The following is a 57,671-nucleotide window of genomic DNA, read 5'->3' on the forward strand; positions in this document are numbered from 1 at the left end:
AAAAAAGTACTACCTTAAAAGGCTTTATTTGCATTGTAGAATAGGACAATTTGAAGATTTCAATAGGAAAAAGAGGTTTTTTCACAGCCTGACGTTATGGCACTACAGCGGGTTTGGGATTAAATTGAGACCTGTTTTCGGATTTGTCAAATCATTCAAATACAAACCAATTTTTCCATTAAGCCAAATGCCCAAATTGCTTGTAGTGTGTGTAGCCGTAGTTTCTATTCCAATTCTATTTTCCTTGCTTTAAGAATTCCATTTTTTTTTATTTCAACTAAATCTTCAACGTAAGTTCCCATTATAGGAATTGCTTTATTTTTAATTATTTTATAATATTCAACAGGATATTCATCTTCAATTTGCTTCGCATTTAGTTTTGAAATATCAAAATAGACTGTCTTTTCAAAATTTATTTTTTTTGGTACGATATTCTTCTCTTTTGCGTAATTATCATTTTTATAAGGATTCCCTGGACTTGCCCATTTTCCATTTTTTGTTTCGTATAAATTAAAATATTGATATTTTTCGTGATAAAGTTTTCCACAATACTCACCTACAAAAAGCAAAACATTTTCACAATTGCTAAATTTAGGAATCCCATAATGATCAAAAGCAGTAAAAATTATAGTGTCTTTTGGGAAATTACCATAAAGATTTTTTTTAATTAAATATGTTGATTTAAACTCACTATCCATTGTAATTGTATTGCAATAATATGGTTGTTTCTGTCCTTCTAACTTTAGTTTTTTTCCAATAAATATGTAATAGTTTGATGGTTTTTTCTGTTCACAACTTACAAAGGGAATGCATTTTTCAGGTTCTAATTGAATTTTTATTTCTTTTCTTTTCAGCAATTCAGAAACTGCATATTTCTGTGTTAAATATCTGGTTGCATAAAAATAAAGAGAATCTGTTAATTTTGCTGAAATATTGAAGTTTCCGATAGAATCAGTAAAGACTACAAAATTTTTATTTTTTGTCAATTCATCATAACCATCCCATTTTTTTGTCAAAGAAGATTTATCACGGAATTTTTTTAAAGTATCATTCACATTGATCATAACAAAATTTCTACTTTTTACGGTATCCAAAGCTAGACCTTTTATTTTTATGGTTTGCGATATACAAACCGTATTAATTAACAATAAAAATATAAAGATAATTTTCTTATACATATCTCGTTTTTTTGAAATTACGGCTAACTTACTTATAGGTCTGACGTAGATCCGTTTTTGCTAATTTATAAAAATTAAGAAGGAATCTGTTTATTTATTGTAAAACTGTAGGTAATTTCTATTCGATTGTTCTAATCCCGAAATTTAGGGACGGGACATTTTGGCCAATACTAATTTTTGAAGTCTTTTCTTGATTGGTTTTGCTGTTGTTTTAAAATTCATTTCAAAGAAAAAAGAAAAAAAGAAAGCCGTTATTTGAAGTGGAAGGTTTCAAAAAAGCAGTTTTTTTGAAAAAATACTATTCGCCGCGGCGAATGGAGATTTTTTCAAAAACCCGCAGGGCTTGAACTGAGCTTTTTTGGGAAAGCTTCCGATTTACTTTGCTTTCTTTTTTTATTTTTTGGTCGTTTACCGTTGACTTTCTTGCAGGAACGGGATTCCTAACGCCCCCAAGCACCGCAAGGAGCAAAAAAAGTGGTGCCCTTTTTTGGGCAAGGAACTTTTTTTTGCGGATGAGGAGCGCCGCGGCGGTGTTGCGGCAATCGAACAGCCACGCTAGACCGAGAACGTAATGGAGTGCTAACGCAATGGAGAGAAGGGATAGCAGCGTGTAACGGCGGGGAAACAATAAATGACTCCCGCCTTTTTTTTTTGGCGGGCAACCTTGATTTAGGGCAAAGCGAGCTACGACTGCAAACGAGAACGGCTTTGTATCGGAATCGGTTTTGTTTTTGCAATAATGTTCTGTTGAATGAAAAAAGCAGTCGTAGGGAGTGGCGCCGACCCAGATGGCTGAGCGAAGGAGCAACCGCTGAAAAAACGGAGGGCGGCAGACGCAAATACTGCTGGAATGTAGTGGAGCGCCCTTCGACTGCGCTCAGGGTGACAAAATGTGTAATGATAACGATTCGTTCTTATAGAACGAATAGGGAAGCGAAACGGAATGAAGCGGTATTGCGGATGCAGTAGCCCGACCGAACGCAGGGAGAGCGCGTGTGAAGATGAGGGCGAGGAAGCGGACAGTAAGGCTGTTTTTTTTTAAGCTGCCTTATCTGGCGGCTGACGAACGGACTGTTGAACGGAGGGAAACCAACGCTATTGAATTGAAACAATAAATTACTTATTTATATTAAAAACGTTCTTATGAAAATGTATGGTTGACCGACTGGAACAGCCGAACGGAACAAAGGGAACGACCGAAGAGAGACCGCTTGATTGCCCGTAATTGTTATGAAACATTAAGTTGTTTAATTCATGTATTTTTAAATAACATCCGTTATTTAACCTAATTTATTGATTAAAAACCTATACAATCGATTTTATCAGTTACCACATCAACCCTTTCTTCCTTTTCCGGAGAAAACTATTGGTCCGAACAGTTTTTATTTACTGACTTCGATAAGTTATCTAAGATTATCAGTATTTGTTGTATTGTTTTTCAACCATTATATTTTAGTTTCAATTCTTCAATCATGATGTTTGTCATCGCATCAATATCAAATTGCGGTTTCCAATTCCAATCTTCTCCAGCGACTGAATCACCAATACTGGAAGGCCAACTTTCGGCAATTTTCTGTCTAAAATCTGGTTTGTAAACTATCATGAATTTAGGATAAATCTTTTGAATCGATTAAACTAACTCTTCAGGTGAAAAACTCATTCCCGAAAAATTATACGAAGTCCTTACTGTAATGCTTTCCTTGGGTGCCTCCATTAATTCAATGGTAGCCCTTATAGTATCATCCATATAAATCAACGGCAATGTTGTAGTAGATTCCAAAAAGCATTCAAAAATCTCATTTTTCACTGCTTTATGAAAAACATCAATAGCATAGTCTGTTGTCACACCACCAGGTAGTGATTAATGTCCAATGACACCTGGATATCGTATGGAACGTATATCAAGACCGAACCTTTCATGATAATACTTAGCCCAATTTTCACCAGCCACTTTACTAATACCATACCCGGTTGAAGGTGCCAAAACATAATCTTGAGGTGTTTGTGTTTTTGGTGCATCATTCCCAAAAACAGCTATAGAACTAGGAAAAAATACTTTATCAACTTTAGTTAATCTTGAAACTTCCAAAACATTGAAAAAAGATTTCATATTTATATCCCAAGTATTTAATGGGAATTTCTCGCCATTAGCTGACAGAATTGCCACAAGATGATAAATTTGGGTAATTTGATATTTTAAAACTATCTCTTTTAAAGCATCAAAATCTGTAGCATCAAGGACTTCAAAAAAACCATTAAATGATGAATTAATTAGTAAATCAGAAGCGATTACATTATTAACACCATACTTTTCTTTCAGTTTTTCCGTCAACACTGAACCTAATTGTCCACTAGCTCCAGTTATTAATATTTTTGTCATTTTATAAAATTAATTTATTGCTATTTAAAAAAACCGAAAGTAAAACACTGATAACTTTCGAATTAACAAAACTAAAAGTTGATTTAACACAACAGTATAATTACCACAATACAATTGGATTGCTACTGAAAATATTCAAAAAAGCATGGGTACGAGCAGCTTGCTAACTATAATCAACAAAAAAATTAGCCACCCGTAACCAATGCTTTCTCAATTAGTCTTTTATAATTACTTTATTAATCCAAATTGATAAACTGTAGTTTGTGTATAAGTTTCACCAGGTTTTAATACAGTCGAAGGAAAATTAGAGTGATTAGGGCTATCCGGATAATGCTGCGCTTCCATACAAAATGCAGTACGGTGATTGTATTGTTTTTTTCCTTTGCCAATGATTTTACCATCTAAAAAGTTACCACTATAAAACTGAATGGCCGGCTCAGTAGTAAAAACTTTCATCTCAATACCAGTTGAAGGTTCCGATACATTTGCAGCAAGAGTGAGTTCATTGGATTTTTTATTCAATATCCAATTGTGGTCGTAACCCAAACCATATTTTAAATCTATGGTGTTTTCATTTATTCGTTCTCCAATTTTATGCGGTGTTCTAAAATCCATTGGAGTATTTGCAACACTTTGAATTTTACCAGTAGGAATGAGTGTACTGTCGGTAGGAGTAAAATTGTCCGCATAAAGCGTAAGATTATGAGAAAAAATATCACCTTTTCCAGCTCCTTTCAAGTTAAAATAAGCATGATTGGTCAAGTTAATCACCGTTTCCGCATCAGTTTTAGCCCAATACTCTATTTTTAGCTCGTTAGCTTCCGTAAGGGTATAAGTTACTTTGATTTGCAAGTTGCCAGGAAAACCCTCTTCTCCATCTTTTGACAGATAACTCAATTCAATGGCATCTTCTCCACTTTTTGTAGTAAAAGCACGAGCATCCCAAACCACGTCGGCATATCCTTTTTTGCCCCCGTGAAGGGTATTTGGACCATTGTTTTTAAACAAAGAATACTTTTTGTCACCCAAGCTAAATTCGCCATTGGCGATTCGGTTTCCATAGCGTCCCACTATAGCTCCAAGGTATTCTCCATTTTTGAGATATTGGTCTATCGATTCAAGCCCCAATACCACATCAGTAAGTTTTTTATCTTTGTTGGGAACGAACAAAGTAACCACTCGAGCACCATAATTAGTTATTTGGCAAACTACACCATTTGTATTCTCCAAGTTATAAAGGGATACTTGTTTGCCATCAACTTGTTTTTCAAAACTTTCTTTAGGCAAAATGTCTTTATTGGTTTCTTTGCACGATATCATCAAAACACTTATAAATATTGTTAGAATTAAGTGGTTTTTTTTCATTTCATTATTTTTTAAAGATTAAATTTTAGATTCTATTTTTTAATTAATTCCATATTATTCGATTGAAGCGATACGATTGTCGGCAATTATATTCAATAGATCAAGATTATTTTAAATTTATCCGAATTGATTTTTGTTGGTATTTTTCTTTGTCAGCAGGAATTGTAACTCTAAACAAAGCAAAACCATCAGCTTCTTTTTTTAGTAATTCAGCTCCAGTGTAATTTATAATATCTGTTCCCACAAGTAATTTAAAGTCGTAAGTGCTACCGCTTTTTCCTTCAATGTCAATTTTAAATGAATTACCTTCTAGTTGCTGTTTCAATATCCTGAATCCTTTAGACTCCGCCATTAACTCCGGTGTTACATAAGTAGGCAAAGTGGAAAATCCTTCTTTTGCCAATAAAAGGTGAATCTCTGTTGAACTTGTGATACTTATAGTTTTATCTAGTCGTATATCCAAATATTCCTTGTTATCCAGAATGGTATATTCAACATCATTTCCGTTTACCAATACACGTTGAATTTTAGACCCCAAAGGAAGAGTTGTCGTAAAATTCATTTTGAATTCTTGGTTTGAAGTCAAGTTGTAGACCCAATCCGTATCGGACTGCTTTTTAAATTTAAACTCGAAACTGTTTTTTCCAAATTTAACATTGGAAGCTTCAAACCATTTCCAATCGAACGGCAATCTTGGAGCAAAACCAACCGTGTTTGTCAAAGCATCTGGACGATAGCCCAACATTCCTTCAAAAATAGGTTGTAATCCCAAAGCCTCTGACCAACATTGATGAGGAGTAACTCCTCCAGGACGGTAATTTTCTCCAATTAACACTTCTGGAGAACTTCCCATTGAAAATTCTCTGTAATGCATTAAGTTATTTCTCAAGTTTGTAAAACCCTGATTATATCTTCCTGTTTGGTACTCAGCTAGTGAAGTCCAACCAGTGAATAAGGGTAATACACCTCCGTCATAATAACTTTTCGGATCATATATAGGGCTTCTATTGCTCATTATACGCATTCCCCAGTCGGCCGAAAATGAATTTGAAGCAAATGCTTCTATCATCGTTTTTGAACGTTCTTTATCCAATACATTAAAATATACTGGTACTGTTGTCAGAATGATGAAATCCTTGGTATAAGAACCATCACGGTATTTGCCATAATTATAGTAATTGTCTTTGTTCCAGAATTCCTCTACAGTCTGCGTTACTTTTTTTGAATCAGATAAGTATCCTTCGGCTAGAACTTCTTTGCCTATCCCTTTTGCCATATAACTGGCATCTCGCAAAGCAGCAGCCCAAATACCAGACAAATAAAATTCAGTGTGGGCTCCATACAACTTCCCGCCTTCAAGCCAGCCATGTCCAACATTCGATATTTCTATGAGTCCATCTCCATCAGTATCGGTTGAATAACAAAAATCTATCGCTTTTTGAATAGCTCCCCAATTGGCACGAACAAATTCGACATCACCAGAATAACGTAAATAATGGGCAAATAAATTAACAAACAAAGGAGTCGAATCGGAGGCATCATAATGAACCGAACCGCTTGATGTCAATTCATGGTATATTTTTCCGTCAACATTTTGGAATTTTATAAACGTTTTCAATACTTGCTTGACCAATTCAAAATTCCCATAATTATTCACGGCAAATCCTGACCACACTGCATCTCGTCCAAAATACCAAGCATAACCCGGTCTTCCGCTTACTTTTTGTGATCCGCCCCAACCTCTTGTAGTGGTCGAATATCCTGCCATAAGCGACTTGCCGATACCGGGAGTTTCAACTTCAAACTTTGAGGTTCCCAAAACTGCCATTTTGTAACCCTCGTTAAATTCAGGATCAGGTGTATTTATATTTACTGTATTTTTCAACAAGCTATTGTAATAGGTGGTTGCTTCATTCAATACATTTTCAGCATCACTGATGGCATTGGAATAATCAACGAGCGTTTTTGAAATACCCTCATTGCCTGATGCAAAACAAACATCAAGTGCTGATTTATTTTGCACATCAATTTCTACCAAAAAGGCTGTTTGAAGCTTGTCCGTTGGAGTGCCTTCCCATTTTCCATTGGCATACTTAAAGCCATCAAATTGTCCCCCAACAAGCAAATTGCTTTCCGAATTTGATCCTATTACAGATACAAATTCTTCATTTTTATCCGAAACAACTATGGTGTTGTTTTGTCTAGACCAGGTGTAGTTTAGTGAACCTAAAGCTTCCTCGTTATATGGCCACATATATCGTAAATTACTTTTGACAGAATATACCAAATGCTCAATGCCTGTGCCTCCATCCCATTGATAGTGTGCTGTAGCAATAGGATCTTTAACACTGGTACTGATAATTTCTTCTAACTGAGTACCATTCGGTAATTGATAGGTGCGTAAGATTGCTTCAGGACGAACTTCAAACTTTGGTGATATATTTTTTAACCAACAAATAGTATCGCTAGTTGCTATTTTCACTCCCACATTAAAATCACGTGCCGACATCACAGGATGTGTCCAAATTTCTTCAATACCGGCTTTTTCTTTTCCCATTACCAAGCTGCGTTTGCCTGCCAAATCGAAATAATTGTTTGTAGCCTTACGACTCAGAGAAAGTGGAGAAGGCTTCAGTTGCCAAACCGTGGAGGCTTTTAGTTTTATTTTATCGATAGTATTGTCCTTTTTTTGCACTTTGCAAACTTCATAAGTCCAAAAATGTTGGTTTTCTTTCTCGAATTTACCGTTCAAATAATTGAGGCAATTGTCCGTGAATTGTTCCAATTCTTTAGTGTTGAAATTATCCGGAGCAAAATACGTATAGGCTCCAACGGCCAACACTTTGCCTTTTCCATAAGGTGTTTCCCATAATAATTTATTTTTGTCGTCGTAAGTGATGTAAGCCCAATCAATCCCAATTACTTTTGCACCATTTGCAGTCGGGAGATTATTTTCGAAAAAACCCAACGTTCGCATTTTCATATCCTTCTTGGCATGCCATATGTAAGCTCCACCGTGCATTTCGATAAATACGGGATGGCTTCGAAATCCGTGAAAACCTAGTTTACGTCCAAAACCTTCATCAACGGCAGCACGATGTTTTACTACAATAGGGCTTTTTTCAATTCCCCAAGCATTAAGTAATTTGACAGCGTCTAGTGTCAACATCATTTTCCCTCCTTGGTTGAGATAGGATTTTACGGCTTTTCCCATTTTAATTTCTGAAGGAACTTTTTCTAAAGTATCAGGGCGATGGTACCAAACTACCTGATATTTTTTAAGATCAAATTTGTTGTTCGCTACTTCATCGAGAGTGATTTTTTGAACCGTATAATTGATCTTGCGAGCATCGAAGAATTTTTGCAAGGCAGCATATTCAGCTGTTTGTTCGTTTTTTCCATTTACAAGTAAAGCAATTTTGACAGGAGGTGGAGCCATACTAGACATCAGCAATAGAACAACAAATAGAAAACTGTATTTTATGATGCTTTTCATTATTAATATTTTATGCTTGATATTCTCTTCTATGGCCTCACCATATTTTGACCAGATTATTTTTTAAATCCTATCCCGTGAATTATAATAATGTACTGACAACTGCTCTTTCAAAAAATTATCCATCAAATTAGATACAAGCAATGTCAGTTAACTCATTATTTCACATTAATCCGAATTGTTTTTTGTTGGTATTTTTCTTTGTCAGCAGGAATTGTAACTCTGAACAAAGCAAAACCATCGGCTTCTTTTTTAATTAATTCGGCTCCAATGCAATTTACAATGTCAGTTCCCGCAAGTAATTTAAAGTAATGAGTACTGCCACTTTTTCCTTCAATGTCAATTTTAAATGATTTGCCTTCCAGTTGCTGTTTCAATATCCTGAATCCTTTTGACTCCGCCATCAGTTCTGGTTTAACATAAATAGGCAAAGTAGACAATCCTACTTTTGTTAATATGACGCGAATCTCTGTTTGGGCTGTTACATTTATGGTTTTATCAAGCTTTATATCCAAATATTGCTTGTTGTCTAGATAAGTATATTCAACATCCTTTCCGTTTACCAATACACGTTGGATTTTAGATCCCAAAGGAAGGTTTGCCGTAAAATTCATTTTGAAGTCCTGGTTAGAAGTCAAGTTGTATACCCAATCAGTATCGGACTGTTTTTTAAATTTAAACTCGAAACTGTTTTTTCCAAATTTAACATTGGAAGCCTCAAACCATTTCCAATCGAAAGGTAATCTAGGTGCTAAAACGACAGTGTTTGTCAAAGCATCTGGTCGATAGCCCAACATTCCTTCAAAAATAGGCTGCAATACCATTGTTTCTGACCAACATTGATGGGAAGTTACTCCGCTAGTACGATAGGTTTCTCCATTCATTACTTCTACAGCATTGCCCATTGAAAAATCTTTATAATTCAACAAATTGTTCATTATGTTTGTAAAACCTTGATTGTAAAGTCCTGTCTGGTATTCAGCAAGTGATGTCCATCCTGTGAATAAAGGCCAAACACTGCCAAAGTGATAACTTCTCGGGTCATACAATGGGCTTTTGTTGCTAATCATGCGCATTCCCCAGTCGGCCGAAAATGAATTTGAAGCAAATGCTTCTACCATCGTTTTGGAACGCTCTTTATTCAATACATCAAATAAAACAGGTACTGTAGTGAGTATAATAAAATCTTTAGTATAGGAACCATCTCGGTATTTGCCATAATTATAGTAATTGTCTTTGTTCCAAAATTCTTCGACAGTCTGCATTACTTTTTTTGAATCTGAGAGATATGCTTTAGCTAGTATTTTCTTGTCTATTCCTTCTGCCAAATAGCTTGCATCACGCAAAGCAGCTGCCCAAATACCAGACAAATAGAATTCAGTGTGGGCTCCATAAAGCGTCCCTCCTTCGAGCCATCCGTGTCCAACATTCGATATCTCAATTAAACCATCACCATCGGTATCGGTTGAATAACAAAAATCAATAGCTTTTTGTATGGCTTCCCAATTGGCACGAACAAATTCGACATCGCCAGAATAACGTAAATAATGAGCAAATAAATTAACAAACAAAGGAGTCGAATCGGATGCATCATAATGAACCGAACCGCTTGAGGTCAATTCATGGTAAATTTTCCCGTCAACATTTTGGAATTTTATGAACGTTTTCAATACTTGCTTGACCAATTCAAAATTGCCATAATTATTCACTGCAAATCCTGACCAAGCTGCATCTCGTCCAAAATACCAAGCATAACCCGGTCTTCCACTTACTTTTTGTGCTCCACCCCAACCTCTTGCCGTGGTCGAATAACCTGCCATAAGTGACTTGCCGATACCGGGAGTTTCAACTTCAAACTTTGAGGTTCCCAAAACTGCCATTTTGTAACCCTCGTTAAAAGCAGGATCGGGAGTGTTTATGTTCACCGTATTTTTTAACAAATTATCGTAATGGGCAGTCGCTTGATTTAATACGCTTTCGGCTTCGTTGATAGCATTGGAATAATCCACTAGCGTTTTAGAAATACCTTCATTGCCTGATGCAAAACAAACATCAAGTGCTGATTTATTTTGCACGTCGGTTTCCACTAAAAAGGCTGTTTGAAGCTTGTCCGTTGGAGTACCTTCCCATTTTCCATTGGCATACTTAAAGTCGTCAAATTGGCCACCAACAAGTAAATTGCTTTTGGAATTTGATCCTATGATAGATACGAATTCTTCTTTTTTATCCGAAACAACTATGGTGTTGTTTTGTGAAGACCAAGTGTAGTTTAGTGAACCTAAAGCTTCCTCGTTATATGGCCACATATAACGTAAATTACTTTTAACAGAGTACACAATACGCTCGATTCCTACAACATTGCTCCATTGATAATGAACTATGGCAACAGGGTCTTTCACACTGCTACTTATAATTTCATTTAACTGGATACCATTCGGTAGTTGATAGGTGCGCACAATTGCTTCCGGACGAACTTCGAACTTTGGCGTTATATTTTTTAACCAACAAATAGTATCGCTGGTTGCTATTTTTATGCCCACGTTAAAATCACGTGCCGACATGACTGGGTGTGTCCAAATTTCTTCAATACCGGCTTTTTCTTTTCCCATCACCAGACTGCGTTTGCCTGCCAAATCGAAATAATTGTTTGTTGCCAAACGACTCAGCGAAAGTGGGGAAGATTTAAGCTGCCAAACTCTAGGTGGCGTCACTTTTATTTCTTCAATTATTTGGTTATTTTTTTCCACCTTGCAGGCATCATACTTCCAAAAATCTTGTTTCTCGTTCTCGAATTTACCGTTCAAATAATTGAGGCAGTTATCCGTGAATTGTTCCAATTCTTTAGTGTTAAAATTATCCGGAGCAAAATACGTATAGGCTCCAACGGCCAACACTTTGCCTTTTCCATAAGGTGTTTCCCATAATAATTTATTTTTGTCGTCGTAAGTGATGTAAGCCCAATCAATCCCAATTACTTTTGCACCATTTGCAGTCGGGAGATTATTTTCGAAAAAACCCAACGTTCGCATTTTCATATCCTTCTTGGCATGCCATATGTAAGCTCCACCGTGCATTTCGATAAATACGGGATGGCTTCGAAATCCGTGAAAACCTAGTTTACGTCCAAAACCTTCATCAACGGCAGCACGATGTTTTACTACAATAGGGCTTTTTTCAATTCCCCAAGCATTAAGTAATTTGACAGCGTCTAGTGTCAACATCATTTTCCCTCCTTGGTTGAGATAGGATTTTACGGCTTTTCCCATTTTAATTTCTGAAGGAACTATTTCTAAAGTATCAGGGCGATGGTACCAAACTACCTGATATTTTTTAAGATCAAATTTGTTGTTCGCTACTTCATCGAGAGTGATTTTTTGAACCGTATAATTGATCTTGCGAGCATCGAAGAATTTTTGCAAGGCAGCATATTCAGCTGTTTGTTCGTTTTTTCCATTTACAAGTAAAGCAATTTTGACAGGAGTTGGAGCCATACTGGACATCAGCAACATGACAACAAATAAAAAGACGTATTTTGTGATATTTTTCATTCTTGATTAATTTAATTTCTTGTTTTAGAATAACTGATATATCCCGTTTGGGTTAATTAAAGTTTGTCAAATCGAACTTAGTCTAAGTCTAATTCATATTTATTCTTTATCCGATTTGACTTCTTTAAACTAAAATCCCTAATAAATAATATATGTTTGCTATTTCCAATCTATTTTGCAGCATCAGTTACACAACGGAAACCAACAGTGGCATTACGCTCAAAACCTTGTGAAACACGCAATAAATATTGACGATAAAATAATTCACGAGGACCGCCCTGAACGTACCACCAACTTGATGAAGGCAAGAAATAACTTCCTCCTTTCATCATGATATACCGATACGATCCATTGTCATACAAATCGTTAGTTAACTGCCAAACGCTGCCAGTAAGATCCTCCAAACCATACGGATTTGCTCCTTTAGGATATTTGCCCACTGAATATAGTTTTCCATCTCCCAAGTTACAACGATCTGCATCAATCCCTTTCATTTTCCACACAGACAAAGTATTGGTTACATATTCTTCTACTTTTTGTATCGGTTTATTTTGTTTCCAAGGCCAAGCATTTCCTTTTTCTGTCTGGGCTGCATATTGCCATTCGATTTCTGTTGGCAATCGTTTGTTGGCCCATTTTGCATAAGCTTTGGCATCTTCGTGGGAAACGTAGATTACAGGGAAATTTTCTTGTCCTTCTGCAATCTTTCCATTTTCCCAATGTTTCAAGAAATTATTGGGGTCAGTTGGTTTATAGCCCGTTGCATCCATAAATTCCTTGTATTGAACATTGGTCACTGGATATTTATCCATGAAATAGGCAGGCATACTGATTTTTTCATTCACTAATGTTGGATTATCCGGGTAAGGAATAAAGGAATCCCCAACCAAATATTTGTTGCACATAAATGTTCCTGCCGGTATTTTTACCATTCCTTTTGGCGCTTTCTTTACAGGATTTGTAAATTCGGCTCTAGAAGTCAATCGAGCAGATCCAGGTTGAGTTTTCACAATTCTTTCGTCAACCAATTCTTCATTTTCATCAAAGGCTTGAACAATTATTTTTCCATGAAAATCCGGAAAATAATCAATCAAATTTATGGTCTGCTTACCTGTCTTGAATTCTTTATACTCTTTTTCATACGATGGCATACCTGCCCAAATACGTATTTTGGTCCCTTGCTTGGAAGAAAATGTCAATTGATCGCTTCTTAATTTTACATCAAGGCTGTTTTGTAAGGCTGCAATGGCAGTAACCGCTCCCTCATTATTTGTACCAATATCTGATTTATTAAAAGCTGATGTTGTTGTAGGGGCGTACCATATATTTCCTTTTTCTTGCAAAACAATTTCCTCGTGATTAAAAATGTCAACATAGTGCGTATCCGATTTGTTGTCAACCGCAAATAAAGCTTCGTTAAATCCTTCCGGAACAAGACTAAAAACGGTGTAAATTGTTTTGTTATCTTTTACCCATCGGTTAACAAAAATATTGTCCTTAAGCGTTGGCAATAATGGGGTGTAATTTGAACTGATAAAGTTTGAGGTATTCTCCCTCAATACACGAGATGTTTTTCCCAATAAAGCATATTCTTCATTAACCCATTCTGGTATTCCAGGCGCAAATTGATTTATCTCAGTGCCATATCCGTTAAAAAAAGAAACATATAGTTCCCGGTTGATACGTTCTTGACCTACATCTGTAACTCTAAAAATTGCAAAATCTGGTTTAATAAATTTATTTAAATTCAGCATTGGTGGATAGTATAATGCATTATGCACCCTCCCTGATGGAATACCTTGCATGTCTTTTGGAACAGCCATTCCTTCACTGTACATAATAACACCAGGTCTTGCATTGTCGGCCGCATCTTGTAATTGCTTGCTAGATCCTCCTTGAGTATCAAGAACTACTCCATCAATACCTACCTTTTTAATGATGTTTGTCATACCATCAAAATGACCTTCACTACTACGAGTACTCCCATCCCAAGGATTGTAGCATATGAAAAAATATGTCCCTAATGAGTGGCATAAATCAGATATTTCACGTAACTTATCATATCCGCCCGGCAAGTCTCTAAACATATCCCATTGGTTACGTTGATCCATACCCAAGGTAGGCCAAGTAGGCCAAATACTATATACGTCACTTCCACCATATAGCTTTTTTGCGTTGTCTAGAAATTCTTTTACATGGTGTTTTCCATCTTTATAATCATAAAAACGACGATCCCAAGTCATCATCAGGTTGACAATATATTTGTTGCGGAACCATTGCAGGTCTTTCCTTCCCATTATAGAATTATCAAAAGTACCTGGCTCAACATCGTATAGCATGCGTTCCTGAAACATTAATCGCAATCCTTCCTGCCAATCTCCTTTATAATCATCTGCCCACAGCGTATAGGTTACCTCTCCTGTTTTAGGATAAAGTACGGTTTCAAAACGTTGAACCTTTCCATTTTTAACGGATTTTCTATCCCGTCTCGTTAATGCACAAATGCCTTTATCAGCAGTTGTAGGTATTGCCGAGAAACCTAAATCCCAAGAATTATCCGGCACGATTACATTAACAGGCTCAAAACCCGGACGGAATAAATAAGTTCGCGACAACTCATGTTTTCCCTTGCCAGTTATGTAGGCATGATTTTTAGATTCTCCAAAAGGGACAACATTATGCAACAATAAAGTATCTTTACTTATATTCTTGAATGTAACAGTTGCTTTAATTCCAAATCCATAATCAACCTTGGAATATGTGATGTCTATCTTATTTGCAATTTCTGTCGAATTGTTGTTTGTTTTACCTTGACTCGAAGAGAGAGCCTCTTCTCCAATCTTGAACGAAAGCAAAGGCAACAGTTTACCGTTAATCATCAAGCCATCTTTACTTGTCAATTCTGCCGTCTTTATAGATTGGGATTCAGCAGATACAGTAAAAAAGAGACTAATAATTAGTGTGCTAATTTTAAAATATTGATTCATAAGACAAATTAATCGTTGTTGTTGTTTTGTATTTTTTTAAATTAATTTTAGCATTATCATAAAAAACATGAATGACAATAGTAAAACCCTTTCTTTAGTCGTAAGTTTATCAGTTATGTCTATTTTCATTATCATTCTGCATCTTTTACACAACGGAATCCAATGGTAGCAGCTCTTTCGTACCCTGGCGACACTCTTAATTGGTGTTGACGACGTATTAGCGGCTTTGCACCTCCTTCAACATACCACCAACTCGCTTCTGGTTTGAAATAAGAGCCTCCTTTCATAATAAATATTTTGGTAGCTCCCTGAAAGTATTCATCATTCGTAATTTGCCAAATACAACCTGTAAGGTCTTCCACTCCAAATTGATTTGCCCCTTGAGGAAACTTACCAACTGCCGTAGGAATACCATCGCCCAAATTGCATTTTTCTCCCTTAGTATCAGGAGTATTTCCCCAAGGCCATAAACGACCATCCGAACCTTGAGCAGCATACAACCATTCTTTTTCAGATGGCAAACGTTTTCCTGCCCACAAAGCATAAGCCTCAGCATCTTCCTTAGAAACATAGCATACTGGATAATTTTCCTGCCCTTCAGGAATTTGTCCGTTTAACCAATGTTTTAGATAATTTTCACCGTCTTTAGGTTTGTAATTTGAAGCCTTTACAAAAGCTAGATATTGCTTATTTGTTACAGGGTTTTTGTCAACAAAATAACGAGGAAGTGTTACTGTTTTAGCCGTATCCTCAACTGGCTGTTTTGAAAACCAATGGAACTTTTGTTCTGCTTTAAAGGTAAATGTACCGGCAGGAATTTCAATCATGCCCTCAGGGGTTTTAGCCGATTTTACGGTTTTTCCCGGTTCCTTCAACAAACGCATATAGCCATAAGGAAGTCCAACAACACAACTGTCAATTACTTTTTTATTTTTATAAAGTTGAATTTTAACATTTCCCTCATATTGTCCAAAAGCATCAAATAATTTTACTTGGTGATTTCCAGATCTCAATAACAAAGGAGTTAAAGCCACTTGATCCAATGCGGTTATTTTAATTTCTCCATCAGCCGCATTTACATACAATTTGTCATTTTGTCTCTCCAGCTTTACATTCATATTTGCCGATTCATAATTTGTTTTACTAACCGGGCTAATAAATGGTTTGTACACTGGTACCTGTTCTTTTTTTGTTCCTTTTAAAACCACCTCATCAAGCAAGATATCATTGTCAAAAAGTTGAACAACAACATCCCCTTCATAAGAAGCCAAATCTTTTTTGGTGCTTAAAATATGCTTACCTGTTTTTAGTATCAAAGGTGTTTTACTATAAGCTGGAGAACCTTTCCACACTTTTATACTGTTTCCTTCTAAAGAAGCAATACTTATATTATCAGTGCTTTTTTTGCATTCGAGAAGTATTGGCAATTTTGCAATACAGCCAACCTCTCCTTCTTGATTTGTCCCTACATAAGCAGCTTCAAATGAAGCAATTGAAGCTGAAACAAGCCATTTTGAACCATTTGCCACAGGTTTTAATTCTTGATGATTCCACAAATCGACAAAATGATACCCAGTTTCTGGAAGCACTTCAAACAACGAACCGTTATGCCCTTTTGGATTTACTGAATAAATCGTATATACTGTCTTATTGCTATTGTCCCATTTATTTACCCAAACATCGTCAACCGTTGTTGGAATAAGTGGACTGTAGTTTTTACTTTGAAAAGCATCGTGATTAGTTCGCAAAAGTTGTGTCATACGACCGTAATAACTGTATAAATCTTGTACCCAATCTGTTTTTGGCGAAACATACAAGTGCATTTCGGCTCCATATCCACTAAAAAAAGAAATAGCCATATCCCTTTTTACGGTTACTGAATCAACTACTGCTTGTCGCAAGATTGTAAACTCAGGTTTTATTAGCTTATTTAAATTCAGCATTGGTGGATAAGTCAGAGCTGCGTGAACTCGCCCTATAACACAATTTTGCATGTCTCTGGGAACGGCCATTCCTTCAGGAAAAATGGCAAAACCTTTACGTTGGGCATCAACAGCAGCTTGCAACTCGACTTTGGACTCACTTCGGGTATCCAACATTGTACCCCATAATTCTGCTTGTTTAGCTACTTTGGCCAAACCCTCAAATAAAGGTTCACTTCGAGTACTGTTATACATCTGGTTTGTACCAGCAGGTAAATCCCAAGGCATGAAAGCGGTAAATAATCTATTGTTGTATTTTTTCAATGCAGTACGAGATTGATCTCGAATGCCTTCAATACCAGTAGGCAAACTACGGAAAATATCGAACTGATTACGTTGATCCATACCCATCATTGGCCATCCATGCCATAAAATGGTAAAATCATCGCCTCCGTAAAGTTTATTTATCTGTTTGTTAAAATCTTCATATGTAAAAGCTTGTTTTGTTGCATCATAAAAATAATTATGCCAAGCTGCTAAAAAGTGCCCTGAATATATTTTGCGAACCCACTTTAAATCTTCGCGTTCGTATATCGCATTATTAAATGTGCCTGGCTCTACATCATATAACATACGGTCTTGAAACATCAGTCGCAAACCGTCTTGCCAAGTACCAATATAGTCAGCAATCCATAGATTATAGGTTACTACACCTTGAGGATGCAATATAGTTTGAAAACGTCTTGCTTCTCCATTAGTAATACTGCTTTTATCTCGACGTGTCAATGCACAAAAACTATTTCCATTATCACAATTGATTGTGGCAAAACCCATTTCCCAAGCATTATCAGGGACAATAATATTCACAGGTTTATAATTAGGTCGAAACAAATGAGTTTGAGACAAACCTTTGCCTCCAAATGCCGTAATATAAATGTGTTTTTCTGACTCTCCAAAGGGAACAACATTGGCTATCTTTAAGGTGTCATTTCCTTCGTTGATAAAAGTAACAGTTGCTTTAATACCCCATTTGTTTGATTTTTCAAAAGTATATTTAAGCCTCAATTTATTACCAAATACCACCGACCCATTTTCAGCAATACCCAATGAAGAACTGTATTGAGAACCATTCACTAAAAATGAGACCAAAGGAATCTCGTAACCTGGCGTCTGAAAACCATTGAAACTTTTTATTTCAAGTCCCTTATTTTTATTTTTTCCTAATTCAATTGATTTTAATGACTGTCCTTGCATTACGATGCAAGAAAACATAAACAACAGGCATATCACACTTGGGATGCTTTTCTTCATTATTTTTTAGATTTTATTAATTATTTTATTTTATTTCCAAATAAAAGTTGGTCAAAACCAAATTCTACAGTATTTGTTTTACTTGGTGGAACATCGATAACTTCAACAAGAATTTTGTTCTTTCCTTTGTTTAATTTTACAAAACCAAGATCAATAGTCCTAAGCATCGTTTTTTCACCTGCCAGATCTAGAATTACTTTTTTATTATTTAGAGTAAACCTGAATTTTCCAGAGTTATTTCGAATGGTAAAGACAGCATTAGTTTGTAGAGTAGCTTTTGTATTTGAAACAAAACCAAAACTTAATTTATCTCCCTTTTTTGCACTAGACCAATTCGCTTCCATATTATCAGCCCAACCATATTTTTCACTATTGTCATAAGCAAAATCACCACCGGAGGCCTTTTCAAAAATCATGCTTTCCGCTTGAATACTAGTCGGTTTATTGGCATTATCATACTCGACTTCAGGCGAAATAATATCCGTACGTTTTATGGCAACGGCACCTTTTGCACCTTCTATGTCGGGATTACTATTAGGATCTTTACTACCTCTGAGATAATAAAAACAAACCGGGGCAAAATTAATTGTAGCACGTGTCCAATGCCACATTTCCATATCAAATTTAAAGCTTGTTTTAAAAGGAATGGCATCGAGTGAGCGATAACGTGAATTCACGGTATAGCCAGGTACAAAATTGCCACTCCCATCAGGTTGTGCTATAAAAGGGTGATTTATTATCTTCTCTGGACGACACCATGCATAACCATAATAATCTTCGGTACCAGTTCCGATGTGTGAAGGAAATTTTTCACCATCTACATATATTTTTTCGTCGCCCTCTCCCCACCATGCATAAACCGTATTGAACAGAGTAACAGCATCCCCAACATACACTCCTTTTCCAGAAAGTGTAACATAGTTGATGTCGAATGGCGATCCAGCCAAACCTGAATTATTTTTCATTTCACCTGTTTTTAGATGATGGAATTCTTTCCAATATGCACCAAAATACATGCTGCTCTCGTCCCACTTCCAAGAGCCCACTTCAATTTCGCCCTCGCTTACTTCAACAATTTGGTCGCCCAAGTTTGTTAAACTTAATGTACAATTTTTTTCGAACGGCATTACCCACCACGCTGACAATAAACCATCTTTACTAACCTCGGTATACCAAGTGTTTATTTCACGTATTTGATAACCTGTTCCAAAAAAATCTCCCACTGGACACCAAACAGAGGTCGATGCCTTTTTGTTTTCTATATCATCGTATGTAATATTAAGAACAGTGCTACGCAAGGCTTGTTCAAGATTTTTAGCGGCTAATTTGATGCTAATTTTACGAATAGCTTTTGATCCATTGAAAGAAATGCTTAGTTTATCATTCGGTTTAATTTTGCCAACTATCTTGTGTTTTTCTGTTGGAACAGAAATGGTTTTATTTAATTGAGCTAATTTATTTTCAGTAGCATTTCTTGCTGTCTGTGCTTTATTCTTTTGTTCTGATGAATAGCTAATGATTTCTGAACCCTTCTCATACGTACGGTAATTTATATTATAATAAACAGCTTCTCCTTTTTTTGCACCTGCATCTGTTATATTATCTGACTGGTATGTTACTTTACAATGTTTTGCATAAGGTATCGGAAAATATAAATTATGCCCTCTCATTTCATATTTAGTCAAAGTAGATACAGAAGTAGCCAAAGGACTATTTGCAATCTTTTCTCCACTTAATATATCCATTGCTCCACCTTCGATTGCCGGAATAGTGTCATTATCGATATAAATCCTCAAAATACCCTTCCCACAATCTTTCCCCGCAAATGTCATCCAAAATCTAACAATCGATCCCGGACCATTACTATCCATCATTACATATTCCTTTCTATCTCCATGCTGTTCTGTACGGATAAACATGGAACGATCCCAGTTAGCAAACCAGCCTTCCTTCTCTGGTGAAACTGTAGCTCTATCGTAGCTACTGAACTGAGCACAAGTATAATTTTGCTCTGGAAAACGCGCAAGATTATCTCTGTCTACCATTTCATTAAGCAAACTATCAATGCTAATAATTTTATTTCCAACTAACATCTTGAATGACATCAAAACGACTAAAAGAATCGGTAACAATAAAAAGTATGATTTTTTCATTTAATAGATTTAAAAATTAAGGTATTCAAATTCCCTAATGCAGGTTAACTATTCAAACTATATTTAAAAAAAGGGAAAATTATTTTTTTTGTGTCGGTGCAAAATAAAAATTCAACAAATCATAATTACCATACTGCATACGCTCGATGCGTATAGTATGTGTTCCTTTGGTTAGCCGAATTTTCGCTTCATGATAATAATCTGCATCATACACTAATTGGGATAAATCGTCTATATTAATTACCATTTTATCATCCACATAAACTTTTACAGCATAGGCAACTGAAATCCCAAGTGTATAATTCTCTTCATTAGGCGTGGAAACTTTAGTTGTTGCAATCTCCACATAATTTTCTGTAGAAAGATCCTTGTACGTTTTATCATTTTTCCACAAATCGGTTTGTAATTCTTTGAATACCCCCGTTTTTATTGGTTTTTGCTGCAATAACTTCTGGTATGCTTCAGGCTGTTTGATAGGGTCATTAGTATCATTTATTTTATACCATTTCAGTTCCCAAGGAGTATGCAACTCAAATTTTTTATACGAAAAGACTACCGGCTTTCCTTCCGAGTGCATCTCTCCAAATTCCGATATAAATTTTTCACCCGTATATTCCAAATCAATCAGAATATCCGTTATGGCTTCGCTACTATCTTCTTTTTGGACTATCATTTGTGCTGGAATTGAGCCCTTATTTTCTGAAATAATCTTTACGCCTTTTGCCTTTTTCAATTTCCAATTTCCTTTTGGTCCCATTACGTCAAAATATATTTTGCCATCGCTATCCGTCTTTGTCCACCAAATCATTGGATAACTAAAATTATAAGGTCCCCATTCCGTCATCATCATCGCTTTTCTGCCTTTTGGAAAACCTTTGGGCAACATCGTGTTCATGCCTTCTGCTATTGGTTTAGGAGCATAGGACAAAATAGTTGCTGCGTCTTGGACTGGCGATGCTATTAAATCGTTATTAAAAAAATTCATTTTTTCGACACCAACATCGGCATTCATCAACTTTGCATTTCCTAAAAAATAATTATCAGCGATATTCAAACGCTTAGTGTTTCTGATAGAAAAAACATTTTTTGAATGCTCAAAACTATTTTTTGTGATTTGGTAGTCCATACTATGTACATCCCTATTTTTGTTGTAGCCTAAAGTAGTGTCTATTTTTTCACTTGCCCACAAATTAATGGCGAGGCCTTCTCTTTGAAATCTGTTTTGTGAAATCCTATTATTCTGTCCATGTTCTATGGCAATGCCTTCCATATTATCGGCAAAGTCGTTGCCAATAATATTCGTTTCGTAACTATATCCACCCCAAATCCCATGCCAACAGCCGTGCATGATGTTATTGACAACATTGTTTCGACTAAATGTAATTTCAACCCCATTTGTTGGGGCGAAAGAAAAATCATTACCATACAATAAGTTGTCATTACATCCTCCTGTGCCATTATCCAGAGTTGTTTTTCCTGGCCACATAAAGAATCCATCACCAGAATGTGTCACTGAATTATAAGCAAAAACATTATTGTTGCATTGTTGAAATATTAATATTCCAGCAGAATCCTGTCCTCGGTAATAAAAACCATCGCTCATACCACGCACATTCCAATCTACTTTATTATGCATCACTTTGTTTTTACTACTACGGTAAAACCCGATCCCAATCCCTGTATTGAAAGAAAAATTATTATTGTAAATAATTGCGTCATTACAAGAAGACATCATCAGTCCACATTGGCCGTTTGATATTGTGTTATTAAAAATGGTTGCTCTATTGCAATTACTCAAATAAATACCTGCTCCAAAACGAAGCCACTCATCCTTTTCATTGTTATGATAACTTTGCCAATCACTGTAATCCTCACGCTCACGAGTACTTTTCAAATGTTGGCGAAAATTGTAACTGAAATCATTATTACTAAGCTTCAATGCATCAGAATTTTGCGCCATTACAGCTACTTTGTATCCTTTAATGACAGCATTTTTCAGCGTTACATTGTTACCTTTTATCAATATGGCCAAGCCTTTAAATTCATCCGGGAAAGCTTTATTATTGCTACCGCACAGTTCTGCACCATTAAAATCAATAGTGATATTGTTGCCTTCAACCACAATAACAGGACTAGACAAAGAAGACTCAGCCTCTATGAAATAAACGCCCTCTTTGATGGTTGTAGACTTGGTTATGCGCATACCTTTTGTGAGTGGCGTTTTAGCAACTGACGCGGTAGCAAAAAATAAAGTCAATACCGTAATGGTAAATATTTGATTGATGTATTTCATAAAAAAAGTTTCATCATTATCTGATGATTAAAAAAAATAACGTTTTATTTTTTTACTTTCTTGTTTAATTTGTTCTCTAATTGAACGGCTTCATTATAATTGACAACATAATGCCACCAGTTGTTTAACTTTCCATCCTTTGGACTAACTCCTTTAAAATTGGGAATGTGTTTATACCACCATTCCATATAACCCAAGTGACTACAATCCCACTCACTACAATCAACAGTACGTGGGTTTTCATCGGTGATATTTGGAAAGAAAGCCCAATTGTCAGCATATGTTTCTACCTTGGTTTTATTAGCCCAATTATAGTCTTTTTCACCATTAGGAGGAAAATGGATGTTTCCAATATGAGATTTTCCTGGATTGAACTTGTTGTAGTTTTTTACATAACCAGCATATCTTTCCCAAGGGGTTAATTCGGATACATTTGATTTTTTGTCATAGTCCCACCAACCATAAACTTTCATCATGGTTGATTCAAAACGGTGACCATAACTTTCAAGAGCACAAGCCAAATCTCTCTCGTAGTTTAATCCCATAATTGACAACAATTCTTTACAATTTGCATCGGTAGTTGGTTCGGAATTTATCCAAAAGGCTCCATCTCCCATCATATTCGACTCTGCCATTCCGCCATAAGGGAAACTCCAAACCCATACTTCATTTATTTTTCCTTCATCACGTTTTTTGTCAAAACCATAATGTGCAGCAAAGGCTTTGTAATCGAACCCTGTTTCTTGTTCTTTTAGGGTTTTCCAATTAGGTTCTTTCATCAACTCAATTACTCTGGCTTCGGTAAGCATTTCGCCTGATTTTCTTAAAAATGTAAAATAATCTTTGGCGTCAATAATTTCAACTACTTGATAGTCGATAGTACCACCACTCACTTTTTCCAAAGTAGCTTCGTAATCTTTGTTTAATTGGAATGGATCACCCCATACACGAGATTCATAGTTAGGTGTTCTGAGTACTTCGTGCATTCTTTTTCCATTTATTATGGGGTCTTGAATGACTACGGCAACTTTAACCACTATTTTAGCTGCCTTTGGCAATGTTTTTTGTTGATTTTGGGCATTCAAATTGGGGGCAAAAAGAAGTGCTATTAATCCTATTTTATAGATAGATTTCATATTTTTTTTAATTAAGCCCAACTGTTATTTGTTATTCTAACTGTTGGGCTATGTAATTATTACATACATTGGGTGTATCCGTCTATTAGACAATAAAGTCAAGAGATCGGACAATCCATAATATGCCTATTGAATGTTAACCCATTGCCAAGTTTCACCATCGGTCATGTTGATGTAGGTACTGGTAAGTGTTCCACTTTTCAAGTTATCTGCAGATTTAGCAGAGAAGTGTAATTTCCCTCCGCGTGGTTGACCTGCAGCTGGTTCAGGAAAAATCTGCAGAAGTTCTGCATTGGTAAGTTTTACAGATCCCGTAGCATCTGATTGCTTCGTGAAAGACGAAGGAGTCATTACCGTACCATCGGCTGGATTTATTTTAGAAATCACAACCGTTGCATTTGTACTTCTAACATTCTGATTACCACCAACGTAGACAATAACATTCACTGAAGGAGGAGTAACAGATATAGTTTCAAAATCTACATCTCGATCACATGAAGTTAAAAGCACCAATGTCATGAAAAATAAAACGATGCTGTTGATTATTTTTTTCATATCTAAATTTATTTAAAAATGTTTTTATTAAAAGAATTACATCGGGTTGTTAGCACCAAATGTGTAAACTGTTTGCCCATGTGAAATAAGTTCGGGTGCAGGTATTGGAAAGTGAAACACTGTTCCTGGCAATAATGTTCCTGTACGACGTTTGTCGAAGAACCCTAATTGTGGCCATACCATATCACATTCTACATAACGCTCGTAAAATATTTTATCCAATAAATCAGTATCTGAATCTGTTGCTGCTGGCAAATTACCTAATGTCACCCTTGAATTATTAATGTAAGCTGCAGAACCTGATTGATTAAGACGTACTTTAGCTTCAGCCAAATACAAATCATTCTCCGCTTTCAAGAAATGATCAACAGAACCAGACTCATTTTGTACTACATCAAAATAACGTGTGTATTTATATTCAGACATGATAAAAGTTCCATAACCTGGACGTGTGGCACGAGTAAATCCAAACCATCTTCCTAAATCATCGTCATTTGAAAAATATTTACCCAATCTTGTGTCTGGACAATTCGTGATTGGTGCCATGCGTGTTACACCATTAGGGAAAGGATATGCTGAGTTTGGATCATTCGGAGCCATTAGGTTTAAAAGCCACTGACTTGCTCTAATCCATTGCATGTTGTGCAAAGCAAAATAGTTCATACCCTCATCACGAGTCATTACTTTTCCTCTCCATCCTTGTTTGTACTCAACAGAGAAATCTTCTTGCAACCCTTTTTGAGCATACTGCTCTACTTTAGCCCAATCCGTTTGAGTATTTTCAGCAGGTGTACGAGCATTGTTTACTAAAAAACGTGCCGCCATTGAATTAGCAAACTGAAGCAGTGATGCTTTATTGAAGGTTTTTCCAGGAATTATTTCGCTATTATCTTCATCTATTGGATCTGCTTGAATTATTGCAATTGCTTTATCAAGTTGTCCTATTGCAAAAGCCATAACTTCTTTATATGATTTTGTATTGGCAACATAATCAAATGTAACCGCATCATCTTCATCTGTAAATAAATAGGCTTTATCATACAGCATCGCAATATTGCCATACAATAATGCTTGTATGATCAAGTTGTGTGCTTTAACACGTTGAGTATAATCTTTACCATTCAAAACTACCTTATAGGAAGGATCCCTTAGTTGTTTTGCCAATACCATCGTGCTCCCCACAGCAGTGTAATAATTGTACCATGCACCAAAATTGATGATGATAACAGGGTCTGGAGTTGCACCGTTAAACAAGTCTTGACGTGGACGGAACCACATTGTACCTGAACCCCATCCTGGTGTACCTGCTTGATACAGCTCTGCACAAGCAAAACCTATGGTTGGGCTGGCGGCTATCGACCCATTGTACCAAGTGTTGTATCCATTACTAAGCAAAGAGAAAGACTCTTCAGGAGCATACATGGCCTTAATGCCGGGTAAATTCTCATTTGTTTTGTCAAGACTTTCAAAATCACTGCATGAAGTGAAATTGAATATGGCAATTACAGCCAGTAGTATTACATTAAATTTTTTCATAATTATCTAATTAAAACGTTATAGTAAGTGCCCCACTTATTAATCTTGGTGAAGGATAGCGATTGTTGCTATCAAATTTAAAGGTACTTGCATCCACACCACCTTGGCTTGCTCCTGTTTCTGGATCAAATCCTGGGTATTCTGTCAATGTCAACAAGTTGCGACCAATTAAGTTAAAGCGAATGTTTTGTATAAATTTCCAACTATCTATTTTGAAATCATACGATAATGAAACTTCACGAAGCTTTACAAATGTAGCATCATATACTAACGCATCATTATCCCAACCTAACAATCCACTGTATTGTCCACCATTAGCATAGTAAGTCGATGATTTAACTTCGTTAGATGGTTTTCCTGATTGATCAAATAATTTAGGTTCTGTTTGGTAACGAACAGAGTGATTGTACATGTAACCTCCTTGTTGCCAACTCCATAAAGTATAAAATGTAAATTTCTTGTATGAAAGAGTTGTATTGAAGTTCATAGTAAAGTCAGGAGTCGTGTTTATTGAGGCAACAGGTAGTGCAATACCTTTGTCATCCGTTACTTTTATAGGAGTTTCAGCTGTTGTGCCTATTGTGTTGCGTTTAACCACATAACCTTGGTTATTGATAACAAATATGTCATTTACAGAAGAACCAGCAGGAACCTGATTAGTAACCTCGTCTAAACTGTGTGCAAACTTATCCAGTAAAAGTGTTCCAAAAGCGACACCTTCCTTGATAATAAAACGAGTTCCATCAATAAAATAAGGAGTTGCGTTTAATTTCGTAACTGTTTGAGTATAGGTATCAAATGTTGTTCTTAAATCAAGATTCCAATCTTTGTTACTTAAAACATTGTAGTTTAAAGATGCTTCAAACGTATTTGATTTCATCGCAGCAGCATTTTGCCATTGAAAAGCTGCACCAGAAAGAGGGCTAACCGGAACTTTAAGTATCAAATCCGTGTTATTTGCTATGGAGTAGTTAAGACTCATAGTGAATTTTTTCAAGAAACTAATGTCTGTTCCAATTTCCCATTCTTTAGAAAATGATGGTTTTAAATTAGAATTACCCAATGTTTCTTGGCTACCTGTAACTCCTTGATTAAGAGCAAATGTTTCGTAGATTGCTCCGTAAGGAGGTCTTAAACCTGCTGTTCCATAAGATGTTCTAAATTTCCATTCGTCAATACCATTTATTTTAAAATCTTCGGTAATACGCCATGCTCCTGATAAACGATAGAAATTTTGCCATCTCACGTCTGGTCCAAACAATGAAGAAGCATCTCTACGGATCAATCCATCAAAAATATATTTTCCTTTGTAATCTACTGCCGAGATTAATGAATAATTATAGGCATTTGTTAACACAATTGAAGAATTTACCGAAGGTATTGAACCAGCATTAAGTGTAGTCAAATCGAAACCACCAAGCGCTAAATTTGAAGCCGAACCTGATATATCTCTGTAATCTGATGATTCGTATAAAAACTGGGCTTTAGTTACAGTATTAAAATTACCAAATGTTTTGGTATATGCACCATCAAACGAGATATTTTTATCTACATTTTCATACATAGATCTGGCAATATAACCATTACCTTCGACTAGATTATAGTTTAACATTCCTTTTGGTTGCATGTAGAATGATGATCCATTAGATCTAATAGAACCGTAAGATGCGATAAATTTTAATTCATTCGAGAAATCGTAAACAAGACTAAAGAATGATTGCAACATCTTGTTTGAAGATTCATTTTTAGTCTTACTTATGGTGTAAAGAGGATTTACTTGACCGTCTGAAAATGTATTAACATTTACGAGATATGGAGATCCGTCGGCATTTGGAAGATTTAAATCCGCATTTGGATCTGAACGTAATAATGCTCCAAATATGTCACCTTGAACACCTTCTGTTTTAAATGAAGAGTGAAAATTTGATGTTTTCAAAGTTAAATTAGGCAATATTTTATAATCCAAGTTTAACTTTAAGTTATTGCGTTCTAATCCATCAACCATCTTTACAATTCCTTCTTCACGAGAGTTTTGAACTGATGCATACATCGACAATTTGTTGTCGTTTGAATTTCCTCTTATTCCAATGTAGTTCGTTAGAAACCCTCCTGGGTTAAAAAATTGATTAACGTGGTCGTAAGTTTTTGGATATAAATTATCATAAATTTGGTCTGGAGACACATTCGTGGTAACAACTCCATTATTAATGATACGGTTAGTTGATTTTGATTGTTCAGGAACAAATCCTAAAGTATTTTGACCAAACTCTGATCTAACATTAACCTCAACATTACCGGCTGCCAATGAAGAACCACGTTTTGTTGTTATGTTAACAACTCCATTCGCTGCACGAGAACCGTACAAAGAGGATGCTGCAGCACCTTTTAAAACCTCAATTGAAGCAATATCATCTGAACTAATATTCAATTCAGCTCCCAAAACACCATCAATAATAATTAATGGACTAGATCCACCCGTGATTGATTTTGCTCCTCTTAATTGAACATCGAAACCTGAACCTGGAGCTCCACCTCTAGGAACTAGTTTAACGCCTGGCATTTTTCCCAACATTGCCGTAGCTGCATCATTTGCAGGAACTTGCTTTAGTTGTTTTTCTGTTAACTTTTCAATTGAAAAACCCAGTTTTTTTACCGAAGTTCCCTTGGCAACCCCTGTAACAATTATTTCGTCCAAAGTACTAGCACTGGTTGTCAATACAATAGTACCCAAAGCTTGGCCCGTGCACACAATTTCTTTGTTCGAAAATCCAATGGATGAAATAACAAGGGTTTGATTTTTTTGTACAGAAATAGCAAATTTTCCGTCAATGTCTGTAGAAACGCCACTAGTAGTACCTTTGACAACAATATTAACACCAGGAATTGGCACTTTATTTTCGTCAACTACCGTACCTTTTACACTCACCTGTTGCGCATACATATTTATGGCAAATAGAGCAAATAAAATAAATTTAATTTTTTTAAACATAATTATCTCTTTTATTTATTTAAATAATAATTTTGATATTTTGTAGCACTACGCCCAAACCAATATCAAGCCTTTAAAACATACAATTCTGATCAAACGAAATCAAAGTGCTGTTCTTAATTTGTTTCTTAGTAGTTCATTTTTTTTTCATATTTGGTTTTAGTTATTTGGTTATTAATTAGTTAGGTATCTTTTATAAATATTTGTAATAGTGTTTTTTATATGCATATAAGATTCTGAAAATCAACGCACTGGAAATTCCGTGATTCTCAATTTCGTACAACCAAAAGGGATTAACTGAATTACTTCCTCTTCATCGGACAGCTTATCGCCAATTTGTGAAAAATACTGGATAGGGCCAGGAGATCCTTTGTATTCTCCCCAGGGCAGTCGTTTTGCTTTTATGCTTAACGTAATGGGTGCATCCTGCAATGTCCATGGATAAGCTGCTATTTCTGATTTTTGGGTTACCGTAACTGATTCTTGAAGCGTCTCTGGTTTCAAGTATTTATCTAGCAAACAGTAGTTCCAAGGCGAATCAGAAGTTATTTCGTGATAATTACCAAATTTGACTGGATCATTTTTTTGTACCCATTTTTCGTTCATTTTCAAGCCGTACAACAGCGGTCCTCTTTCTAGAACCGCTGCCCCATCAAACCAATAACTTACGGCCACTTTCATTGGAAAATTGACTACTAATTCATCTCCATTTTTCCAATTTCTGTTAATTTTTACAATTCTGTCAGCTTGAAATGATACTTCCATTTTTTTTCCATTCAACATGATTTCCGGATTTTCGCACCAATCTGGAACTCGAAGATGAAATGGAAAACTGCCCTGTTTTACTTTTTTGTCAACAAATTGAAATTTAAAATTTATGTTTTCTTTAAATGGATAATTAGTTGATTCGGTAATTTTTACACTCGTTCCGTTTGCCACTTTTGCCACTACTTCAGAAGGCGCATAAATTAATGCTGCAATACCATTGTCAGCTGTGGAATACCAAAGATTTTGAGTGAATTTAGGCCAGCCTTGGTGCATATTAGTAGTACAACAAGGGTATCCTGTAAGCAATCCCATCAAGTTATCGGTATTATTATGGGAGGTTACAAAATTCCTGGATTCCTTTGTCATTGAAATTTGATTAATCTGCTGATAGTATTGTCTTTCGTTAAAATCAGCACTAATTTGAGAAGGCAAAACATTGTATGTGATACGTTCCAGTTGATCCGCCCATTGAACATCTCCAGTGATTGCAAGCATATTTTCGAGTGAAAACATCATCTCTACAGCGGTACACAATTCAGAACCTTGTGTTGGATTTCCAAAACGCAACATTTCATCGGCAGCCCACAATCCTGTCGGGAAAGCAATTGTATGACGCATATCGTTTATTGCTTTTTTAGGAGCTAATGAATATTTTGAATCTGTATTGGCTTGGGAATATATCGTTGGTGCTTTGAAGCCTTGAGCCAAATTAACCCCGTGTGTGCTATGTTGACGTGACAAATCATTTCTATTCAAGAAAACATCTGTCCAATCAAACGTTTGTTTGTGAATCAATTCCCCTAAATCCAACAAGAATTTATCTCCTGTAACTGAATAAAGCCAATATACCACCATCAAGTTGTCGCCACCTCTTTGTTCTCCCCAAAAAGTCCATTTTCCTAAAGGATTTTTAGGCAATTCCGCCAATTGGTATTTGAAATAGTTGGTCAAAAAAGGAATTACCCTTTTGTCATTTGTTGCCGAATAATATTGTTGCATTATTTTCAACACTACCATTTTTGGCCACCAATCTTTTGCATTATCCCGTTGCAAACCAGGTTCTGGACCACGGTCAATCTCTGGTCCAAAATAGCCGCTTTCTTTTTGGGAGGCAAGAGTCCATTCTATCCAAGGCTGCACCTTATCAATTAATTTTTGGTCTTTCATAATGTAGGCCAATGGCAAAAGTCCATCTATCCAATAAGGTCCGCGCTCCCAAACATCTCCATCACCACCTAACCAGCCGTTACGGGAGCCAACCACTTTTGAATATTGAACATCCAAATTTCCAGACATCCCCACCACCATTCGTTTCATTTGTTCGTCCAGCCAACCCAAAGGTTTTATGGCACCAAGTGGTAATTCGACATAAGGCTTTGCCATCAATGGAGATCGATTGTTGGTATAATTAGGATTAAACGTTTCCTTTTGCGCCATTAATAATACTGGAAGCATTGTTAAAATGAATATTATTTTTTTCATATTAATTTCTTGTTATAGGAAATTCAGTAATTCTTAGAGTCGTACAGCCATATGGAATCAGGGTTATTTCTTCTTCAGGCTCCGTTTTTATCTGATACTGTACACTATAAGGCAAAGGGCCTGCAGAACCATTGTACATCTTCCACTCATTCATTCGCTTACCCTTTGCCCGTATTTCGATTGGAGCATTTTCAATATTCCAAGGATATTTATCGTTCTTGGGATGTTTAATAACCTGCAATTTTTTCTCAATGTTTTCTGGTTTTAAATCATTCTCCAAGAAGCAATAATTCCAAGGTGAGGTTGGTTTTACTTCATAGTACCAGTCACCATACCTTTCTCCAAATTTTTTGTCATCCATAACTTTATCCCATTTCTCACCTATTTTAAGAGCATACAACAAAGGTCCACGTTCCACTGCCGCTGATCCTTCATACCAATTGTCAACTTTTACTTTCATTGGCAGTTCTAATTCAACTACATCACTATTTTTCCATTCTCTAGCAATTTTGACAATGACACCTCCTTCAGATTCGCTCCATTTTTGACCATTTATTTTAACTGTGGCTTTAGAACACCAAGCAGGAATGCGCAAATGGAAAGGGAATGCAACAGATTTTGTCTTTTTATCAAGATTAATCGTGAATCGAATTGTTTCTTCGAAAGGATAATTAGTTTCCTCTTTGACATTTACCATTTTACCATTAGCCACTTTTATATTTGCACTACTTGGACCATAAACTAGGGCCGCAATTCCATTGTCTTCTGTTGCATACCAAAGGTTTTGAATGAACTTTGGCCAACCTTGATGCAAATTTGAAGTGCAACATGGATAACCATCCAACAATCCAAACAACTGGTCTGTTCCGTTGTAACATGTCACAAAGTTTCGATCTTGACGAGAAATTTCAACTTGGTTTAATTGTTGGTAATATTGTCGTGCATCACAATTGTCTGTAACTTGAGTCGGCAATGCGTTGAAAGTAATTCGTTCCAAATGGTCAGCCCATTGTACATCGCCCGTGATTTCGAGCATTTTTTCCAACGAGAACATCATTTCAACAGCGGTACATAGTTCTGATCCTTGGGTTGGATTCTGGGAGTGCAACATTTCGTCTGCACCATAAAGACCTGTAGGCCAGCCATGAGTGCGTCTAAGATCAAAAGCTCCTTTTTTTACTGATGCTATTTGCTTGGAATCCTGATTGCGTTGGTAGTAAATAATAGGTTCTTTAAATCCTTGCCCCAAATTAACTCCATGTAAACTCATTTGACTAGTTAACACTTCTCCATTAAGAAATACATTTGTATAATCATACGTTTGTTTGTGAATCAAGTCACCCAAATCCAGCAAGAATTTATCTCCAGTTATGGAATAAAGCCAATATACCACCATCAAGTTGTCACCTCCCCTTTCTTTACCCCAATCAGTCCATGTTCCAAGAGGATTTTTTGGCAATTCTTGCAATTGGTATTTGAAATAGTTGGTCAAAAACGGGATTACTCTCTTATCGTTTGTTGCAGAATAATATTGTTGCATTATTTTTAGCATTACCATTTTTGGCCACCAATCTTTTGCATTGTCACGTTGTAATCCAGCTTCTTTTGGACGATCCGTGTCAGGACCAAAATAGCCGCTTTCTTTCTGGGAGGAAAGAGTCCATTCTATCCAAGGTTGTACTTTGTCTATTAATTTTTGGTCTTTCATAATGTATGCCAATGGCAAAAGACCATCAATCCAGTATGGGCCGCGTTCCCAAACATCACCATCGCCACCCAGCCATCCATTACGGGAGCCAATTACTTTTGGGTACAGAACATCTAAATTTCCTGTCATTCCGTTGGCCATTTGTTTCAGCTGTTCTTGTAGCCAACCATTAGGTTTTATGGCGCCAAGCGGTAATTCGATATAAGGTTTTGTAACCAAAGGGAAACGATTGTTGGCATAATTAGCTTTAGCAGCCTCTTTTTGTGCCATCAATAGAACAGGGAACAGTGTTAAAATAAATATTATATTTTTCATTTTGTTGTGTTAATTGGTCTTCAAAAAATTAATTATTCTTGTAATCAATCCATACTTTCATTTTCCCTGCCTCTCTGTTGTCCCAAGAGTAATAAGGAATAAATTTTATCACATTTTTTGGATCCCCTACAGTTTTAATTTCCATAATACCTCCCAATAAATCAGGATTAAAAGTGGTTTCAAACTTTGTGTTTTCAGAAACACTTTCAAAACCAAAATTTGTTTTGTTGTCTATTTCTTCCAGACAATACACTAATGGCCCTCTTTGGATGGCTCTTTTTCCTAAGTTTTCTTTTACACGATCATCTGCTTTAACCACTTCAACTGGCATGTCCATCGAGATTCTAATTTCATCTCCTTTTTTCCATTCTTTTTTTAATACCGCATAACCATTTTCTACAACAGGATTCATTATTTCGGTTCCGTTTAATGAAAATGTATATTTTTTGCACCAAGAAGGAATTCTGAGTCTCATTTCTTTTTTCAAGGGAGATGACAAGGATTTAACAACAAGTTTCACGTCACCATTCCAAGGGAAATTAGTTTCTTGTTGCAAAACAACTTTGTTTTTCCCAACAGTAATATCTACCGAGCTGCCGATATATAAGTTTATCCAAATAGAATTATCCGATTTCCCATAAATATAATTGCCGACAGAAGGAATAAATCTTGAAATTTGACTTGGACAGCAAGCAGTTCCATACCAAGCTTTTCGGTGATGTTGCCCTTTGGAAGCCAGAGGATTTACATAGAAAAACTTATCTCCGGTAATGGAAACTCCTGCCAAAACTGCATTGTATAGAGATTTCTCCAGTACATCCATATATTTAGCATCTCCAGATGATTGGTTCATTCGAGAATTCCAGTAACACATTCCAACTGAAGCACATGTTTCACTATAGGCATCAAGGTTAGGCAAATCATAATCTTCAGTAAATCCTTCATTTGATTTTGAAGAGCCGATACCACCAGTAATGTACATATTTCGAAAAACAACATCATCCCATACAGAATTCAATGCATTGGAATATCTTGATTTTTCCTCTAGTTTTTCAACATCGGTCATACCTGAAAAAAGATACATACATCGTACAGCATGCCCAGAAATATCGGTAAGCTCAGCCACCGGCTTAACATCTTGGTAATATTTAACATCCCATTCTCCGTTGCCGCCCGTTGTTCCGTGTCCGTGTCCCCTTTCTTCCAGCAACCATTTCGAGAAATCTAAATACTTCTTGTTATTAGTAACATTATACAATTTCACCAAAGCCAATTCTATCTCTTCGTGTCCAGGAACCCAGTGGCGTTTTCCTTCTCCAAAAAGAGACATCATGTGATCTACCATCTTTTTTGAAACATTCAATAATTTTGTTTTTCCAGTTGCTTGATAATAAGCCACTCCGGCCTCAATAAGATGTCCAGCACAATACATTTCATGCTTATCCATATCAGTCCATCGCTTATCTAATCCTGTTAATGTATAGTATGTATTAATATAACCATCCTTTAATTGGGCACTTTCAATTTTAGCTATCCAATTATCAGCTGTTTTCTCTAATTTTGGGTCTGGATTATTAATCAAGGTGTATGCAATGCCTTCTAATGCCTTATATACATCCGAATCATCATAAAAAATACCGGAATGTTTTCCAGATCTTTTCCCCGCATTTTCAAAATTAGTGATGCGTCCTGTCTGGCTTTCGATTTGAGAAATACAGGTGCTCAACGTACTTGCTGCATGATTTTTCAGACGAGGTTGCCAAAAAGAATCGGTGATTTTTACTTTGGAAAAATTGATTGGTTCAATATGAACCTGTTTTCTCTTGGCTTGTCCAAAACCGCTTAAAGAAAGTAGCGTAATAAGTAATAACAGCGTATTTTTCATAATTTAATTCTGATTAATTGTAATTTTCGTTCTTTTTAAAATTAATATTTCCATTTATAGCACAGCTCGAAACAACCCTTGCAGTATATCTGCCCAATCATATCTTTCCACTTTTGAGAAAATCTTACTTTAGCTTTTGCAAGTCATCACGAGAATATCTCAAAAAATGACCATTTTGTTCTATAAAACCCCTTCACTCTTTTTATCACCTGAAAACCAATGCTCTTTTGTACAGCGTCTCTTTAAAAACATAATTTCCGAAGGAACTCTATCATAAACCTTTTTATTTACGCCTATTTCCATTGGTTTCAAAAGAGACATCTTTTTAAAAGCTAAATTTTTTGTGCGCCATCGAGCTATTCCAATCTTTTAAATCTGATTATTTTGCTAAAAACTGATACTAATAAAGGGTTGGTATTTCTTTCTCGTTTTTAAAACCTAATTATAGCCCTATATTTTATTCAATTTCTCCAGTTTCTAAAACTGCTTCACTAAATCTTAGCTAATTCCTGAACCTTTTTTTATTATTGCATTTCCTCTTTGTGTTTTTGCAACTAAATTGAAAAGCACCATCTTTATAAACACAGTTATCTAAATATTTTTTATTTTTTTAAGATGCTATTTCATATTAGTGATAATATGTATTCTAAAAATTTTATTGTATTGATAATTTAGTCTTTAGCATAGAAAAACAAACAATTATTTAAAAGTCAAAGTAGATCATTTTAATTCAAAATAAAATCATTCATTTGTGTCATTATTAATGTGAAATGATTCAAATTGCATAAAAAAGAGTAAATAAATAACCCCTTGCAACATTTTGTTGAGGATTGACACAATATGACGAATCCTGGTTTAATCATAAAAAACATAACAATGCGTAAATTCTTTCTTTTTTTATTTTTCTCAATTTTTTCAATCAATTTTATTGAGGCACAAGACTATTATTTTAAACATTTTCAAGCTGAAGAAGGTCTTTCTCACAACACTGTTTTAGCTTCTTTACAGGATGAAGATGGTTTTATGTGGTTTGGAACTAAAGATGGTTTGAACCGGTTTGATGGCTATCGTTTCAAAACGTATCGAAGCAACGGAGACCCAATTCATAGTTTAGGAAGTAACTTTATTAGATCTTTGCATTCCTACAAAGGTGTAATTTGGGTCGGTACTGATAAAGGTTTGTATCAATACAATAAAAAAACAGATCGGTTTACGATTTTAAATGAAGCCATAAACAATAGAATTAACGATATCAATCATGATAAAAAAGGAAACATCTGGTTTATTTCAGGAAACATTCTATACAAATATTCTACAATAAAAAAAGAAACCGAAACTTTTAATTCAGACAAATATTTTGTTGCGACTTCAATCTCACAAGATCCAAATGGTGAAATCTGGGCTTCTTCTTTAAATAAAATATATCATTATTCTGATGAAAGTCGTTCGTTTGAAAATCTTCCATTGGTACCTCCGGGAGGTTCGCCCAACTTTAGAATTACGGCTATTTATGCATTGGACAAAAATAATATTGTAATTGGGACGCATGATGATGGCATTTTAGTTTATAATATTCCGAACAAAACAACTTCTAGATTAAACTTTTCGACAAAAAATCCGGTTTATGTGCGAAAATTTAAAAAAAGGAATTCTAACGAGCTTTGGATTGCGAGCGAATCTGGAGTTTATGTTTACAACCTGAAGACGAAAACAAGCGTTAATCTCAAAAAGAACTATAATGATCCGTACGCCATTTCGGATAATGCGGCTTACTCAATAACAATCGATAAAGAAAACGGCGTTTGGATTGGAACTTATTTTGGCGGAATCAATTATCATCAAAAACAATACACACAATTCAAAAAATATTTCCCTCAAAAAGGACAAAACTCTATTAGCGGAGGTGCCGTGAGGAAAATTATTAAAGATGATAATGGTAATCTTTGGATTGGTACTGAAGATGCCGGTTTAAACCGATTAAACCCGAAAACACAGCAGTTTACTTCGTATTTACCAAACGGAACTAAAGGTAGTCTTCCCTATTATAACATTCATGCTTTAATGTTTAGAAAAGACAAAATTTGGGTCGGAACATTTGAATATGGCTTGGATATTTTAGATAAAAATTCGGGTAAGGTTATAAAACATTATAGTGCTAATAATCCATCTTCAGGGTTGCGAAGTAATTTTATTTTCTCATTTTATGAAACCAAAAAAGGAGAATTGATCGTGATTACCAATATAGGACTTTATTTGTATAATGAACAAAAAGACAATTTTGAGACTTTAAATACATTTCCTGAAACCATATTTTATACCACTTACCTAGAAGATAGAGATGGAAATTTCTGGGCTGGAAGTTCTAGGGATGGTTTGTTTTACTACAATCCGAAAACCAAAAAGAAAGAGGTCTTTATTTATCATTATAAAGACGTTAACGGAATCAGCGATAATTCTATTAATTATATTTTTGAAGACAGTTCTACCAATTTATGGTTTGCCACCGAAAATGGACTGAATTTATTCGATAAAAAAACAAGAATTTTTAAAAAATTTACGACTGAAAACGGACTTCCGAGCAATGTGGTATATGCGATTTTAGAAGATGATGCTAAAAATTTATGGATAACAACTTCTAAAGGTCTGGTAAAATTTGGTCCAGATCATAAAAGTATTAAAATTTATACAAAAGCAAATGGTTTGTTGAGCGATCAGTTTAATTATGCATCGGCTTTCAAAGATACAAACGGCGATATGTACTTTGGAAATCTCAACGGAATGATTAGTTTTAACCCAGATAATTTCACGAAAAATAAATACTCCCCTTCCGTTTATATTACCAATCTTCAAATCAATAATAAAGATATTGACGCCAATGAAAATGATTCTCCTTTAAAACAATCTATTTCGCATATTGATGAGCTAAAACTAACCAACAATCAATCGTCGTTTAATCTTGAATTTGCCTCATTAAATTATACAGCTCCTGAACTTACTGAATATTGGTACAAGCTTGAAGATGTAAACAGTGATTGGGTTTATCTGGGGCACAACAATAAAGTCTTCTTTACAGAACTGAGACCTGGTAATTATGTTTTTAAAGTAAAATCGCTAAATAGTTTTGGTATTTGGAGCAAAGAAGTGGCATTAAACATTAGAGTTTCACCTCCATTTTGGGCCAGTTCTTATGCGTATTTTTTCTATTTTCTGCTAATTTGTGGCTCCCTTTATTACATCATTCGTTATTCGCAAAACTTAACGGAAATTAAAAATAACCAAAAAATAAAACATTTAAACGACCAAAAAGAGAAAGAAATATATCAGGCAAAAATTGATTTTTTTACGAATGTTGCGCACGAAATCAGAACGCCACTAACGCTGATAAAAGGTCCGTTGGAAAAACTTTTGACAATGGAACACAAGTCACCAGAAGTCCCTCAAAATCTTTCTATAATGAAGAAAAATACGTCGCGATTGTTAAAATTAGTCAACGAATTATTAGATTTTAGAAAATCAGAAATTAGCGGATTGAAGCTAACTTTTGTAAAAACCAATATTTCTTCAATGGTTCGAAAATTACATTTGAGATTCAGTCCATTAATTGAAGAGAAAGGCATTGAATTTGAATTGGAACTGAGCCAAAACGACATTTTTGCCTTTGTTGACAAAGAAGCTTTCCAAAAAATCCTGAGCAATTTGATGAGCAATGCTATTAAATACTCGAAAGACAAAGCTTCGATTGCGCTTTTTAGTGATGAAAAGAAACTGACTTTAATCGTAAAAAATAACGGAAATCTAATTCCATTTCACTTAAAAGATAAAATTTTTGAGCCTTTTTTCAGGGTTGATGATATGGATGCGACTTCGGGAACCGGAATTGGGCTTTCGCTTGCCCATTCGTTAACACAATTGCATAACGGAACACTACAATTAATTTCAGACTCAAGCCTCAATGTTTTTGAATTTATAGTTCCACTTCATCAGAAAGAAGAGTTTATGCTTTACAATGAATCTAAAAAAGAGGAAAATATAGAGGAATTAACAACCGCTGAAATTGAAAGCAAATATGAGAAAACACAAATTTTAGTTGTAGAAGACAATGAAGATTTATTGAATTTTATTTCAACAGAATTATCACCGATTTACACCGTCTTTAAAGCTGATAATGGCGAAAATGCATTGAAAATAATTCACAACGAAAATATTCAATTAGCAATAAGTGATGTTTCAATGCCAATTATGGACGGAATTAACTTGTGTAAAAATATTAAAACAAACATAGAAACAAGTCATATCCCGGTGATTTTGCTTACAGCCAAAAGTTCTCTAAAATCACAAATTGATGGTTTAGAAGTGGGAGCAGATGCCTATATTCCAAAGCCTTTTTCAATGGATTATTTGAAAGTTCAAATAGATAATTTGATTGAAAACAGAAAACAAATTATGAACTATTATGCCAGATCACCACTTTCGCATCTCAAAAGTATTGCACACAACAAAACAGATGAAAAATTCCTAAAAAAACTAGATCAAGAAATTCTAAAAAACATTACTGATTCAGATTTAAGTGTTGAATCTTTGGCAGAAATAATGAATATGAGTCGTTCGACTTTGTATAGAAAAATTAAAGATATTTCTAATTTGAGTCCGAATGAATTGATTAATATCGTACGCTTAAAAAGAGCCGCAGAATTACTTTTGAATGAAAATTATAAAATGTACGAAATTGCCGAAATGGTAGGTTATAAATCACAAACGAGTTTTGGGCGAAATTTTCAAAAGCATTTTGGCATTACCCCTTCAGAATATATTACTATGAATAAATAGCCATTAATTGTGGTGTCTGATAAAAAGGAGTAAAAAAACAATCAAATTTGCCCCAACTTTTAGGTGGAATTCTTAATTGCTGGAAGGGATAGACTGGAGAGAGACCGCTAAATTGCCTGCTGTTCTTTAACTAGAGTTTCTTATGAATACGAAAGTTTTGAGAGACATATTTTCTAATTTATTCTATTTGGGGAAGGTATTGGGAAAGAAATTATACTAATTTGCTAAATACTTATAGGGAAAACTAAAGCTCGCAAGGGATGGCAGCGGATATCCTCCTGCGTAGTTTACAAAGCAGAAGATTAGCTCATTGGATTTTATTTAATTTGTATTCGCTGAATTTCATTTTAAGCGAACAGCCCGACCCGCTTTTTTCGGCGGGACGTGCTATAAAAATAGTCTTCTTGGCAAAAAAAAAATCGACAGGAATAATTGGAAATAAGAAGTCCGAAGACAGGAGTCTTCGGAGAGCGAGTTGATTTTCTCTATAGGTTCTATGAATAAAAGTATTTACTAATCCTTGCCATGGAAAAATTCACTATCAACGAAAACAGTTTTATCGTTTTTGCGATATCTATACTCCAGATGCTACAATGCTTTTTGTTAGACGAACTTCATCTGCGGTACTAGTGATTTTTATGACACTCTTGTTTTTGGGGGCATAAAAAATATTAACCTACAGCCATCTTAGCCGTTTCTTTCCAGATATAATGCGGAATGGGCTCCTTTAACTCCCAATTGATATTCATGGGTTGAGAACCGTTGGAGTCTATAAATTTTGAATCTCCTAAGAAAACATAAGACATGGTATTATTGAAACTATCGGTTTCTTTCTCTCTGACGAATAATAAAATCCGTTTCCCATTAATTTCTTGGTTAATATATGATCTCCCACTATTGCTATGCGGTGTAGTTGTATTTTGTGATTGCCAATGAAAAATAGTTTCACTTTTTGCATAGTCATTATACATGGTTGTTGGCGAATATTTTTCTTCTGTCTTTTCTAAAGTAATAAATAAAAGTTCTGTGTTTTTTTCTTTAATATTTAAAACTCCGGAAATAGAACCTGTTTTGCTTTGAAAATTATTGACACCAAATGCTGCTAAAATCTGCGCTCTGGTATATCGGCTATGCACTTTTAGTGGTTGTTGATATGCCAAATCTATATCTAACTCTATGTGGGCAATATTATCAATTATAATTTCTAAAGCATCAATTATTTCACTTACTATAACCGGATTATTTCCAATAGCCGAAATCGCCTCATTCAGAGTTGGATACAATCTTGGCGTCTGCCAAAAATCATAATACAGCATGTTTAGAAACAATGTGTTCTCCTTGGTGTATTTCTCATTGACATTAAAATTATTCTTTGCCAGTTGCAAAATAAAATTCAAATAGGAATAAGAATTACAAGCTAGCCATTTTTTTGAAACTGCCTGAACAAGTTCCTTTTCATTTCTATTAGGGTAATCCTCTTTAATATTAGCGAGAACACATAATCTGTTCCATGTTTTTTTCTTGTAAATTACAGCCAGTGGAATATGATAAAAATTACAGAAGTTTTTTAAGGTTAATTCTTCGTTAGTATGATGTTGAAAATTAATGATTTTATTAATGAGATCTTTTTCTCTTAGTTGGGTAGCTTTTTTAATATTCTCAAGAATAATTTCTTTTGCCTTTTTTTCTAAAATAATAGAGCATCCCAGCGGCAAATGTGGAAAATCATTCTCTAATTCTTCTTTGGTTGAGGTATTTGTTTTTCCGATTAATGCTCTAAACCTACCCTCAAAATCATATTCAGCCCTTGAATTCCCTACAAAATCCAGTACCGTTAAACAATCTTTGTTATCTGAAAGCCTCAAACCTCTCCCGAGCTGTTGAAGAAATACGGTTAAACTTTCGGTTGGTCTTAAAAATAAAACGGTATCTATTTCCGGAATATCGACACCTTCATTAAATATATCAACCACAAAAAGATAATTGATTTCCTTTTTTCTAAAGCTTGATTTTATTTTTTCACGCAAACCGTCCCTGCCATCACCACTTACGATATAATCTGCCTTAATATCTGCGGAATAAAATTTTTCGGCCATATAAATAGCATGTTCTTTTGAAACACAGAAACCAATAGCTCTGACATTCTTATAATCGGTTAAATAATCTTTGCATTTTTTTATAATTTCTCCTACTCGTATATCATTCTCCGTATAGACTTTAGTCAACTCAGCGATATCATATTTGCCTTTATTCCATTTAATATGCCTTAAATCAATACTATCAGTGATCCCGAAATATTGAAATGGACACAGCAACTTTTTGTTCAAAGCTTCTGGCAATCGGATTTCGGCGGCTATAGTTCCACAAAAATCATCAAGAATGTTTTCATTATCCATCCTTTCTGGTGTAGCAGTAAGGCCTAACAAAACATTTGGGCTAAATTTTTCTAATATTGGTCTATAACTTTTGGCCGCTATGTGGTGTACTTCATCAATGATTATAAAATCAAAAAATGAAGTAGAAAGTTTTAGATTGTCAACTTGGTTATTTAATGTTAAAACGGATGCAAAAACGTTCGAATAATCGGAAGGTACTTGACCATCTACCCATAATTCGCCAAAGTTATTATCTCTTAGTACTCCCGCAAATGTTGCACGCGCTTGTTGCAATATTTCTTTTCTATGGGCTACAAATAATAATTTTGCATTAGGATTACTGTTTCGGAAGTTTTTAAAATCAAAAGCGGAAATGACTGTTTTTCCGGTTCCTGTGGCGGCAACAAGTAAATTTTTATACCTTTTATGGACTTTTCTTTCGGCATCTAATTTTTCTAATATTTCTTGCTGAAAATGATACGGTTTTATTTCAAAATAGAAAGCCGCATCCCCTCTTTCATATAATTTTTCGTTATTTAATGCTTTTTGAAGTTTTTCTCGGTGTTCGATTTCAATAAAAGTTTCAAATTCTTTGTCCTGCCAATAGGTTTCAAATGTTTTGGAAAATTTATCGATGATGTGTCCGACTTCTTTTGTGGTTACTTTCAGGTTCCATTCTAAACCACTTGTTAGTGCGCTTCTAGACAAATTGGAAGAGCCAATGTAGCCCGTATGAAATCCTGTATTTCTGTAAAACAAATAGGATTTGGCATGTAGCCTTTCATTTTCTGTGTTGTATGAAATCTTTACTTCTACATTTGGTAAACTCGCTAAAAACTCGATGGCTTTTAGATCAGTGGCCCCCATATATGAAGTTGTAATAACCCGAAGCTTATTTCCTTTTTTTGTAAATTCGCGTAGTTCTTTTTCGAAAATTCTTATTCCAGACCATTTGATAAATGAGACCAAAAAGTCAATTCTATCAGAAGAAAGTATTTCTTTTTTTAATTCGCTCTCCAAAGATAAACCGGTATTAGAACCGGTAAAAAGTTCGCTTTGTGTTAAACGGGTATACGGATTAATTTCTTTTAAATGAGCTTCAAAATCAACAATTCCGGAATCAATTTTAGAAAACACAGCGCTTAAGATTCTTCCATTTGTCATTATTAGATCATCATCGAATTCTTCGTTTTCAAGTTCGTGTCTTAATAATCTAATGATTCTGTTTGATAGTTGAATTTGCAATTCTAAACTATCCGATTTAGTAAAAAAAAGTAAAGCTTTATTAATAACTTCAGCAAGATGGTTACTCAAAATCAAAGAGGCTTCTGCTTTTTCAATTTGATTTTCTTTGATGAAAAAATTATCCTTATTTATAGAATCCAGTTTAGAGGAAACTAACTTGGTTATTAATTGTTCATAAAGTCCGTTAGTCATTGGTTTGCATTAAAGATTTAACAATAGGAATGTCTGCTGCAGCCCAGTCTAATTGAGCGAGTTCCTCTTTATTTAACCATTTAAAATCAACATGTTCAGTCAATGTGAAATTAGTTGTATTCGTGGTGCAGAGATAAGAGTGAAGTGTAATTGAGAAGTCAGGATAATTGTGGTTGACAATTAAAAATGGTTTTTGAATCGTTATGTCGAGTTGCAATTCTTCTAATATTTCCCTTTTTAATGCTTCTTCAACTGTTTCGCCAGACTCTATTTTACCTCCTGGGAATTCATATTTATTAGCAATATAGTCATACTTGTTTTTACCTCTTTGCAAACATAAAACTTTGTTTTCATGTGCTATTATTGCAGCTACAACTTTAAATTGTTTCATCTTTTGATGTAGTTTGTGTAAAGTTGCCCATACTTGTTAAATAAAATAATAGTGCAATATACAGAACATTTTATCAAGAATTTTAAGTTCGCCCTTGAAGATGAAAAAACTGACAATATTAATCATTTATCCCTTATAGTAAGATTGCCAAAATGTGGGTCGTTTCTTTAATGGTTTTGTTCATTTTATTTACTTGTTCCTATTGCATGAACAGTTTTTATTTATGAACAAGAACTTAGGATTTCATCGCTTATCCTTTGTTTCTTTATCAAAACATATCCTCCTCCTTATTTTAAAAAAACCACTATTTTTAAAATAAGGAACTTGGTTATTTAATAAAAACTACACATTGTAGCTTTATTGTCAGGTTTAACCTGATTTACATGATATGAAACATCATTCACCTATCGTTTGTCTTTGATGTTTTTGTCGAAGGCGATGAGGTTGAACATGGCTCTCATCCGGGAACGGAGACAGTTGCCGTAGTAAGTTTCTATTTCTGTGACCGAAAGATTACTGGTCAAGTGGATATCTAACTTTTGTCCACTGAAGGCCAGGCCGTAAAAGTTAGGATTTCATTTGAAGCGTACGGGACGAGCCATTTAGGCTTTATTCTGCTTCCAAGATTCTCAATTCTATTGGTAGTCCTTTCCTTTGCTAAATTTCTGATTTCCTTTGCTAATTTTTTTGATCTTAACTAAGCACAACAACTTCAAAATCAATGGTTTTAGACAAAATGAATTAGAATTCTCTTTGCTAAATTAGAATTCTCTTTGCTAAATTTTTAATAAAACCCATTTTGATTTTGCTCTACTGCCGTTATTAACTATAGAAACACCTGACATTTCTTGTAGCAGATTATGAATTTTCTTTTTCCTTTGCTTTTCAGTCATATAGTCGGGTAAATTATTCAATAGCAGGCTGTCAATTTCTTCACGCGTGGCAAAACCGTGATTTTCTATATGTTTTAGAATAAAACCTTTATAAACGTCTTTATCTAATCCTTTATTTTTAGTGTAATTGGCTTTTTGTCCCGTTAGTTCGGCCAGTTTAGCCGAAATATAATAGTTTGGTTTACGGCCTTCTATTAATTCTTTTTTCTTTAGTAATTTAGCCCCTTCATCCGTTATCTCTTGTTTTTTCTGTACCTTATCTAAAAGTATGACCTCGGTTAGACTTAAGTCATCTTTTTTCTCGATTAGCAATTTAGAATAATTTTCGTCAATGGTGTGTCCATAAATTTCAAGTACGACAGTATCCCTAGTCGATTTTGTATAATCCGGTAAAGGAAAATATCTTTTGCGTTGGCTTTTGTACATTTTATAAATACCATAACCCAAACTGTCAATCATATTAAGATTTACCATCGCTTCCGCCAACCATTTGTTACGGTATTTTTTCGGAGTTTTGTCCCCAGCGGAATACTCCTCTGCTGTTCCTTCAAAAAAACTACCTTCACTGCTGAAAATTAATTTATTGATTTGTTCAGTTAACAAAATACGAGCGTGTCTGCTGTAATCCTGGTGTGCAATACAATTGTTTAAGGCCTCCAATATTACTTCGGTATCGTATTTCATTACCTCAGTAGCCACTAATTGATTGTCAGGAAAGAATTTATATTTTACGTTTCTAATTTTAGACAGTACCACATTTACTTCAGCAAACAAAGGCATATTAAAATGTTCATATGCTTTTTCTTCGGTATCGAGCTTCCAAGTGATTTGTGCCACCGCAGGCGAAATAAAATGAGCTGTTTCCGGCTTTCCTAATAATATAATGGCAGTATTGGTAATCTTGCCGTCAATAGTAATTTTTAGCTTATCCAGAAATGTTTTGTCGGTCCAATTGTCAATTTCATCATAAAAAGCAGCATTGGTGTTCTTTTCCTTGTATTTTTCTCTGGCGAGTTTTATTGCATTGGGATCCAGATTGTCAATCGTTGCTTTTTCGGCAATTTGGGCAGACCAATCTGTTTGAGAGTTATAGATGGCTCTCATAAAATGCGGATATTTCTTCAAGTCGGTTAAACTACTGTCAAAACGGATATAGGGATGATTTTTAAAATTAGTAGGTTCAGCTGCCGCCGCGGGTATTCTGAAAATCTCTAAATTAACTCCGTTGTAGTCACAAATGAAATGGTCAAATTTTATTGAGGGGCCTAAAAAACGTCTAACCCATAACTCCACCTCCTCGTTTCCTTCTTTGCGATTCTTAAAATTAAAATTAGTTCCAACCGCCTGATGGGTCTCGTCATTAATTCCAAATACCAAATAGGCAAATGGCTGATTGGCAATGCAAGCTGCATTTGACAATCCGGAAATATATTGTCCCAATTTGTCATTTGTTGTTACGTTGCCGGTTTTGAACTCTACCCATTCATTCTCTTTTGGTAAAGCTCTTAACTCATCAATAAGTTCAATTAATTCGGTGTTAGTCATAATTATTTGATTTCTTTAGAATTCTTTTCCGGTAGGGACACTGATTTCCCTACCAGAAATTCATCCTGTTTTTTTGAGAGGGACATCAGTGTCCCTCTCAAAATTATTTTCGCTATTTCACAGAGGGACACGGATGTCCCTCTGTGAAATTACTTCATTTACATTTATGCAGTGTCATTGTGAAAACGTAAATCTATAACTTTTCGAAATAATAACCTATCTGAAAAATTTAAGAAAAATATATACCAAAAACATTCTCTCCCTTATTTTAAAAACACCACTATTTTTAAAATAAGGAACTTGGTTATTTTAAAAAACTATATGTTTTTAAAATAGCACGAACGTTATTTTATTTTTCAACACTTTATTGAATTAACAGAATTCCTTATTTAAAAAAAACATCATTTTTAAAAACAGCCCAATTTTACCAAGGTCGCAATCGCATTTTTGATTTACCTTTTATCCTTTGTTTCCTTATCAAAGGCGATGAGGTTGAACATGGCTCTCATCCGGGAACGGACTCGGTTGCCGTAGTAACTTTCGATTTCTGTGGCCGAAAGATTGGTGGTCAGGTGGGTAACGGAATTATTCATCACAAAATGTTCGTAGCGGCTGATCAGGATCTCGGCCATCACATTGCAGTCATTGCCATAATGCTTGATTTGCTGTTCGGCGCCAAGATCATCAAAACAATAGCTCGCCAAACGAGTGCTTTTGTGTTGGATTTGGTTGTAATTGGCCATGGTTTCAAAGCCGTTTTTGGCAAAGTCGAAAGCAATTTCACGACAACTCTTCATTTTATAGTCGAGCGAAGGATACACAAACGGCCTTAATAAGCTCATTATCGACGTTTTTCCACATCCAATTGTACCGGACAGCAATATGCCTTTGCGAAGGTCTAAATTGAGTCTATGAGCTTCTTTTTTGTCTTTGATGGCATAAATCAATAATTTATAAATGGTTTCGTGGTCAATTTCGCAGATCTGGAAAGAATTGCCGTAGGTGATTTTGCCCTGGTATTCGAGATAACTAAGGCATTTGCTGAAGCTGTAGTTTTTGATGTTGTCAATGATTTGGTAGGTCTCGACAACGGTTTTACAAGGGTTCGTCATAATTTTTCTGAGTTAGGCTATGAAGATGAGCCGGTTTGGGTTGGTTAGTTGTTGGGGTTTTAGTGTTGTTGGCGAACTTGGTTGCATTGAGCATCCAATTGCGGGCGGCTGCTTTCCAGTCTTTCATTTTGGATTTTCCTCCTACAAGCCAACCGTTGCTTTGGAAATGATTGAAGAATCTTTGGGCTTCGGTTTCCGTAAAGTTTTTTTCCAGGAAAAAGGTCGTTAGCTCATCGGGATTGGGAGGGATTTTTTCTTTGGCTCCTCGCATCTCGCATCTTGAGTCCGCACGATGTGACAGGCTCGATTTGACAGGCTCGGGATGATTTGACCGGGATGACCTAGTTGGAATTTGAACTTCACTTATTTCTTTTTTTTCGCGCAACTTTTTTTTCTTTTCATCATTTTCTTCTAATGATTTAAAGTTTTTATCATCACTTTTTTTTTGCTCACCCAAGTTTATAATGTTTAAATCGTTTGTACTGTTTATACTGTTTGTATTGTTTATATAAGATACCAGCGCTTGTTCAGTGCCTGTCCCAGTACTTGTTTGCTGCTTGTTCAGTGCCTGTTCAGCACTTGTCTCATCATTAGTTTGGAGCTTGTTTAATGCCTGTTCAAGAACTTGTTTAGCAGCCTGTCTGTTTTTTAGTACTCTGCGTTCCTTTTTTGGTACCGGTTTTAAGTCGTCACTAAAATTGAATAAATGCACTATGCTGCCCCGAAATGGATTATAAGAAGGCTCGTATTTGATATATCCCTTGTTGTGGATATCTTTCATGCACTTATGATAGGTTGCCTTAGAACAGATTTTACTGATGCGCATTACCTCATCACGGGAGATACTGATGGGGCTTTGAAAGCGGTTGACATTCCACAATTGGAACAAGGCCATATACAGGCTGACATGGGAAGGATTTAATTCGAAATCGGTTGATACTTTTTCGAAATAGGCGGTAAGGTGCTTTATGTAATTCATGGCAGTGAAATGTGAATTGTGAGATGTGAGAAATTTATCGATTTTATTTATCCAACATCTTTTGGATATCCTCGTATTTGTGGTAGATCAGACCGCCGATGCGCTTGTAGTTTAAGGTTCCATTGACACGGAGGTTCTGAAGGGTTCCGGGCGATATTTTGAGTAGTTTTCGCACTTCGGTGGATTTGAGCCATTGGGCCGGCTTTTCTTCTCTTGGGCTATTTTTGATCTCACTGAGCAATAGATTAGCAAAATGCCAGAGGTCTTTTTTGGTAACGACTTGGTGATTCAATAATTCCAGATTGTCTGTTTCCGGGAATAATTTCTTAGGATGTAAATTCATAATAAAATTGTTTGAATGGTTATGAGACAAAGCAACTTTATTTAGTAAAGAATAAATAGCAGGCAGTTAGCGGGTAGCGTGTATTTAAGGGCAAAATCAATGTTAAACAGCTGTCAATAAAGCTTAAAATTTTTTGAAATGGCCAAAACCACGCTTTTCCGTTTCAACGTAAAATAGGAGCAAACCGCTATTTTGGACTAAAGACGCTAGTAGCGTATACCTGCTAAATGATTTTACAGTAAAAGAAAAAACTTAAAAGAAAAATCCAGGGCCAGCCTGGATTTTTCGCTTTATTTTCGGAAAGATTCTTCGAAAATTCTTTTGCAGAAATTTTCGATTGCCTTACTGAGGAATTTTGTCGGGTCAGTTTTTCTTCCTTTAATTTTTTGAAATGTATCGTAAACTTTATTAGCGTTTATCTCAACATTAAAAAATTTGCCCAGATTAATGGCAAATTCCTTTATGCATAGATTTCCGTTATTAATGACACGAAAATAGTGCAGCACATAGACAATTTCTACGAAATCGGTTTGGGTACCACACCATTGATAGGTTTTTATAGGATTAAAGCTTTCCTTATTTTGAATTTGATCGATTCTTTCTTCGAAATATTTTGTCAAGGTTGCTGCCGATAGCATTTGAGCCATCAGATAATCATGGGAGGTGGATATTTTAGAATCGTAATTCAACAGCATCAGATCGTTCTTAATTAATTCCTTATAGGTTTTCCGGAGAAAATAATCATTATCCTTAAATGATGAAGCGGTTCTGAAATAAGTGTAAAAGATGTGATTTTCGACCGTTAAATCATGAATTTTTTTCAATGATCTGTTGAAATATTTTAGCTTTTCCTTTTTGTTGATAGGGACATGTGATTCTGTTTTAAGTACTGATTTATAAAAAATGATTTTAGATACGAAAGAAGGTTTCAAGAATTTAAAGAAATAGATTTCCTCTTCAGGGGTTTCAAAAACATGATATTTAAGCCATTTATTAAGCAGTTTGAGTTTTTCTTCTAAAAAGCTCAGTACTGTTTGTGCCTGAAGAAGCGGTTCTGTTTCGGAATCTTCAAGTCGGGTAAATTCCTTTTCTAATTCATTAAAAAATACTTCATAAGTACAATTCATAATCATAGTTTTATAGGTTTTTATTTATATAACTCAAGTCAATAATAAGAATAATATTACGATTATTACTATTAAATGATTTAATGTTTTTTTTTAAAAGCTAGTCAAAAACTTAAATTACTGAGAATATCGCATTAAAAAAGGCAGTCTAAAACTGCCTTTTTGGAAGAGAATGGGTTTTGCCTAAGATGCATTTTCTTTTTTGAATGGAGCTTTGAGTTTTGATTTCAAAATCATCATATCATCGCTGATTTTTTTGTCAAGGATTTTGGCGTAATGTTGGGTTGTTTTCAGGTTTGTATGTCCCAACATTTTACTCACGGTCTCCAGTGGCACACCATTGGAGAGCGTTACGGTGGTGGCAAAAGTATGCCGGGCAATATGGAAGGTGAGTTCTTTTTTGATTCCGCAAACATCCGCGATTTCTTTAAGATAGGCATTCATCTTTTGATTGCTCAGAATAGGAAGCAGTCGGTTTTCATTTTTACAGACGGGATAATCGGCATATTTATCGATTATCAGCTGCGCTGTTGGCAACAGCGGGATTCTGGAGGTAGTATCGGTTTTTTGGCGGTTTTTAAAAATCCATTTGTCGCCATCGATTCCCAGACTGATATTGCTTTTTGTGAGTTGCTTCACGTCAATATAGGCCAAGCCGGTAAAGCAGCTGAAAACAAATATATCACGGACCAAATCCAAACGCTCGGATACAAACTCTTTTTTTATCATCGACTCGATTTCGTCCTCGTTCAAAAATTCCCGAACAACTTCTTTGACTTTGCCTTTGTAATTGACAAAGGGATCTTTGTTGAGCCATCCGTTAGCCAAACATTGATTGATAATCTTGTGGAAGTTCTTGATGTATTTGACTGCGGTATTGTTGGCGCATTTTCTTTCGCTGCGCAGATAGAATTCGTATTCGGTGATAAAAGCATGGTCGATTTTATCGATGCTGATATCGCTGAGCTTGTATTTCCAATTCAAAAAATCCTGGGTATGCTTCAAAGAGGTTACATAACGTTCTAATGTTCCGGCAGCATATTCCAATCCGACTAGTTCTTTTATTTTTCGGTTATGTTCTTCGAAAATTGGAATCAGAAGACGGGAGCGCTCTTTTTTGCCTTGGTATTCGTTTTTGAATGTTTCAAAATTGATTTCTGATTCCCTCATAAAAAGACGTTTCTCGGTTTCGTAAACCTTCGCTCTCCACATTTCGAGCTGGCTGTTTATTGTTCGGGTTTCCTCAGAGTTGCCTTTCATTCTGCTCGAATTGACCGACCATTTCGATTCTTCAACATAATGCCCGGTACTGACCTCAAATCGTCGACCGTCTACAGTTATTCTTTGGAAAATTGGCATTCGCCCCTGAGCATTGACTTTTGATCTTCTGAGGTAGAAGAGTACAATGATTGTAGTTTTCATCTTGGTAAGCTTTTGAGTTGATAATTAATTTACTTTAATTGCCAACACAAGACAAGATGTCCATTTTTCAGACTGGTTCATAAAATAGGTGCACCTGAACTTCTCTTTTTCAAAGTGCACCTCAAAGTGCACCTCCATTATGAGAAAAAACGAATAAATTGGATAATTGCTTAAATCAAAAAACCCTTTAAACACTGGGATTTAAAGGGTTTTGATTCATTTTGAAATTTCATTCGCAGAGAGGAAGGGATTCGAACCCTCGATGCAGTTGCCCACATACTAGCTTTCCAGGCTAGCTCCTTAAACCACTCGGACACCTCTCTATTTTAGGTTTGCAAAGAACACAAAAAAAAGTGACTTAGAAAAATAAAATAACATTATTATAGTATTTCTCCACGCAAAGATGTCTCAAACATTGTTTTGAACTGATTTTGAGGTACATTTTGACTCAACAAATACATCAATTTGGTGATCGCCGCTTCGGTCGTGACGTCTTTTCCGGAGATTACGCCAATTTCCTTCATCGAAGTGCTGGTTTCATACTGCCCCATGTTAACACTTCCGCCGGAACATTGGGTCACATTAATAACATGCAAACCTCTATTTATCGCCTTAACCAATAATTTCAAAAACCAATCCTCGGTAGGTGCATTTCCGGATCCATAGGTTTCAAGTACAATTCCTTTTAGATTTGGAATGTCAAAAATCGCCGACAAAACCAGCTCGCTAATTCCCGGAAACATTTTAACGATAACCACATTATTGTCCATTTTTTTATGCACCAATAATTCCCTGCCTTCATTTTTAGACAAAAACAATTCAGTTCTCATATTTAAATGCACCCCGGATTCCATTAATGCAGGGTAATTTGGCGAAGTAAAGGCTTTAAAATGTTCGGCATTAATCTTGGTCGATCTATTGCCGCGATACAACTTATATTCAAAATAAAGGCAAACCTCACTGATAACTGGTTTCCCATTAATTTGCAATGAAGCGATTTGAATGGCGGTAATCAGATTTTCTTTGGCATCGGTACGCAAATCCCCTATAGGCAATTGCGAGCCGGTAAAGATCACTGGCTTGGCCAAATTCTCCAGCATAAAACTCATTGCCGAGGCCGAATAGGACATTGTATCTGAGCCGTGCAACACCACAAAACCGTCAAATTTGGAATAATTAGCTTCAATAATAGAAGCAATCTCCGCCCATTTTTCTGGATTCATATTGGAGGAATCAATCGGATGCTTGAAGGAAAAAGTTTCTATTTCACAGTCCAATTGTTTCAATTCAGGAATGCGCTGCAATAATTTACTGAAATTAAATGCTTTTAATGCTCCCGTATCAAAATCTTTGCGCATCCCAATGGTTCCGCCTGTATATATTAAAAATATTTTAGCTTTTGAGCTCATCTATATACTTCATTTTATTAACAACCGGATTGGCATACATATCCAACAATCCCTGCAGCGCAATTGGATTTTCGGCATCTATTCGCATATCTAATCTACGCTCAAAAAGCGATTTTTCGTTTGCGGTATAAAACGAAGCATAGGTATTTGTTTTATTCAAAATATCATAGGCAATATAATTCGTAGGCCATAACTTGTAATTGCTCAATATAGAATCGTCAATCACTTGTGCTAATGCTTGGATCTGTTTGTTAGAATTATCAAACTCTTCTTTAATAGCATCAATCTCTTTATCAAGCACATCTCCTATATGGATGTGAATTCCCTTCTTCTGTCCCATAACACCGCTAAGAAGCGTCATGAAATCCTCATTTTTCTCTTTGATATAGACTTCATTATTGGCTTCGGCCAACAATTGTGGAATCTTCAAAACATCCGTTGGGTCATATTCATACGAAATAGAAACCGGAACCACTTTTATCTTCTTAAAATAATCCATCAGATTCTTCTCATCAGAACCCATGGCCAACATCTTTAAAACTCCCGGATTCGTAACATCATTACCGTCTTTGGTTCTTCCTTCCCGTTGCGCAATCCAAACCGATCTGTTTTCATGTTGCAACAAATGACCGATATACTCGGATAAAGTTTTAGAACTTTGCAGCATCTCCCGTGGTGTCAAACCGCGTTGAACTAAAAAATTGCGATTCATCTTAGCCAAGGTATTCAGGAAATCTTTTTTAACTAAATTATCACCAATAGCCGATGCCGTCATCACCAACCCATGCTCAAATAAAGCAACGTTCAGCAAGGTCGTGTCCAGAACGATATCTCTGTGATTGGATATAAATAAATAGGATTCGTTTTTTTCTAACTTTTCAAAACCTGAAGTAGTCAATCCGTCGGAACTTCTCTGAAGAACATTCTGTATGGTATGATAAATAAAATTACATTGGAAATCACGAATGGAATGGGTTTTCCTAAGCTGCTCTTTCCAAACTTCATCAGCCACATCAGGGAAAGTAAAATTCATCAATGCCTTCATCATAGGATGATCAATCACATTGCGAATAGCATCATTAATTTCGGAATCATAAAATGGCCGAATAGCGTCAAATTTTTGCATTTTGGTTATTTTAGGTGGGCAAATGAACAAAAAAAATATCAAATTATTGTGAATTCTATTTTAAATCCCAAAAATTATCTTAGAATTTTCAGTAGTTCGACTTGCAATTTCTTCTGCCGAAAGACCATAAATGTGAGCCAATTTATCGATAACATTTATTAAATAGCTGCTTTCATTTCTTTTTCCTCTAAACGGAATCGGAGCCAGATAAGGCGAATCTGTTTCTAAAACAATGTGACTCAAATCTATTTGGTTCAAAAACTGATCTATTTTTCCGTTTTTAAAAGTTACCACGCCTCCGATGCCCAGTTTCATATTATAGGAAATTGCCTGTAAAGCCTGTTCATAGGTTCCGGAAAAACAATGAAAAATACCGAACAAGTCCGGTGATTTTTCCTCCTCCAAAACAGCAAAAACTTCATCAAAAGCGTCACGACAATGAATCACAATAGGTAATTTATACTGCTTGGCCAATTGAATTTGTTTCCTAAAAGCAGTTTGCTGTTCCTTCAAATGGCTTTTGTCCCAATACAGATCAATCCCAATTTCTCCAATGGCGTAGAATTTTCTTTTAGCCAATTCCTCTTCTACATGCTTTAATTCATCCTGATAATTGTCTTTGACATAAGTGGGATGTAAACCCATCATCAGGAAGACATTTTCAGGATATTTTTTCTCCAAATCATACATGCTTTCAGTACAATTGGAATCTATTGCGGGAATAAAAAATCTTGAAACACCGGCATCCAAGGCGCGTTGTATCATTAAATCTCGATCTTCATCAAATTCTTCACTATAAAGATGGGTATGGGTATCAGTAATTATCATTTGTCTTATTTGAAAGCCGCAAAGTTACTATTTAGATTGGTCAATTTTCAGATTCCTGTCTTTTTAGATTATATTTGAATATCATTTTTTGATTTATGAAATAGCCCTGTTTGCGAAAACACAAACTGAAATAAAGATATATTTCAAACTGGCGTATTACATATGACCAAGAAAAAGCAACAAATGTCTGCATATGAAAAACCTGCACAACATCCTTAAAAAGGAAAATTACCGAAAAGTCAAATTTAAAATTACCAAAACCCAGCATCTTTTGATAAAGGCAAAAATAAATGGTGTCAAAGGAAATTTTATCCTGGATACGGGAGCTTCCAACAGTTGCGTAGGATTCGAAACCGTTGAATTATTTGAACTTCAGGCCAAAGAATCTAAAACCAAGGCTTCGGGAGCCGGAGCCACGGGTATGTTTACCCAGACCGCATTAAATAACCGAATACAATTGGGGTCTTGGAAAAGCAACGACTTTGATTTAGTCATTTTTGATTTATCCCATGTCAACGAAGCCTTATTGCAATACAAAGCCAAACCCGTTCACGGCATTATAGGTGCCGATGTCTTGATGAAAGGCAAGGCAATTGTGGATTATTACAATCATTATTTGTATTTGTTGAAATAAAAAAAAATCCCATCTAACAAATATTGTCAAATGGGATTCTTTTATAATTAGAAATGAATCTTACAATTCAAATGCTTTTTTAGGATTGTTGTCCAATAATAATTCCATTGGATTTTCTAAAGCTTCTTTAACAGCAACTAAGAAACCAACAGACTCACGGCCATCGATGATTCTGTGATCATAAGAAAGCGCCACATACATCATTGGGTGAATTTCTACTTTCCCGTTTACGGCAATCGGACGCTCGATAATATTGTGCATTCCAAGGATTCCAGATTGAGGAGGATTGATAATAGGAGTTGATAACATCGATCCAAAAACACCACCATTGGTAATTGTAAATGTACCGCCCGTCATATCATCAACAGTGATTTGACCATCACGCGCTCTAATGGCTAATCTTTTGATTTCGGCTTCAACACCACGGAAAGTCAAATTCTCTGCGTTACGAACAACAGGAACCATCAATCCTTTTGGCCCTGAAACAGCGATAGAGATATCGCAGAAATCGTAAGCCACTTTATAATCACCATCCATCATAGAATTTACATCAGGATACAATTGCAAAGCTCTTGTTACCGCTTTGGTAAAAAATGACATGTATCCAAGACCTACACCACCATGCTTCGCTTTGAATTCATCTTTATATTGATTGCGGATCAAGTTGATAGGCGTCATGTTTACTTCATTAAAAGTAGTTAACATGGCTGTTTCGTTTTTGGCAGCAACCAATCTTTCGGCTACCTTACGACGCAACATAGAAAGCTTTGTACGCTCTGTTCCTCTGGATCCTCCTGTAGGAGTTCCCATTGAAGGCACTGCATTTACGGCATCTTCTTTAGTGATTCTTCCGTCTTTTCCTGTTCCGGTGATAGAAGCAGGCGCTATATTTTTTTCGTCTAATATTTTTCTTGCTGCCGGAGATGGAGTCCCTGAAGCATAAGTTGCTGCTGGAGCTGCAACTGGAGCTGGAGCCGGAGCTGCTTTTGGAGCTTCAACTGCTGCTACCGGAGCTGCTGCTGAACCTGATGGCTTAGCCGCTGCAGTGTCAATTAAACAAACTACTGCCCCTACCGCTACTGCGTCACCTTCTTCGGCTTTCAATGTGATGATTCCGCTGGCTTCAGCTGGTAATTCCAGTGTTGCTTTATCCGAATCAACCTCAGCAATTGCTTGGTCTTTCTCTACATAATCTCCGTCTTTTACTAACCAAGTTGCAATTTCAACTTCTTTTATAGATTCCCCTGGTGATGGGACTTTCATTTCTAAAATCATCTTGTATAATTTTTAAATTATGAATTTTAAATTTCTTATGTTATTTCGCTTTCAACACTTATAAAGTTGTTGCCTTATTTTCCTGTTTCCGAATTCGAAATATAGTTATCATTCACTGAAATAACGGTATAAACCTCGCCATCAGCTTTTCGTTTATTATATTTTTCGATTGAACGCTTTACTAAATCTTCCTGATCTTTCTTAGCTTCATTCAAATCATCTTCACTTATTGTATATTCTTTGGCGCCTGATATTGCTTCCAATACACTTGCCTTTTTTCTTTCGTATTTCTTAATATTCTTATAATTTTCTTTATTATTATCGAAAGGTATTAATTTTACTCCAGCCTTAAATGCACCCATTTGAGGTTCAGAATCAACTATATAAACTTTACCTGCCTCAAGTTCTGCCTCTAAATAATCTACATTTTCAGATTTAGCCCAAAATAAATGTTTTCCGGGCTCACATTCGTATGCTAAATATTTACCATGATTAAACTTACCTAAATACTTTTCTCCATCAAAATATTTAAAATTAATCAAAAAACCCATTGAGGAAACTCTTGTAAAATACACTAATGATTTTCCTTCACTTGGACTTTTAATTTCTTGAGAATAACTTCCTACCGTAAATAAAACAAGGATTATTAAAACTATTTTTCTCATAAAACAATTATGTAAATAAATTTTTATCAAAAACCATTCTGATAGCATCGGCATGACGGCGTTTTGCTCTGGTATAACTTCCGGAAGCCGGAGCCGAATATGCTTTCAAAGAAGCTAATCTCCATTTTACCAAGTTGAAATTCATCAACATGAAGCTATAAGCTCCCATGTTTTTTGGTTCTTCTTGTGCCCAAACATAATCATCAGCGTTTGGATATTGAGCGATAATTGCTTTTAATTGTTCTACCGGTAATGGGAATAATTGTTCAATTCTCA

Annotated in this window: 37 protein-coding genes and 1 tRNA gene (1 of these 38 running past the window's edge); 3 read left to right on the forward strand and 35 right to left on the reverse strand. The window is 35.5% G+C overall.

The window, feature by feature from the left end; all coding sequences use genetic code 11:
* Nucleotides 1-224: 224 nt before the first annotated feature.
* The 20 genes from BUB25_RS16335 to BUB25_RS16790 form a co-directional block, all read right to left on the reverse strand.
* On the reverse strand, nucleotides 225-1,178 hold the full coding sequence (locus tag BUB25_RS16335; RefSeq protein ID WP_084089410.1) for a hypothetical protein: 954 nt from the start codon (nucleotides 1,176-1,178) through the stop codon (nucleotides 225-227).
* A gap of 298 nt (nucleotides 1,179-1,476) precedes the next feature.
* Nucleotides 1,477-1,986, reverse strand: a complete 510-nt coding sequence (locus BUB25_RS03080) for a hypothetical protein (RefSeq protein ID WP_072939831.1) — start codon at nucleotides 1,984-1,986, stop codon at nucleotides 1,477-1,479.
* Nucleotides 1,987-2,616: 630 nt separating this feature from the next.
* The gene (locus BUB25_RS16840; protein ID WP_317047057.1) at nucleotides 2,617-2,781 is read right to left on the reverse strand and encodes a hypothetical protein; all 165 of its coding nucleotides are present in this window, start codon (nucleotides 2,779-2,781) and stop codon (nucleotides 2,617-2,619) included.
* Between the two features lie 27 nt (nucleotides 2,782-2,808).
* Entirely contained in the window at nucleotides 2,809-3,024 is a 216-nt protein-coding gene (locus BUB25_RS16845; RefSeq protein WP_317047058.1) for a Rossmann-fold NAD(P)-binding domain-containing protein, read from the reverse strand.
* Between the two features lie 15 nt (nucleotides 3,025-3,039).
* Nucleotides 3,040-3,558 carry an NAD-dependent epimerase/dehydratase family protein gene (locus tag BUB25_RS16850; RefSeq protein ID WP_317047059.1) on the reverse strand — a complete coding sequence of 173 codons (519 nt, stop codon included), beginning with the start codon at nucleotides 3,556-3,558 and terminating at the stop codon, nucleotides 3,040-3,042.
* 228 nt (nucleotides 3,559-3,786) lie between these two features.
* Nucleotides 3,787-4,923 carry an aldose epimerase family protein gene (locus BUB25_RS03090; protein WP_072939834.1) on the reverse strand — a complete coding sequence of 379 codons (1,137 nt, stop codon included), beginning with the start codon at nucleotides 4,921-4,923 and terminating at the stop codon, nucleotides 3,787-3,789.
* Nucleotides 4,924-5,029: 106 nt separating this feature from the next.
* The gene (locus tag BUB25_RS03095; RefSeq protein WP_084089412.1) at nucleotides 5,030-8,419 is read right to left on the reverse strand and encodes a GH116 family glycosyl hydrolase; all 3,390 of its coding nucleotides are present in this window, start codon (nucleotides 8,417-8,419) and stop codon (nucleotides 5,030-5,032) included.
* Nucleotides 8,420-8,577: 158 nt separating this feature from the next.
* A complete protein-coding gene (locus tag BUB25_RS03100) occupies nucleotides 8,578-11,967 on the reverse strand; it encodes an amylo-alpha-1,6-glucosidase (RefSeq protein ID WP_084089414.1) in 3,390 nt (1,129 codons plus the stop codon).
* Between the two features lie 170 nt (nucleotides 11,968-12,137).
* On the reverse strand, nucleotides 12,138-14,954 hold the full coding sequence (locus tag BUB25_RS03105) for a formylglycine-generating enzyme family protein (protein ID WP_072939843.1): 2,817 nt from the start codon (nucleotides 14,952-14,954) through the stop codon (nucleotides 12,138-12,140).
* Nucleotides 14,955-15,085: 131 nt separating this feature from the next.
* Complete coding sequence (locus BUB25_RS03110) at nucleotides 15,086-18,187, reverse strand: formylglycine-generating enzyme family protein (RefSeq protein ID WP_084089416.1); 3,102 nt, start codon at nucleotides 18,185-18,187, stop codon at nucleotides 15,086-15,088.
* A gap of 20 nt (nucleotides 18,188-18,207) precedes the next feature.
* On the reverse strand, nucleotides 18,208-20,340 hold the full coding sequence (locus BUB25_RS03115) for a glycoside hydrolase family 172 protein (protein WP_072939850.1): 2,133 nt from the start codon (nucleotides 20,338-20,340) through the stop codon (nucleotides 18,208-18,210).
* 79 nt (nucleotides 20,341-20,419) lie between these two features.
* Nucleotides 20,420-22,633, reverse strand: coding sequence for a NosD domain-containing protein (locus BUB25_RS03120; protein ID WP_072939853.1), 2,214 nt, complete (start codon nucleotides 22,631-22,633; stop codon nucleotides 20,420-20,422).
* A gap of 44 nt (nucleotides 22,634-22,677) precedes the next feature.
* A complete protein-coding gene (locus BUB25_RS03125) occupies nucleotides 22,678-23,769 on the reverse strand; it encodes a hypothetical protein (RefSeq protein ID WP_072939856.1) in 1,092 nt (363 codons plus the stop codon).
* Between the two features lie 126 nt (nucleotides 23,770-23,895).
* Entirely contained in the window at nucleotides 23,896-24,324 is a 429-nt protein-coding gene (locus BUB25_RS03130) for a hypothetical protein (protein ID WP_072939859.1), read from the reverse strand.
* 36 nt (nucleotides 24,325-24,360) lie between these two features.
* Nucleotides 24,361-25,860, reverse strand: coding sequence for a hypothetical protein (locus BUB25_RS03135; RefSeq protein WP_072939862.1), 1,500 nt, complete (start codon nucleotides 25,858-25,860; stop codon nucleotides 24,361-24,363).
* A gap of 10 nt (nucleotides 25,861-25,870) precedes the next feature.
* Entirely contained in the window at nucleotides 25,871-28,849 is a 2,979-nt protein-coding gene (locus BUB25_RS03140) for a SusC/RagA family TonB-linked outer membrane protein (protein ID WP_072939864.1), read from the reverse strand.
* Between the two features lie 243 nt (nucleotides 28,850-29,092).
* Complete coding sequence (locus BUB25_RS03145) at nucleotides 29,093-31,099, reverse strand: beta-L-arabinofuranosidase domain-containing protein (protein WP_072939867.1); 2,007 nt, start codon at nucleotides 31,097-31,099, stop codon at nucleotides 29,093-29,095.
* A gap of 1 nt (nucleotide 31,100) precedes the next feature.
* Nucleotides 31,101-33,122 (reverse strand): beta-L-arabinofuranosidase domain-containing protein, encoded by a 2,022-nt coding sequence (locus BUB25_RS03150; protein ID WP_072939870.1) that lies wholly within the window; start codon nucleotides 33,120-33,122, stop codon nucleotides 31,101-31,103.
* A gap of 28 nt (nucleotides 33,123-33,150) precedes the next feature.
* Entirely contained in the window at nucleotides 33,151-35,007 is a 1,857-nt protein-coding gene (locus BUB25_RS03155; RefSeq protein WP_072939873.1) for a glycoside hydrolase family 127 protein, read from the reverse strand.
* Nucleotides 35,008-35,187: 180 nt separating this feature from the next.
* Nucleotides 35,188-35,319 (reverse strand): hypothetical protein, encoded by a 132-nt coding sequence (locus BUB25_RS16790; RefSeq protein WP_262496837.1) that lies wholly within the window; start codon nucleotides 35,317-35,319, stop codon nucleotides 35,188-35,190.
* 564 nt (nucleotides 35,320-35,883) lie between these two features.
* On the opposite strand from BUB25_RS16790, the gene BUB25_RS03160 reads away from it, so the two are divergent.
* Nucleotides 35,884-39,834 (forward strand): hybrid sensor histidine kinase/response regulator transcription factor, encoded by a 3,951-nt coding sequence (locus tag BUB25_RS03160; protein ID WP_072940976.1) that lies wholly within the window; start codon nucleotides 35,884-35,886, stop codon nucleotides 39,832-39,834.
* Nucleotides 39,835-40,505: 671 nt separating this feature from the next.
* On the opposite strand, the gene BUB25_RS03170 is transcribed toward BUB25_RS03160, so the two are convergent.
* The 5 genes from BUB25_RS03170 to BUB25_RS03190 form a co-directional block, all read right to left on the reverse strand.
* Nucleotides 40,506-43,646 (reverse strand): DUF3427 domain-containing protein, encoded by a 3,141-nt coding sequence (locus BUB25_RS03170; RefSeq protein WP_072939880.1) that lies wholly within the window; start codon nucleotides 43,644-43,646, stop codon nucleotides 40,506-40,508.
* Nucleotides 43,639-44,037 carry a (deoxy)nucleoside triphosphate pyrophosphohydrolase gene (locus tag BUB25_RS03175; protein ID WP_072939882.1) on the reverse strand — a complete coding sequence of 133 codons (399 nt, stop codon included), beginning with the start codon at nucleotides 44,035-44,037 and terminating at the stop codon, nucleotides 43,639-43,641. The genes BUB25_RS03170 and BUB25_RS03175 overlap by 8 nt, the downstream gene beginning before the upstream one ends.
* A 776-nt stretch (nucleotides 44,038-44,813) precedes the next feature.
* Nucleotides 44,814-46,475: an RNA-binding domain-containing protein gene (locus BUB25_RS03180; protein WP_072939886.1), complete on the reverse strand. Its 1,662-nt coding sequence runs from the start codon at nucleotides 46,473-46,475 to the stop codon at nucleotides 44,814-44,816.
* A 452-nt stretch (nucleotides 46,476-46,927) separates the two neighbouring features.
* A complete protein-coding gene (locus BUB25_RS03185) occupies nucleotides 46,928-47,587 on the reverse strand; it encodes a P-loop NTPase family protein (protein WP_072939889.1) in 660 nt (219 codons plus the stop codon).
* The gene (locus BUB25_RS03190) at nucleotides 47,571-48,368 is read right to left on the reverse strand and encodes a transcriptional regulator (RefSeq protein ID WP_244533803.1); all 798 of its coding nucleotides are present in this window, start codon (nucleotides 48,366-48,368) and stop codon (nucleotides 47,571-47,573) included. The genes BUB25_RS03185 and BUB25_RS03190 overlap by 17 nt, the downstream gene beginning before the upstream one ends.
* A 6-nt stretch (nucleotides 48,369-48,374) precedes the next feature.
* Between BUB25_RS03190 and BUB25_RS16795 the strand changes: the two genes are divergently transcribed.
* Nucleotides 48,375-48,509, forward strand: a complete 135-nt coding sequence (locus BUB25_RS16795; RefSeq protein WP_262987395.1) for a hypothetical protein — start codon at nucleotides 48,375-48,377, stop codon at nucleotides 48,507-48,509.
* Between the two features lie 100 nt (nucleotides 48,510-48,609).
* On the opposite strand, the gene BUB25_RS03195 is transcribed toward BUB25_RS16795, so the two are convergent.
* From BUB25_RS03195 to BUB25_RS03225, 7 genes are all read right to left on the reverse strand, one after another.
* Nucleotides 48,610-48,909 carry a helix-turn-helix domain-containing protein gene (locus BUB25_RS03195; RefSeq protein WP_084089418.1) on the reverse strand — a complete coding sequence of 100 codons (300 nt, stop codon included), beginning with the start codon at nucleotides 48,907-48,909 and terminating at the stop codon, nucleotides 48,610-48,612.
* A 290-nt stretch (nucleotides 48,910-49,199) separates the two neighbouring features.
* Nucleotides 49,200-50,036, reverse strand: a complete 837-nt coding sequence (locus tag BUB25_RS03200) for an RteC domain-containing protein (protein WP_170066881.1) — start codon at nucleotides 50,034-50,036, stop codon at nucleotides 49,200-49,202.
* A 183-nt stretch (nucleotides 50,037-50,219) separates the two neighbouring features.
* Nucleotides 50,220-51,458 (reverse strand): site-specific integrase, encoded by a 1,239-nt coding sequence (locus tag BUB25_RS03205; protein WP_072939898.1) that lies wholly within the window; start codon nucleotides 51,456-51,458, stop codon nucleotides 50,220-50,222.
* Nucleotides 51,459-51,694: 236 nt separating this feature from the next.
* A tRNA-Ser gene (locus BUB25_RS03210) sits at nucleotides 51,695-51,781 on the reverse strand.
* Between the two features lie 57 nt (nucleotides 51,782-51,838).
* The gene (locus tag BUB25_RS03215; RefSeq protein WP_072939901.1) at nucleotides 51,839-52,867 is read right to left on the reverse strand and encodes an asparaginase; all 1,029 of its coding nucleotides are present in this window, start codon (nucleotides 52,865-52,867) and stop codon (nucleotides 51,839-51,841) included.
* Nucleotides 52,851-53,993: a 1-acyl-sn-glycerol-3-phosphate acyltransferase gene (locus BUB25_RS03220; RefSeq protein ID WP_072939904.1), complete on the reverse strand. Its 1,143-nt coding sequence runs from the start codon at nucleotides 53,991-53,993 to the stop codon at nucleotides 52,851-52,853. The genes BUB25_RS03215 and BUB25_RS03220 overlap by 17 nt, the downstream gene beginning before the upstream one ends.
* Nucleotides 53,994-54,053: 60 nt before the next feature.
* Nucleotides 54,054-54,821 carry a TatD family hydrolase gene (locus BUB25_RS03225; protein WP_072939907.1) on the reverse strand — a complete coding sequence of 256 codons (768 nt, stop codon included), beginning with the start codon at nucleotides 54,819-54,821 and terminating at the stop codon, nucleotides 54,054-54,056.
* 193 nt (nucleotides 54,822-55,014) lie between these two features.
* Here BUB25_RS03225 and BUB25_RS03230 point away from each other — a divergent pair, with 193 nt between their 5' ends.
* Nucleotides 55,015-55,455, forward strand: a complete 441-nt coding sequence (locus BUB25_RS03230) for a retropepsin-like aspartic protease (protein ID WP_072939910.1) — start codon at nucleotides 55,015-55,017, stop codon at nucleotides 55,453-55,455.
* 60 nt (nucleotides 55,456-55,515) lie between these two features.
* On the opposite strand, the gene odhB is transcribed toward BUB25_RS03230, so the two are convergent.
* The 3 genes from odhB to BUB25_RS03245 form a co-directional block, all read right to left on the reverse strand.
* Nucleotides 55,516-56,730 carry a 2-oxoglutarate dehydrogenase complex dihydrolipoyllysine-residue succinyltransferase gene (gene odhB, locus BUB25_RS03235; RefSeq protein WP_072939913.1) on the reverse strand — a complete coding sequence of 405 codons (1,215 nt, stop codon included), beginning with the start codon at nucleotides 56,728-56,730 and terminating at the stop codon, nucleotides 55,516-55,518.
* A 74-nt stretch (nucleotides 56,731-56,804) separates the two neighbouring features.
* A complete protein-coding gene (locus BUB25_RS03240) occupies nucleotides 56,805-57,395 on the reverse strand; it encodes a hypothetical protein (protein WP_139256885.1) in 591 nt (196 codons plus the stop codon).
* Nucleotides 57,396-57,402: 7 nt separating this feature from the next.
* On the reverse strand, nucleotides 57,403-57,671 hold the 3' portion of the coding sequence (locus tag BUB25_RS03245; RefSeq protein ID WP_072939919.1) for a 2-oxoglutarate dehydrogenase E1 component. Its footprint extends 2,506 nt past the window's final position; the window shows 269 of its 2,775 coding nt (coding positions 2,507-2,775); its start codon lies beyond the right edge, outside the window; the stop codon is at nucleotides 57,403-57,405.

Source organism: Flavobacterium granuli, assembly GCF_900129705.1.
Lineage (GTDB): Bacteria > Bacteroidota > Bacteroidia > Flavobacteriales > Flavobacteriaceae > Flavobacterium > Flavobacterium granuli.

Bases quoted from the DNA above. Each gene is read 5' to 3' on its own strand.
- BUB25_RS16335 (WP_084089410.1), bottom strand. From the start codon at position 1,178: ATGTATAAGAAAATTATCTTTATATTTTTATTGTTAATTAATACGGTT.
- BUB25_RS16840 (WP_317047057.1), bottom strand. From the start codon at position 2,781: ATGATAGTTTACAAACCAGATTTTAGACAGAAAATTGCCGAAAGTTGG.
- BUB25_RS16850 (WP_317047059.1), bottom strand. From the start codon at position 3,558: ATGACAAAAATATTAATAACTGGAGCTAGTGGACAATTAGGTTCAGTG.
- BUB25_RS03090 (WP_072939834.1), bottom strand. From the start codon at position 4,923: ATGAAAAAAAACCACTTAATTCTAACAATATTTATAAGTGTTTTGATG.
- BUB25_RS03095 (WP_084089412.1), bottom strand. From the start codon at position 8,419: ATGAAAAGCATCATAAAATACAGTTTTCTATTTGTTGTTCTATTGCTG.
- BUB25_RS03100 (WP_084089414.1), bottom strand. From the start codon at position 11,967: ATGAAAAATATCACAAAATACGTCTTTTTATTTGTTGTCATGTTGCTG.
- BUB25_RS03105 (WP_072939843.1), bottom strand. From the start codon at position 14,954: ATGAATCAATATTTTAAAATTAGCACACTAATTATTAGTCTCTTTTTT.
- BUB25_RS03110 (WP_084089416.1), bottom strand. From the start codon at position 18,187: ATGAAGAAAAGCATCCCAAGTGTGATATGCCTGTTGTTTATGTTTTCT.
- BUB25_RS03115 (WP_072939850.1), bottom strand. From the start codon at position 20,340: ATGAAAAAATCATACTTTTTATTGTTACCGATTCTTTTAGTCGTTTTG.
- BUB25_RS03120 (WP_072939853.1), bottom strand. From the start codon at position 22,633: ATGAAATACATCAATCAAATATTTACCATTACGGTATTGACTTTATTT.
- BUB25_RS03125 (WP_072939856.1), bottom strand. From the start codon at position 23,769: ATGAAATCTATCTATAAAATAGGATTAATAGCACTTCTTTTTGCCCCC.
- BUB25_RS03130 (WP_072939859.1), bottom strand. From the start codon at position 24,324: ATGAAAAAAATAATCAACAGCATCGTTTTATTTTTCATGACATTGGTG.
- BUB25_RS03135 (WP_072939862.1), bottom strand. From the start codon at position 25,860: ATGAAAAAATTTAATGTAATACTACTGGCTGTAATTGCCATATTCAAT.
- BUB25_RS03140 (WP_072939864.1), bottom strand. From the start codon at position 28,849: ATGTTTAAAAAAATTAAATTTATTTTATTTGCTCTATTTGCCATAAAT.
- BUB25_RS03145 (WP_072939867.1), bottom strand. From the start codon at position 31,099: ATGAAAAAAATAATATTCATTTTAACAATGCTTCCAGTATTATTAATG.
- BUB25_RS03150 (WP_072939870.1), bottom strand. From the start codon at position 33,122: ATGAAAAATATAATATTTATTTTAACACTGTTCCCTGTTCTATTGATG.
- BUB25_RS03155 (WP_072939873.1), bottom strand. From the start codon at position 35,007: ATGAAAAATACGCTGTTATTACTTATTACGCTACTTTCTTTAAGCGGT.
- BUB25_RS03160 (WP_072940976.1), top strand. From the start codon at position 35,884: ATGCGTAAATTCTTTCTTTTTTTATTTTTCTCAATTTTTTCAATCAAT.
- BUB25_RS03170 (WP_072939880.1), bottom strand. From the start codon at position 43,646: ATGACTAACGGACTTTATGAACAATTAATAACCAAGTTAGTTTCCTCT.
- BUB25_RS03175 (WP_072939882.1), bottom strand. From the start codon at position 44,037: ATGAAACAATTTAAAGTTGTAGCTGCAATAATAGCACATGAAAACAAA.
- BUB25_RS03180 (WP_072939886.1), bottom strand. From the start codon at position 46,475: ATGACTAACACCGAATTAATTGAACTTATTGATGAGTTAAGAGCTTTA.
- BUB25_RS03185 (WP_072939889.1), bottom strand. From the start codon at position 47,587: ATGACGAACCCTTGTAAAACCGTTGTCGAGACCTACCAAATCATTGAC.
- BUB25_RS03190 (WP_244533803.1), bottom strand. From the start codon at position 48,368: ATGAAAGATATCCACAACAAGGGATATATCAAATACGAGCCTTCTTAT.
- BUB25_RS16795 (WP_262987395.1), top strand. From the start codon at position 48,375: ATGATAGGTTGCCTTAGAACAGATTTTACTGATGCGCATTACCTCATC.
- BUB25_RS03195 (WP_084089418.1), bottom strand. From the start codon at position 48,909: ATGAATTTACATCCTAAGAAATTATTCCCGGAAACAGACAATCTGGAA.
- BUB25_RS03200 (WP_170066881.1), bottom strand. From the start codon at position 50,036: ATGAATTGTACTTATGAAGTATTTTTTAATGAATTAGAAAAGGAATTT.
- BUB25_RS03205 (WP_072939898.1), bottom strand. From the start codon at position 51,458: ATGAAAACTACAATCATTGTACTCTTCTACCTCAGAAGATCAAAAGTC.
- BUB25_RS03215 (WP_072939901.1), bottom strand. From the start codon at position 52,867: ATGAGCTCAAAAGCTAAAATATTTTTAATATATACAGGCGGAACCATT.
- BUB25_RS03220 (WP_072939904.1), bottom strand. From the start codon at position 53,993: ATGCAAAAATTTGACGCTATTCGGCCATTTTATGATTCCGAAATTAAT.
- BUB25_RS03225 (WP_072939907.1), bottom strand. From the start codon at position 54,821: ATGATAATTACTGATACCCATACCCATCTTTATAGTGAAGAATTTGAT.
- BUB25_RS03230 (WP_072939910.1), top strand. From the start codon at position 55,015: ATGAAAAACCTGCACAACATCCTTAAAAAGGAAAATTACCGAAAAGTC.
- odhB (WP_072939913.1), bottom strand. From the start codon at position 56,730: ATGATTTTAGAAATGAAAGTCCCATCACCAGGGGAATCTATAAAAGAA.
- BUB25_RS03240 (WP_139256885.1), bottom strand. From the start codon at position 57,395: ATGAGAAAAATAGTTTTAATAATCCTTGTTTTATTTACGGTAGGAAGT.